7 protein-coding genes (1 of these 7 running past the window's edge) are annotated in these 57,671 nt (G+C 65.9%); 2 read left to right on the top strand and 5 right to left on the bottom strand.

The window, feature by feature from the left end:
• The 5 genes from BM198_RS26630 to BM198_RS26610 form a co-directional block, all read right to left on the bottom strand.
• On the bottom strand, positions 1 to 4,974 hold the 5' portion of the coding sequence (locus tag BM198_RS26630; protein WP_074973722.1) for a hypothetical protein. 1,599 nt of this gene lie to the left of the window's left edge; the window shows 4,974 of its 6,573 coding nt (coding positions 1–4,974); it begins with the start codon at positions 4,972 to 4,974; its stop codon lies off the left edge, out of view.
• 24 nt (positions 4,975 to 4,998) lie between these two features.
• Positions 4,999 to 9,534 (bottom strand): thrombospondin type 3 repeat-containing protein, encoded by a 4,536-nt coding sequence (locus BM198_RS26625; protein WP_139233716.1) that lies wholly within the window; start codon positions 9,532 to 9,534, stop codon positions 4,999 to 5,001.
• A 294-nt stretch (positions 9,535 to 9,828) separates the two neighbouring features.
• Complete coding sequence (locus BM198_RS26620; protein ID WP_074973718.1) at positions 9,829 to 10,698, bottom strand: peptidyl-prolyl cis-trans isomerase; 870 nt, start codon at positions 10,696 to 10,698, stop codon at positions 9,829 to 9,831.
• Complete coding sequence (locus BM198_RS26615; protein ID WP_074973716.1) at positions 10,685 to 11,563, bottom strand: peptidylprolyl isomerase; 879 nt, start codon at positions 11,561 to 11,563, stop codon at positions 10,685 to 10,687. Before BM198_RS26615 ends, BM198_RS26620 begins: the two co-directional genes overlap by 14 nt.
• Positions 11,564 to 11,655: 92 nt before the next feature.
• A complete protein-coding gene (locus BM198_RS26610; protein WP_074973714.1) occupies positions 11,656 to 54,519 on the bottom strand; it encodes an Ig-like domain-containing protein in 42,864 nt (14,287 codons plus the stop codon).
• A 287-nt stretch (positions 54,520 to 54,806) separates the two neighbouring features.
• Between BM198_RS26610 and BM198_RS26605 the strand changes: the two genes are divergently transcribed.
• Positions 54,807 to 55,472: a type II secretion system protein N gene (locus BM198_RS26605; protein WP_074973712.1), complete on the top strand. Its 666-nt coding sequence runs from the start codon at positions 54,807 to 54,809 to the stop codon at positions 55,470 to 55,472.
• Positions 55,473 to 55,485: 13 nt separating this feature from the next.
• Positions 55,486 to 57,420 (top strand): type II secretion system secretin GspD, encoded by a 1,935-nt coding sequence (gspD, locus tag BM198_RS26600; RefSeq protein WP_139233715.1) that lies wholly within the window; start codon positions 55,486 to 55,488, stop codon positions 57,418 to 57,420.
• Positions 57,421 to 57,671: the final 251 nt, after the last annotated feature.

The following is a 57,671-nucleotide window of genomic DNA, read 5'->3' as shown; positions in this document are numbered from 1 at the left end:
AGGCTTGATGGTTAGCCAGCCATTGGAGGGCATCGCCATCCAGTCCAGCCAGACATGCAAGTCAGCGGTACGGGTAGTGGAGCGGGCGATGAACGCTGCTGCATCTGGCCGATCCTGAATCACCTCGGACAAGACGACGAGCGCAAGGATGCGCTTGTAGTACGCATCCATGGAGGCGGCTGGATACTCCTCAATTGCCGCATAGACTTCTTGCGTCAGGACGCGCTGGAACGGCGCCGGCGACGCTGCGATGTAACGGGAGATCCGCTCCGTTGTGCCGCGCAGGTTATGTCCCTCGGGCATGGCCTCCAACAGCCGCAGCAACGCCTGCGCCTTGTCGGCCTCTTCGGTTGCAGACTCCATGATCTGCAAGGCAAGGCGACGCTGTGCATTGAAGGCGCCCGGATCGCGGGTATCTCTCCCAAGCACGTCTTGAACTTCGTCCGTTGTGAAGCCCTGGTCCATCGGCACGGCGCCTAGTAGTCGGGTAGCCGCCTCGGCGGAATAGGACGTTACGGTGACCGCTTCCCCATTGATGGCAATGGGGACGCTTCTGTGGCCAGCCTGGGCAGTGCCGGCCATCCTGATATCGAGCGTGCCTTCGCCCTGGGCATCCAGCACGACTGTGGTGTCCGCAGCCTGCCCGTTGACGGTGACAAGAGCTGGCGCGCTACCAATCCCTATATCAAGGGCGCGCAGACCCATGCCTCGACCTTTCAGCAGGTGCAGGTCGCCCCCTGAACTCACAACCGCAGGGTCTATTGAAACGGTGCCACGCAACTCACCTAACTCGTAGGTGAAATCACGCCCTTTGATGAAAAGCGCCAGCCGGTTCTGGCCCGTGGCTAAAGAGAGCGGATAAGTGTCCTCCTGCTGGCCAGCCGGCGCCTTGTGCCTCACAACAAGTTTGCCCGCGCTGATTTCGAAACTGAGTAGATCGCGCCAGGCCATCAGCACACCCGCATCGGCGCCTTCGAAGACCATATTCAGATGGGCCCCCTCACCTGCCACGGCTTCTTCAACACGGGCCAGATCGGAGACATGCATCCCATAGCCCTTGTAGTTCATGGCAACCGGCATGTTGTCGGTATTACTTTGCTGATAACGGAAACCTGCAGCACTGGCCTTCTTGATTCCGTCGACCAGAAATTGGCTTCTGCCCAGGTCGCTTGGGCGCAAGCTGAGGATCGACTGGCGATTCGAATCGGTTGGGTTGCCGATACGTACAGCAACCGTTTCATTGGCCTTCCCCTTCAGCCTCAGTTCCTGTTGTACCGGCACGGCAACTTTCAATACCCCGCCTGCCTGGCGGGGCACATCCACGTAGCCATCCGGGCTGGCCACCAGAGCAACGGCACGTCTTTTTGGCAGGATGCTGCCAACAGTGGGCAGTACTTCGTATTCGATTCTCTGCTGCCGGGCGCCGCCATTGCTGAAATAGACGCTGGCGGGCCCAGTCGCGTATCCCGTGTGCCAGCGATAGACAAGATTGCCTTCGGCATCGACGCGCCCTTCCAGTAGCGTTCCCTTGCTCACCTTGACGCCCAGCAACTCGGGCTTGAGGTTCGAGCCGGCGACGTTCGGGACACCGAACTTCAACTCGACGACTTGGTTTTCCCGGACTTGCAGGGGCTCGGGCGCGCGGACACTCAATTCACCGACGCTGTATTTGAAGCGTTGTTCAACGCCATCAACCTTGACGACCAAGTAATTGTTGTCACCGGCGTGCTGGGCCTTTCCTATCTTTATCTTGAAGTTGTTTCCTGCCGAAACCTGGCTGTCATCGGTGATTTCTCCCTCACCCTCAATCGAAAGGTCAGCGCCGAGCCCATTTACGACCGGGTTGCCGTTGCGATCCTTGATCAGGATAGTGGCCTCTATCTCTCCCATTCCCCCCGCCAACAACTGCCCGTCCAGACGAGCCGTTATCGTTGCGACCTCGCCGGGAACCACCAGGATTTCCTTGAAATAGGCTTTGGCATCGCCACCTTGGAGGTTGGCATAAACCCGGGCCTTGCTGCCGGCAACGGGGGGCAAGGTCAGGACGGTGGAGAAGATTCCGGTCTCCCCGGAGTTATCGACCATGGGGGATACGGAGCCACTTCCCTCCACACCCCAGCGCACGGTCTCAGGTTTCTTTATCGATTCACGTCGCATGTAGTAACCGGCCAGAATCGCCTTTATGTCGACGACCGGGCTATCGGCACTGAGGTAGTAATAACGTCCTGATTCATTGATATCCTCATCGTCATCAGCAAATACGGTGAGGTATTCAAAAGCCCACTCAAGCAGGGTATTGCCCTTGTCGTTGTTGGTATAAAGGCGCATGGACAGGAAGTCATCGACGTCCAGACTCCCGAGGTGCTGGAGATTATCAAACCGGATCGTTTGATCTTTCCCGACAGCCACCTTTACTTCCTGCTCGCCAAACGCAAGCACAATTTCCTTTTCTCCAGCTTGGCTCCATTGCTCAAGTGCTCCTATTTCGGATCTGACCAGATCGTAATAGAGCTCAAGGAACTGGTCCGAACTTGCAATGACCGGTTTTGCATCGCCATAAACCTGATCAATTTTCTTATCTGCATCCACTCGGCGGACCTCTTTCATGTTCAGCTCATACAGGCTGAACTGAAGCTCCGAGCGATAGCGCCACTGGTAGATGGGCTCAGGCTTCTTGAGGTTCAGATTCGGGTTTGCCCTGTCTGCTACTCGGTAAGCCTGGCGGGCCAGTTCGCTGGCCTCCTCGTCGTGTATGGGGACTTGAACAGGCACATACCGGGACGGCCGGTACTTCAGGATGCCCTGGCCATCCCCCTTGGAAGAGAAGTCCGGATTGCGGTTGTCCGGCTGCCCGGCAACCTGCAGATAGAGGTGTTGCTTGGCCAGCACTTTCTCCGGCAGTTGAATCACCTGGACCTGCTGCCCCGGTTTGATCTTGAACTGGGAAAGGCTGTTGGCCCCGACGGGGGCCAGTTGATTGGCGGCGACGATCTTGGCCAGACGCCCGGTATAGCCATAGTCCGCCATCTCTTCGGGAAGGGGGCTGCCGTCTGCATCACGCCAGTCCGTGTAGATGGCGATGCTGACGTCGCTTCCCAGGCCAGCCCCCTCGTTGCCGATGAGCTGCTTACGCACCTCTCCCTTGGTCATGCCTTGTTCGATCTTGTTCTTGCGCTCCGCCCAGACTTTCAGGTTCGGCGGGGCGAGTTCGATCTGCTGGCTGTCGAAGTTGAGACGGTTGCCGATGGCCACTGCGCTCTGCAGCTGGACCTTGGCGCTGCCCATGTAGCCGGTGGGGCGGTTGATGGCAATGATGCGTACAACCTCACCCGCCTTGAGGTGGTTGGCGGCGTACTTCTGGAATTCCGGACGGAAACCGCCGGCACTCTGCAACTTGGTGAAGTTGGCCTCTCCGGTGCGAAGCGATGCAGTGTAGTAATTCTCTACCGATCCACGGAGCTGGATGGTGTAGCGGAAGCTTCCCTGCTGCTGGTCGACCCCCGAGTAGTTCTTGTTCAGCTCATCCGGCATGAGCCCTCGACGCTCGGCGACGAGTTGCCCATTCGACTCCCTGAAGACATAGATGTCGGTATCGAGCAGGTCGGCCTTGCTGATGGAGGACAGCAGGCCACGGTCTTCGAAGTCGGGCGCGGTATCGATTAGACGGGTGAAGTCCGGCCCGGTGTCTTCGGTGCTGGCGGGAACGGCGTCGTAATGACTGGTGAGGTAGATACCCTGCAGCTCCGCTTCAGCCAGGGTGGTGGTCACGAAGACCTCCCTGGATTGCCCGTCGACCTGTTTGGTGACCTTCTTGCCGGGCACGACCCAATCGGGTTTTCCATCACCGTCGAAATCGTATTTTTCCTGCAGGTGATGCCCGCGTTCACCTGTCTGCGCGTTGTAGGCCGTTTCATCGCCAAATTTGACGTTGCCGAAGCGCGCTGCCCCGTCGAGCACCATGAGATCGACCGGGAAGTCACGGGGGATCTTCAAGGGGGTGGCCATGGTGGCGACCACGGCGGCGGCGCCCAGACTCCAGACGCCCAGGCCGTTACAGCTGTCCTCGTCCTGTCGCACCATGTAATAGGGCGTATAGGAGGTGCCACGGGGGTTGAAGCGCTTGTAGTAAAGCTCCAGGTAAACGGGGGTCGTGAAAGGGAAGTAGAAGCCCGGGCAAGGAGGCAACTTGTAGCGCATGGAGAACTTGCCGCTCACGTCCGTCATGGTATTTCCCCCCACGACATGCGAGCCCATGGTGACCATGGTGCCCGGCAAGGGGCCGTAGATTTCGGATTCGTGATCACGCCATGGGGCCTGCGAAACCTTGCCATCCTTGCCGAAGAATCCCACGCGAAAGCCAATTGCGTTGGCGGTCTGGTGAATGATTTCACCCACGTCCGAAAGCAGCAGCGATTGGCTCGAGGAGCTGGGAACGACGCTTGAGCGGATGGGCAGCTGCAGCAGCACCAGGTCCTTGCCGGAGGCGTCAAACAACTGCTGGTCCGCCCTCACCAGAACGGTCAGGGTACCGGCGTCGAGCGGAGGCTTGGTAATCGCCTTTCCGTCCACGGTCTTGAAGCTCCGGCTGCGGTAATCCTTCGCCGTTAGGACCTGCCCGTCGGGGTAGCGTGCCTGCGAATCCTTCAACCGCTGCAGATAGGCCCGGTAAGAGTCGCCGGACATCACCTGCACCCGTTCAAGACGGTCAATCGCTTCGCCAATCTCCCGGACTTCCTTGCCGGTGCTGTCGTATTCAACGTAGACAGGGCGCTTGTTGGGGCCGGGAACGATAGCGCGCGTATAGACCGCGCCGTACTTGTAGTACGTCTGCGGGGTATAGATGCCGGGTAACAAGCCGAACCCGAAATACGCTTGGGCGGAGGCCACCCATCCCCCCATCAGAAGACCCAGGGCCAGGATTACCCCGGCACGACGACGGCGTTTCAACATGGAAGGCACGACCAACATGTCCATCTGTCAAAGATTCCCTTGGCCGACTCAGCGGCCTTTGTTCAAGCGATAGAGTTCGGCCTGCAGCTGACGCAGGTTGAGCTGCCCCTCGGCGTAGGCCTTCAGCACAGGCTGCGCATCGAGGTCCGCCAATGCGAAGCCGAAAAGATCGAGGTTGCCTTGGGCAAGCGTGCCCTGGCTGCGGATACGGCCGTTCTCGATCACGCCAGCCCCCACCGGTACGATGCTCGCTGCCTCACGGTCCAGCCCCACCATCACCACGTAGGTGCCGTCAGGGGGCAGGTAATCCAGACTGCCGCCCAGGCGCAGGGCTGCGAGGTCGACCCTCATGGAGCCCTGGACTTGCACCCCGGCGGGCTGCAGCGAATACATCCAGTACGGCATGGCCAGTGGCTCTACCGGGTATGGCAGTTCACCGAGTTCAAGTGTCTGGGCATGCAGGTCCCCGTCCTGGCGACCATCGGGGAAAGTCAGGCTGGCGTTGCTCAGGTCGAGCTTGAGCTCGCCGTCCAGCAAGCTCAGCTGGGTGCCGCCCCTTACGGGGACATAGGGCAGGGACGGGTTGAGCTGGGAGAGTTGCAACCGCCCCAGGTCGTTGCGCTCACCACCCTGTATGGTCACGACCAGGCTGTCAGCCCCGAAGCTGCGATTGGCCGCCCCCGGGTTGAGCAGCAGGCGGTATTGACCACTCGGGATGGTCTGCTCTGCGCTGTCACCAAACCCGAAATTGAAGGCACCATCACGGTTGGTACGGACACTCCGCCCCAACTCCTCAAGACGCACCTCCACATTGGCTACCGGCTGCTGGAGCTGATCCAACAGCGCACCCGAGATGAACGTGGGCAAGGGACGGGTGCGATAGCGCATGCGCTCCAGCTCCCGTCCGTCGTAGCTCACCTCGACCGATACCTCCGCGTTGTAGGCAAGGTCCTGCTTCGGATAGAAGGCGATGACCTGGCTGCCGGGTAGTTCGGAGAGGCGGCCAGCCACGGGTTGATGGTCACGGTCCACCCGCACCAGTTGGTAGCCCTGGGCTTTAAGCTCACTGGTACCCAGCTCGTCGAGATCGACATAGGAGTTTCCATGAACGGTCTCGAAGACTTCGATCTTGAGCTTCGACAGGTCGATGGCCTGGTTGAAGTAGAAGCTGATGAAGCCGTTGGGCTCGACGAAGCGGGCATTGTTCGCCGGTTCGATGCGCTCAAGGGCTATCGGCACCTGCTGCGGAGTAACCAGGGCGATGGTGCGTGCGCTCTGCGCCACCACCTTGCCGTTCGCACCCTGGAGCACCGCCAGCAGTTGGTACTGGCCGCTCTGCGGCGGGATCTGCAGGGTGGCACTCTTAAGTGTGGTATTACCCGTCAACAACGCATCGGCGACCAACTCACCGCTGGCTGTCAACAGCATCGCCCGTGGCGCCAGTTGGCCACTGACATCGTCGATTCGCGCCGCCACCTGCAGGGAGAGCGGCTCGCCCAGGTTGAGCAGCTCGGTACCGTCGGTGGGGAAGACCCAATGGATGGCCGCCTGCGCCGAAAGCTCCAGGCTGTATTCGCGGCGCAATTGGTTGCCTGCCTGGTCGCGGGCCTCCAGGGTCACGCTCACGAGCTGACCAATAGGCAACGCAATGCGGCTGGTGAAGCGGAACTCGCCGGCCTGGCCGCCGGGCTCCAGGGCCACGTCGCTGCCATTCACCTGGAAGCTGGACAGATTGGCTTCGCGCAGGGTGCCTTTGAGCGGGTAGGGCTGCTCGCTTACACGGTTCCTGGCGGGTAGCTCCACCAGAGGCTGGTCGAGGGTGATCTGTGGTGGCTCCTGATCGAGCGTCCAGCTAAGGGTTTGGCGAGTCTCCTGACCACCAAGATCGCGGGCCAGCAATTCGACGGAGTAGCTGCTCTGCCCCTCAGGCGCGCTCAGCGCCTCGCGCAGGTCATACAACTGGGCGCCCGGCTCGCGAAGAACCAGATTGCGGCCGGCGACACTGATGCGCTCCAGGCCGGCCTCGGCATACACCTGACCGCTTAGCATGAAGCCGTTGCCTGGCAGCAGGCTGCCGTCAGCGGGTGACAGATTGTCGAAGCGCGGAGGCTTGAAGCTGGTCTGGGGCGGCTGGTAGGTCACCATCAGGCTGCGCTGGACGCTGCGCTGATCCACCCAGGCCTGGATGGTCAGGGTATTGGCGCCCGGCTGCAGGGCGATGGGGTCGGACTGGAAGCCGAACAGCGTCACCTGGTCAGTGACCAATACGCTGGCGGGCTGGCCATTGACCAGAACCTCCATCCGCTGGGCGGCTTTGTCGCTGCGCAGTTGACCGCGCACCACCAGGCTGGCGTCCTTCACCGTGGCGCCCGGCAGCGGGTAGTCGACTGTCAGGGCGATGTCGTTGGCCAGCGGCTCACGCTCCACGGTACGCGCCAGGCTCGCGTGGTTGCCGGCCTTGTCGAAGGCGGTCAGGGTCAGCCGGTTGGTACCTTCCAGCAGCGGTACGCTGGCGCTCCATTGGCTGCCCTGCAGGGTCACGGCGAAGCGGGTGCCTGGGAACCGGTCGGAGGTGAACTCCAAGCGCGCCAGGCCGGAGGCGCTGTCACTGGCGCTACCGCTCAGGGTGATGCTGTCCTCGTTGGCATTGATGACCTCAGGCCCGTCGATGGACACGACGGGCGGCTGACGATCCGGGAAGCTGGTGGGGTCGTTCGGGTTGGTGCCAGCTGCCAGCTCATCGTCGTTGCTGAAGCCATCGCCATCGCGATCCAGGTCGGCGTTGTCCCCTATGCCGTCCTTGTCCAGATCCTTGCTTTCCGTCTTGTCGTATGGAAATGCGTCCTGGTCGTTGGGAACGTCGTCGCCGTCGATATCATCGTCCAGCGCATCCGGAATGCCGTCCTTGTCCATGTCCGGCGGGGTGCTGGTCTTGTCGTCCGGATCGTAGCCAAGCTGGATCTCGTAGTCGTTGGAGATGTCGTCGCCGTCGCGATCCGGATCGAGGTTGTCGCCGATACCGTCGCCGTCCAGGTCGCAAAGCAGGCCGAAGTCCAGCTTGCCCAGCGCGGCCAGGTCCTGGCGCGCCAGGGCCTGGGTCTCCAAGGACAGGTTGGCGGCCACGGCGCCGCCGATGAGCTGAGACGCGTACTGCTGGGTCAGGTTGCCCCGGGCGTAGACGAAACCGGACACCATGGTGTTGGAGCCGAGCACAACATTGCCCTCGGCCAGCACCAGCAACTGCGAGGGGTCGCGCGCTTGGCCGGAAGCCTCGGCGTTGAAGCGTGCCAGCCAGGGCAGCTCAAGGTTCTGCGCCACGTGAAGTCGCACAGTGCCAGCACCCACTGGAACGATTCGTGACTCGCTGGCCAACGTGAGCTTCTCGATCCAGTAGTCACCGGCGGACAACTCCAGAGTGCCGCGGTACCCCACTTCCACTTCCCGCAGGCGGTAGACGCCCGGTTTGGTGAAGCGTGCAGTAGCCATGCCGGCAACATTCAGTCGCCGCCAATCGCTGCGGCTGCCATCCATGATCTGCGTGGTGCCGTAGCCCAGGTTCTGGTTGAAGTTGGAGCCAGTCTTGAGAAAGACCGGCAGTTGCGGAGCAGGCGCGGGCGTATAACTGGGCTGGCAATCCTGGGTGCCACAGCTGCGGATGAAGGAAGCGAAGCTATTGTCGACCTGGCTCGCCGGCAGGTAGGCGGACACGCCATCGCGCAACTGGGCATTAAGCCCGAAGCGTATGCGCCCTCCGACGGTGTGGCTCTGCAGGCCCCTGGCGAAGGCAGCCGTGCACTGGCTCGGCCGGACGGAGGGGGGGGCCATCTTGGGCACGCTCTGGGGGTTGCGCGGGTCGCTTCCGGCCAGGCGCTCGGCTTCATCGTCATAGCCGTCGCCGTCCGTATCGTCGTCAAGCAGGTCAAGAACACCGTCGCCGTCCAGGTCAGTTCGCTCGCTGCACTGGTTGTTCCAACCCAAGGCAGCAATGGCGTCCATGCGCGTCTCGATGCGCGCGGCGGTATCCACCACGACGTTACGGGCGTTGAGGCCACCCCGCAGGCGCGAGGCGAAAGCGCCTCGATAGTCACCCTCCACATAGGCCAGGGCGGCAACGGTGGCAGACGATTCAAGGTTCAGATTGCCACGTACGAAGAGCTGCAGTGCCTCCGCACTACCCTCGCCGTTGAGGCTGGCCTGGTAGGGTAAGTTCAGCGACGAGCCGACCATCACCCGTGCGTTGCCGCCACCGATCAGCAGTTGGCTGTTGGAGGCCATGTCCAGTTGATCGATCCAGTAACGGCCGGGTGCCAAGGTCACCTTGGCGCCATAGCCGATGCTCAGGCGCTGGATGTAGTAGGCCTGGTGACGAGGATTGAAGGTCAGGGTGGCGCCCGCATCGACGCTGATGGTGCGGTAGCGGTTCAGGTCGCTGCCGCCTGCCTCGCCCACGCCCAGATAGCCCAGTTTCAGGTCGTTTTCGCCGTTGATAGCGGGGAGCATCAGGCCGGCGAAGTCAGCGGCCTCCAGGCCACTGGCCTGGCAATCGCGTTTACCACAGCTGGGAGCACCCCAGGGATTCTGCACGCGTACAGTGTCGATCGACAGGCTCGGGTTATTCTGCAGCGTGCCGCCCCACTGGAAAACGACACTTCCATTACCGTGGGTCTGCAGACCGCCACTGTAGACTGCACGGCATGACTCAGCGGCCTGCGCCAGGTTGCCTGCGGCCAACAGGAGCCAAGCCAACCCCATCAGCAAACGGCACTGCCCGCCCTGCCCCCCCAGCATCCCCATAGTTCGACCGTCCACTGTTGTACAGGCTGCCCTGCCATTTCCCTTTGCCGGCACCTATCGGCCAGCCCATTGCAATTCGCTCGTCTAGCGCGAGCTGTATTGCACCTTCACCTGGCGCATCGCCTCTTCGCTCAGGCGCTTCACCGCCTGCTTGAGGGACTGCGGCGCCAGCTTCTCGCGTATCTCGCCACTCACTTCTGAAAGCGGTCTGGCCGGCAGGCGCTCCTCACCGGTCACCCGCACCAACAGCAACTGGCCGTCTGCATAGAGCGGCGCGATGCTGCCCGCCTCGGTGGTCTCCACCAGGCCGCGCAGCGGCTGCTCCAGCAGTTCGGGCTTGATGCGGTTGCTGCGGTACTCCAGCGGCTTGCCGGCGGCGCGCCATGCGGCCACCTGCTTCTGCCAGTCGCGCCCCTTGGCCTCCGCGCCGCTGAGCAGTGCGATGAGTTCTGCACGCTGGGGCTCTTCCAGCACCTGGTCGCTGGCGATGATCTCGAAGCTCTTCTCCACGCCGCCGCCGAACTCCTCGGGGTGGCGCTGGTAGTAGTCGGCCACCTGCTCGCTGGTGACCGGCTCCGGCGTGGCGTGCTGTTCCAGGTAATGGCGTACCAGCAGTTCCTCGCGGTAGGCCTGGGCCTTGAGGTCCAGCTGGGCGCGCTCGCCAGCGTCCAGCTCGCGCTCGGCCACTAGGGCCATGGCACGGCTGGCCACCAGGCTGTCGAGGATCTTGCGTTCCACCTCGTCGTTGGCGAAGAGCGGCGCCGACTCGCCCAGCGTACGTTCGATGGTCAGCTCCAGCTCGGCCCGGGTGATGGGGCTGTCGTCCACCGTGACCAGGGTCGCCGAAGGCTCGACCGGCACCTGCGCCAGGGCATCGGCGCCGTCGTCGTCACGGCAGCCGGCCAGAAGCGCCGCCGCCAGCAGGCAGCCCAGCGGCCATTCAACCCGCGGCACGGTCTTCGCCTTCCTTGGTGGCGGTGCCCTCGGCCGCGGCCGGTGGCGTCTTGCGGTCGATCTTCGCCGCTTCCTTGAGGCGCTCCAGCTCGGCCTGCTTGGCTTCCTGGCGCAGGCGATAACGGATGTCGCCGCTGACCGCTTCGAACGGCTGCTTCACTACCTGCGGCCCCTCGATCACCTTGATCACGTGGAAACCGAAGGGGGTCACCACCGGCTCGGACACCTCGCCCGGCTTCATGGCGAATACCTTGCCGCTGAAGGCCGGGTCGATGGCGCCGTCCTGCAGCCAGCCTAGGTCGCCGCCCTGCTTGGCGGACAGCTGGTCCTCGGAGAAGGTGGCAGCCAGCGCGGTGAAGTCCTCGCCGGCGTTGACCCGCGACTGCACTTCCTGGGCCTTGCTCAGCAACGCCTGGCGCTCGTTCTCGCTCATGCCGGGGTTGGTGCGCAGGAGGATGTGGGCGACGTGCACCTTGCGCGCCTGGAACTGCTCGGGGTTGGTGGCGTAGAAGTTGCGCACCGCCTCGTCGGTCACCCGCTCGCGGAGGAACTCCTCGAAGTAGCGGCTGATCAGCATCTGCTTGCGGAACTCGGCCACCTCGGTCTCCACCTGTTCGGCGGGCAGCAGGCCCTGTGCCTCGATCTGCCCGGCCAGGCCCTCGCGCTCCAGGTACTCATCCAGCTCGCGGCTGACCCACTGGGTGTTCTGCGCCGGCACCCGCTTGAATTTGAGGAAGGCATCGAATTGCGCCTGGGTGACCGGCTTGCCGTTCACTTCGGCAATGGAGTCGTCGGAAGAATTACAGCCGGCCAAAAACAGCGCCATGATCGAAGACGCCAAGGCTAGGCGCGAAAACTGCTTCATTTGGATAACCACCTTTATAAGGTCAAATTCCTTTTAATCGCGGGTGCGATATACAGGTCGGGGCCCACTAGATACGTGACCCAACTCACAATTCAAGCGGGCTCGATATCAACTGGCCATTTCGGCTGGTTCTGGAAGCCCTTGACCTTCACCGAAATCGCCTTGACGCCGATAGGAACGTCTCCCAGGCGTTTCACATGGCCCGTCTTCATGTCTATCAACCCCAGGCCACGACGCAGTGCGCCGTCCACTTCATCTTCAACCAGCACGACCACTCCCCCAGCCTGAGGCAGGTCGTCCATGGAGAGGATCGCCGGCTCCGCTCCAAAATGCTCGTCGAAGCTAATTTCGAAGAGGGGCTCCCAGTCATTACGCAGGTTCAGACGCATCAACCCACACTCATTCAACAGCAAGGGTCGACCACTCCAGAGTGCCAAGCCCACTCCGCAACGCGGGTTTACCGGAACCCGTGAGAGCTCACTGTCCGTACTTCCATCGCGCGGCAATTGGACGACCTGGCGAATCATGAGTACGTCTTGAGGAACACCATCGTCGTTCTCGCTGAAAGTCTTGTACAGGTAGTACGTACCGTTCCCCTGGGCATCATCCAGGATGTCGGCCGAACCGTTTGTCCAGAACTCCCCCTCCAGTCGCTCCGCAGTGGAGGGGCTGAAGGCGCGATAAACGACGCCGTCCGGCACCGCCCTATTGGCGAGCCAGAGTTCGCCGTTATTGGTGAAGTCCAGGCTGGTGTAGGTACTGTCTAGCTCACCGATCAGAGCAAGGCGGCCGTCGAAGCCCTGCTGCTTCAGGAGTCGGGTCGTTTCGACCCCATCGGCATCCTCGATCGCATAGATCTCGAACTCGGGGATGGCAGCCGGATCGTTAGGGGCGCTGCCCAACTGGACCTCCAACGCATCGCCGAAACGATCACCATCGGAGTCCCTGCTATCGGAGCGGGAACCGTGCTGGAACTCCGCACTATTGCAGAGCAGGTCGAGGTCATCGTCCTGGCACGGCGTGAAGTTGACGATGCGGGCACGATCCGCCGCCGCAATGCCTGACAGCGTTGTAGTGCCCAGGCTCTGGATCATTGTTGCCATGCTCTGAGCACCACCTTGCAGGTTCTCCATCGCCAGGAACGACATGACCACGCGGTGATCATTGGCCGGGATTTCGAACCTGTAGCCGACATGCCATCCGTACTCGGAACTACTGAAAAGCTCGTTGCTGCCGAGCGAGCCACGCCCTGCCAGATCGGCGAACACATGGACGACCGATGCAGGGCTCAGGGTTGGCACTTCGCCCTCGTCCACATACTTCCGCAGGCTGAACCAGCCGTCCTCAGCCGTCAGCGCCTCATCACCACTGGATGTCTGCTGCTTGTAGCCTTTCCACCAGGAGGTAGGTTTCGAAATCAGTCTCGGGGAAACCGTACGCGGCTGAGCCCCGACGTTATAGAACCTGTCCAGCACTCGTACATAACCGCTTCCCGATGCGGGTGCGTAGTACTCACGACTGACCAGCAACCCACTATCGACTGCCGTCAGCGGTCCCCGCCATATGGGCTCCTCACCCATACGCGCGTAGCGTCCTTGTCCATCGTCAAACGGCGCGTCGCTAGAAGCACCGCCTTGCTCGCCACCCAGCGGATCAAGGCTGAGAGCGAACCGTACGCCAAACTCATTGTCTTGTCCGGGCTCACGGAAACCCAAACGCCCAGCAGCATCTACGTTCACATCGAAGCCGGACTCCGTGGCCAGGTAGAGGTCGGTTGCCCTCTCGACCGGTGCAAGGTCATCCGCTGGGTTTTCAGGGTCGGTGCCGTCCACGAAGAGTTCATCGCCATCGCCCCGACCGGCACCATCGCTGTCGTACTTGGTGGGTGAAAGCCCCAACGCAACCTCGAGCTTGTCAGGCAGGCCATCACCATCACCGTCCAACTGCCGCGGATGAGTGCCCAGGCGGAACTCCTCGAGGTTAGTGAGGCCGTCCTGGTCCTCGTCGCCATCGGGGCTTGTGCCCTCCATGCCGTAGTCGACTTCGAACTTGTCCCCCATTTCGTCACCATCACTGTCCGGTCGATCCGGCAGGGTGTTGTGGACCTTGATTTCCTCGTAGTCATTGAGCCCATCGCCATCGGTGTCCACCTTGAGCGGGTTGGAAGCATGCGCCAGCTCTTCCGAGTCATTGACCCAATCGCCATCGGTGTCGGCGCGAGTCGGATCGGTATGGTGGATGTGCACCTCGTCTCCGTCGCTCAGTTCATCCCCATCCGTATCCGGGTTTTGCAGGCTGCTTCCGTACTCCTGTTCCTCAAGGGCCGTCAGTCCGTCGCCGTCGCGATCCTCATGGGCGACCTCCGGCTCCGGCACCAACGGATTCAGGCTGTACATGGCGCTGCGATTGAAGAGTTCGAACCCATCGTTCAGCAAGTCGCCGTCGCTGTCCTTGAGGTCCGGGCGGGTACCCAGCAGCGCCTCGTAGATATCCGACAAGCCATCACCGTCACTGTCCGGATGCCCCGGTAGACGCCCTACCACCATCCGATAGTTGCCCTCGGCAGTTGGCTCGTAGGTGATGGTGTAGCCATTCAGGTTGACCTCACAGTCCCACTGCTGCTCGATGGCGATGTTCCGATAGACCTGGCGACCATCCACGCTCAGCAGGTTAACGCTGTCATCGGCGCGCTCCCTGGTGCGGTCGTGCAGGAAACGGCTGTGGCGCTGCTCACAGTTCCATCCTGTCTGTGGAAGCTTGTAGTAACGGTTCTCGATGCGCCCATCACGGTGAATCACCATCTGTAGATCCACTAGGTCGTCCTGTACCTCCCTTCTGACCAGCCAGGAGGTCCAACTCAGTACCACTCGGTCCTCAAGCGTCGCGACATGAAACGCATGGCGGAAGTCAGGATCAGTCGTCAGCGGCTGCGTCGCGATGTTAAGGATCTGCCTTCCAATTTCCACCTGAGCCTGGTCGACCAGGACCGTCAGCGTTTTTTCGGCAAATGCGAAGTCGGTGGGCAATTGCAGAGTGACCTCGTTAGCGTCGTAGCGCTGCCCAAGGTCGCCGCTCAACGGCTCTACATAGCTATCGTCGACATACAACTGCAGGTCTTCGGCCTCATGGGGGCCGTCTTGCCGCAGTTGAACATCGATTTGTCCAACCACGGGATAACCCAGGACCTGTTTCTCGGCCTTGACGATCCAGTAGGCATTCTTATGGCGATTCACACCCTCGAAGAGGAAGCGCCCATCCTCCCCGGTGGTCACGACCCGTTCATCCCCCAACAGGCGTGCCATGAAGGCAGGCACCTCACCACCACCGACGGGCTCCAGGGTCACCCGGACATCCGCCAGGGGCACATCCAGATCGTTGACGATGCGTCCGCTGATGCTGCTCAGCGGTACAGGCAACACGTCGATATCAGCGCTCTGGACACCGACGTTGCGATTGCTGTCAGTGGCCCGGACCTCAAAGCGTACAGGCCCCTCCCCAGGCAACGTCAGGTGCTGGTAATGCTGGCCAGCGCCCTCGAACACTGCCTGCTGCTCACCGTTCATCAGCAACTCAACGGTGCGGACCACTCCAGCATCCTCGACCGCCATTTCGATACCGACACTCTCATCGGGGTAGTAGGGGCCATTGCTGAGATTGATAGTGACGGTCGGCGGCACGGCGTCCGGGACCTTGGGCTCGGGGTCTCGCCCGTCCGGGATACCGTCTTCGTCGAAATCCGGGTTATCCGGGTTCAGGCCCAGGGGTACTTCGTCGGCATCGATCAGGCCATCGCGGTCGGAGTCAGGCAATCCAATCAGGTTGACCAAGTCACGCGCCTCTTCTCGCGTCAGACCGGAATCCCTGTGGCCATCCGACGCCAGCGCCATCACCACGCGTCCAGCTTCCGCCCGGCTCTTGTGCTGAACGGCGTAGTGCATGAGTACCTGACGGGTATGAGGCGGGATCGTCAGGTTATAGGTGATCTCGTAGCGCCCGCCCTCGAGCGTTACCGCATCCGGACGGACCAGTGCATCACGGCTGGAGAAGACCAGCCCTACAGCCGGGCTACCGGCACCATCCTTGCTGTCATCGATCAACAGCCAGCTATCGGTGGCGGCAAAGGCCTCATAATCCGACGACTTCATGACTACGGTGGTATCCCCCGCAGAGCCCAGGTTTCCAGCTATGCGAACCGGTACGGTGATAGCGTGATCACCGGTGTTCTCGATCCGCTCGATGAAGCGCGCGTAATAAGCATCTTGCGGCACATAGACGGTCCGGCTGACCCGCAGCCCTGCCAGATCCTCAGCGAACAACGTGACCTCGCGCCCGGCCAAGCGCTTCCATCCCTGGCTGACATAGGGGAACTCACGCCCGTTGACGATCAGGTTCTGGGCGCTGTCGAATGCATTGTCAGTGCCGTCGTTGATCGCACCGTTGCTCTGGATATCCCACCAATAGGCCTTATCTCGAATGGAATAGATGAAGTTTACATCGCCCTCATAGCGCAATTCAGACTCAGCAATGGCATCACTGCCTATACGGGTATTGGCCTTTAGCACCAGGGGCTGGAGCTCTACGCTCTCCGAACCCTCTGGCATAGGCATTCTCAGTGTCGCGACCATTGGTTGCTTGCCGAACAGCGCCGAGGCCCGGATATCCAGCATGGTATCGACTGCCGCCTGAACCCGGGCCAGGTAGCGCCCCCGCTCGTCGGTCACGATTTGCTCGTCTTGCACCTGAACCCATGCTCCGACGACAGGATTGCCCAAAACATCCCGAACCTGCCCAGACACGCTCAACTTGGGCACGGTAACAATGGCGACTTCGACTTGATCGGTGTACGCGTTCCCATTGCTATCGGTGGCACGCACCTGCAACAGGGAACTGTGATTGGGCAGAACCACGGTGAAGGTCTGGCTGCCACCGCTGGTGCGGGTTTCACGCAGCAGGCCGTCCTGCAGCAACTCCACCTTGGTAACCAGACCGTCGTCAGTGATCAACGCCGTGATATCCAGCGGGTCACCGGCATAGAGTCGGAAAGACTCGAGCGGCTGGATCTCCACATGCGGCGCGGTGGTGTCAGGCACCATCGGTTCACTGTCCTTGCCGTCCGGAATGCCGTCATCGTCGGAGTCAGGGTCGGTCACGCCGGTTCCCAGGCGTTCTTCATCGGCGTCGCTCAGCCCATCCTCGTCCTGGTCAGAGAAAGCGAAGAAGTTCACCACCTTGCCCGCCAGGGCCGGGTCCATGTTGTCCAGGCCCAGACCCTTGAGGCTGCGCAGGCGGGCGCCGGTCTGCATGGCGGCATCGACTGAACCTTCCAGGGTGGCGAAGTGCATCACCACGCGGCGTTCACCCGCCGGAATGCGTACCTGGTACTCCGCCTCCCACTTACGACCGTTGCGGGTGACCAGGCTGGTGCCCTGGCGACGGTTGGCGTTGCCGCCCAGCACATGGAGTAGCACCGGGCGGGTCGGCTTGGCGGTATCACGCAACGCCAGGTAGTCGTCGGCGGTGGTCAACTGGTCATCGCCGCTGCTGGTAACGATGGCGGTCTGGGCGTCGTTGGCACCGTAGTAGGACTCCAGGCGCAAGGTGACCACCTGCTCGGTGTTGCCCGGATTATCGAGGATCTCCAGGTAACGGGCGTAGGCACCGCCGGCGCTGGGCACCAGCACGCGCCGGCTGACCACTAGGTTGTCGAGGCGGCGACCTTCATAGTGATACTCGCGACCGTTGGCACTGGTAGTCGCATCGTTGTACCAGTAGTTGTAGCGCTCGCCGTTGATATAGAGCCGGAAGGCCCGGCTACTGTTGATGGCATCGCCCGTACTGCTCAGACCATCACCATTTTCAGCGAAGGTGAAGCTGCGGTTGTTCTCGTCGCTCAAAGAGTGGTGGCCGCCCACGTTTCGACGGTCGTCGCCCGCCACCTTGGGGTTGGTGCCATCGACAAAGCGCTCGTTGATATCGCGGCGGCCACCGTCGTCGCCGTCTGCCTTGAGCGGGTCGCTCGGCGGCGTGCCCAGTACTTCCCAGCCGTCCAGCAACTCATCACCGTCGGTGTCGACGTTGCGCGGCAAGGTGCCCGCGCGGAACTCGGCCAGGTTGCTCAACCCATCGCCGTCAGTGTCATCCTGGGCACTGACGCCCAGCAGGTTGTTTTCCACCTCGAACAGGTCGGGCATGTCGTCACCGTCACTGTCCGTTTTCAGCGGGTCGGTGTGGTGCAAGTTGAGCTCGTCGTAATCGCTGAGGCCGTCCGTGTCGCTGTCGGCCAGGTCGGGGCGGGTGCCCAATACCAGCTCTTGCGGGTCGGTGATGCGATCGAGATCGGTGTCTTTCGTCAGCGGGCTGGAGTGGTGCACCAGCACTTCGTCGCCGTCCCACAGGCCATCACCATCGGTGTCCTTCACACGTGGGTGACTGCCAGCCTCCTGCTCCTGCAGGTTGCTCAGGCGGTCCTCGTCGGTGTCTGCGGCCGCTTCACCCTGATTGCGCTGCGGATCGAAGCCGTAGCGCACCTCGAAGCCATCCCACAGGTCGTCACCGTCACTGTCCCGCTCCAACGGCTTGAGCCCCAGCACGACCTCCCTTGCGTCAGGCAGGCCATCACCATCGGTGTCCACCTGGGTGACCCAGTTGACGATATCCCGATGCTCCTCAATGGTCAGGTACGGTTCTTCGACGTCCACACGGGCCAGTTGCTCAAGGGTGCTGCGAGCCCGCTCGCGGCTGGCGTCCTGCACCAGGTACTGCACCAGCACCTGGCGGCTACGCGGCGCCAGGGTGACTTGGTACCTGGCTTGGTAGCGGCCCCCGCCGTAGGAGGTGGCAATCGGCCGAAGCGGAGCATCCGGGCTGCCGAAGAGCACTCCAGCAGCCTGCGCACCACCCTCCGGATCCGCATCGTCGGCAAGCAGATAACTGTCTTCCGGGTCGAAGGCCGCGTCGCCAGATGAGGTCTGCAACACAGGGCGGTTTGAGTAGAAGCTGCCGGACACATAGAAGGGTACGGTCACCGGCTGTTCGCTGGGGTTCTCCAGCACGCTGATGAAGCGGGCGTAGTTCTGGTTCTCCGGCACATAGGCCTTGCGGCTGACCCATACATTGCCAAGCTGCTTGGCGGGGTAGATCAGCTCGCGGCCATCCATTCGCGTGCGGTATCTGTCACTGCTGTAGCTATAGCCATTGACGTCGAGACGCTGAGCACCACTGAAGGTCCAGCCGTTGGCGTAGGCGCCGTAATCAACGCCACCGCCACTGTTGAAGTCCCAACGGACTTTGTTGAACACCACACGGCTGAACGAAGTACTCTCCTCTTCTGCGACCGCGTGGCGCTCTTCGATCGGCTCGAATGCCGTGCGGCCGTGGGCGGCCAGTACCAGGTCGCCAATATCGGAGCTGCCACCCCGGACCAGTTCGAACACCTCGCTGGCAGCGGAGACCGGCTGGTTGCCGAAACGTGCCTCGGCCTTGACCCGTGGCTCCAGCGCCAGGGTGGACGCGGACAGGGTGAAGCGGCCCTTGCTGTCGCTGGTCACGGTAGCCGAGGAGGGCATCGGGCCAGTGCCATTGCTGAAGCTCACCTCATCCACAAAGGTCCAGGGGCCGTTGGCCCGGAAACTGAGGCGCACATAACGGCTGTTGATGTCCAGGTCGGAGAGAGTCAGTTGGCCATGCGGCTCACGGGACTCCTGCTCGCGGTTGTTGCTATTGCTCGCCGGGGTATTGAGGGTGCCGACCGCAACCCACTCATCCCCTACCTTCTGCAGAACGTCGAAGGAGGGGAGTACCACGTTGCTGAGACTGTCCTGGGTAGCGCCGACCGCGACGGTGGTGACATGGCTCACCTGCCCCAGGTCAAAGTCGATGTTCTGGGTACGGGCAGTCCAGCCCAGCCACTCATGGGCTTTGCCCATACCCATGTCAGCCACGAGACCTGCCGCCCCCAACCGACCATCGATCAACTGCCGCCCGCTGTCATCGCCATAGCAATAAGTGCCGCAGTTCGTGCCCTGGTCCAGGCTGTAGGAAACCGGCCTGATACGCGCGGCCTCGTAGCCGTCGACCAGGGTCACCTGGGCACCTTCCACGGCGCGGCCGTTGCCATCCAGCACGCGGCCGGTGACCTGGGTGCCGGCATCATCCACCAGGCTCAGGCGGCGCACGCCGCTGCGGCTCTCGTTGCCGTTGGTGTCGCGGGCGCTGACTTCGATGTCCAGGTGCGCACCTACGGCTGGCACGCGGATCACGTGTTGGTAGGGCGCGCGGTCATAGGTCGCCACGGCCACGCCGTTGACATGGAAGGTCACGCGGGTCACACGGCCGTTGTCGCTGGCGTCGGCGCGCAGACGCAGTTGCTGACCGTGAACCAGGCTGGTGCCGGCGACCGGGGAAACCAGGTTCACCGTGGGTGCTTCGGTGTCCTTGACCTTCGGTTCGCTATCCTCGCCATCCAGCAGGCCATCGCCGTCCATGTCGCGAACGATGGGGTCGAGCCCAAGCGCCAATTCCTCAGCGTCGGTCAAGCCATCGCCGTCGGTGTCCTTGAGCTTCGGATTGGTCAGGGTCTCCAGCAGTTCCTGCTTGTTGGTCAGCCCGTCGCCGTCGTAATCCTGGTTGGCATCTTTGGGGTTCAGGGGGTCGAGGATATCGGCATAGGGTCCCTTCAGCTCGATGAAGTCAGACAGACCGTCGTCATCACTGTCCGCGAGATCCGGGAAGGTGTGGTACTGGTTGATCTCGTCGTAGTCGGAGATGGCGTCGTCATCACTGTCTGCCTTGCGCGGCTTGGACTTGTGTCGGACTTCCTCGGCATCCAGTACGCGGTCGTAGTCGCTGTCCTCGCTCAGCGGGTCACTGTCGTGCGTGTTGACTTCGGCACCATCGGTCAGCGTGTCTTCGTCGCTGTCCGGCTGGCGAGGGTTGGTACCCAACGCCTGCTCCTGCAGGTTGCTCAGGCCATCGCCATCGCTATCAAGGTTCTGCTCACCAGGTACCAGCGGGTCGAACCCGTACTTGACCTCGAAGCCATCCAGCAATGTGTCGCCATCCCAGTCTTCATTGAAGGCACTGGTGCCGTGGGCATATTCGTAGATGTCCTTGAGGCCGTCGTGGTCGCTGTCCTTGAGGGTCAGCTCGTGCATCATCACCAAGATGCCTGGGTGGTAGAGGGTGAACAGCGGATCGCTATCAGCTGGACGGGAATACTCCGTCGGCGTGAAACCGAAGTAAACCTGGCCTGCACCGTAGGTGTAGCGAATGGCGGTGACCTGCTTGAAAGCACGCTCCCCGGTGAACATCAGCGGCACAGTGCCAGGCGCGAGTGTGTCCATCGGCATGTAGGCGTGGCCGGAATAGTTGTTGTTGCGATAGGGCCACCAGGAGCCGACGCGGCTTTCGCTGGCATCGGACCAGCGCAGCACCGGCGTCAAACGGTTCGAGCTGCCCGTCCACACCGACTCCGCGGGCTGGCCGGGAACGTCCGCCAGTACTGCATTGGAGCTGGTGTTGTAGTCCTCGTTGAACAGCAGCGTGCCGCCGTTCTCGACGAAGGCAAAGACCTTGGCGCGGTTGTTGGAATAGCTGCTGTTGCCAAGGTAGTTCCGCGAGCTGTCCACCATCAGCATGTCGAGTTGCGACAGATCGAAGCTCGCCAGGTTGCTCACCTGAACCGGCTCATAACCGGCCCGCTCGATGACCAACCGTTGCGACGGCTGGCCAGCATCGAATCGGGCGTTGTAATAACCCACCCGTACCTTCGGCTGCTGCAGCGTGATGGTGCCCACATCGGTGGTGCCATTCCAGATGGGCTCGACGGGTGCGGAGACAGCGGTTACAGCCTGGCTGCCAAGCAAGCCACTGGCAATGACGGAGACCTGGCCAGGTGCTACCGGTACCCGGGGAATAACGAAGCGGCCATCGTCCTGGCTCACGCCCGTGTTCCCACCGGCATCGAGTTGGGCTCCGACCACGGGCTGCCCCGCGCTGCTCACCACACGACCGATCACCGTGGTCAATGGGTCATGCACCAAGGTGAAGGCATGCTCACCGCTGCTGCCAACGTTGTTGTTGGTGTCGGTAGCCACGAACTCAAGACGCAGGCCATCGGCATCACTTGGCAGAGTGAGGGTGTAGTTGAAGGGTGGAGTCGTGACCAAGGCAACCTGAGCACCATTGACACGGAACGCCACCTTGGTAACCCGGCCATTGTCCTGCAGGGTCGGCACCAGGGTCATGCGCTGGCTCTTCAGAAGGATCTGGCCAGGCTTCGGCGTCTCCAGGCCCACACGAGGCGGCTGGGTGTCCTTGACCCTCGGCTCCGCATCTTCATCGTCGCGCAAGCCATCGTCATCGGTATCTTTTAGCAGCGGATCGGAGTCTTTCTGATCCACTTCGACGCCGTCCGACAGGGTATCGCCGTCACTGTCAGGTTTATCGATGAAGGTACCCAGCAGGGCCTCGCGGGTGTTGCTCAGGCCGTCACCGTCCTTGTCGGCCTCACCGTCAGCCGGATCACGAGGATCCAGACCCATCTTCAGTTCGAGCGGATCAGGAATCTTGTCACCGTCTGTATCCTTCAACAGTGGTGAGGATGACGGAACATTTCGCACCTCTTCGCCATCGGTCAGGCCATCCCCGTCCGTATCCTTCAGCAGGGGGTCGGTGCGATGGGTCAGGACCTCCGCCCCATCGGACAAGTCATCGCCGTCCGTGTCGTATACGCGCAGCTTGGTACCGGCCTTGGCCTCTTGAAGGTTGGTCAAGCCATCGCCATCCAGATCCTCGTCGCCATCCGGGATGCCGTTGCCGTCCGAGTCGGGCAGCGTCGGGTCAAGGCCGGAGGTTTCGAGTTCCACCTTGTTGCTGAGGCCATCACCATCGAAATCGCCAACCGGGTCGAAGACCTGGAGTGTCAAGGTATTGCCCAGCACCACCGGCTTGGCCGGCGAGCCCGGCAGGGTGCCGGTCAGCGTCAACGGCAGCAGGGCGCCGTCAGCGATCGGGTCATTCGCGGCGTCGAAGAATGCCGGAACAATGAAAGGAGCGTAGGTCCAGTCGAAGCCCTGGGTGACGTCCCCCAGCTCTGCGCGCCCGTTGTAGACGTTGTACCAAGCGATATCGGCCTTCTTTAACGGGACGTCTATCTTCTGGTTTGCCAGGACCTTGAGAGGGCTGGCGACGCTGAACAGCGCATGAGGCGCACACAGCTCAGCGCCCTGCTCACGGACCTGGTCGTCGCGGGCAACGCCGCGCAGGCCGGAGCCGGTGGTGTCGTAGCGGTAGCAACGGCCCAGGGCCAGCGCGGGTTGCGCGTCGAAGCTCAGGGTGCGGCCGTCGCTGCTGAGGGTGGCGCTGCCGCCACGTGCCGTATTGCCCTCAAAGAACTTCAGGGCGTCGCCGCTGGCCAGGCGCACCGGCTCGTCGAAGTCGAAGTAGGCATGCAGCGCGGTGCCCTGGCGGGCCTCGATCAGGGCGCGGACGACTTCCGGCGGTTGCACGGTGAAGCTGATGCGGAAGCGGCTGGTGAGGTCCAAGTTCGGCAGGGCCTGCACCGGGCCGGCCAAGCTGACGGTGACTTCCTCGAAGATTTCGTCGCTGATAGCCATCCAGCCCAGCCCGGCGTTCAGCTGCACGGTGGCGCCACCCGCCTTGCCATCCACCAGGGCGGAGCCGCTGGCCTGGACGTTGACCGCCAGGTTGGCGGGCTTGCCGTCAATCTGGGTGATGGGGTTGCCGAAGCGGTCCTGCAGCATCAGTTGCAGGCGCACGTCCTGCTTGATGCCCCGGTTCAGCACTGCACCGTCTTCCTGTACTCGGCCCTGGTCATTGAGCAGGCGCAGGTGGCTGGCCACGGCCGGCAGCACGGTGAGGTCGAGCTTGCTGTGACAGCAGCTGATGCTACCGCGGCCGTCGTAGGTGTAGCGGATGCTGTTGCCGTTGCTCGACAGCGGCAGGCTGAACTGGCCGGCCTTCTGGCCGACCTGCAGGTTCAGCCGCGCGCGGCCGTCCTTCACGGTCACCTGCACCCGCTCCACGGTCTGGCCGTTGAGGGTGGTACTGCCGATCTGGATGCCGGGGCCTGGCCGAGCATGGTAGTCGGCCGCCGGCAGGGTCAGCACCAGCAGGCTGCTCTGGTCGTCGGTCACCGGGTTGAGCACCAGGTCCTGGGACTGGATGTCCAGCGCCACGGTCTCACCTGCCTCCATTGGAGGCAGGTAGCTGAGCAGCAGGTTGCGGGTCGGACCGGCGAGCAGGCCGATGGCCTTCTCAGCGCGGGCCACCTGGGTGAACTGAGGCAGGTCCGCCCACAATTGGTAGTCGCCCAGGCTGCGATCAGTGTTGAGGGTCAGGCTGGCGTAGCCGCCACCGTCGCTGTTGCTGATGCCGAGGTTCTCCACGTAGCCGTCGGTCAAGCGACGCAGACGCCATTGCACCGGCTGCTCCGGCACCGGGCGCGCGGCAGCGTCGAGCACCTGCACGCGGAAGACCGGGCGCTCCTGCACCCGAGACTGGTCGGGGTTGTCGCTGCCCTGCATGGCCTTGAAGCGCAGCTGGTTCGGCGACTGAGTCAGGGCTACAGCGTATTCGCGGCTGAGGGTCTGCTGGCCGATGCGGTCAGTGAGTTCCACCTGCACGCGGAAGCTGTCGCCCGGTAGCGCCGCCTCGGGCATGCGCAGATCGCGGCTGTGACCGTTCCAGTAGGTGCCGTTACCGCACCGGAAGTTGCCGGTGTCTTCGCGCAGGCAGTTGAACAGTTCCTTGCGCTCGCTGCCCACCAGTTGCAGTACGCGCAGGCCCAGGCCGCCGGTGTCGTCCAGGGCGTTGAGGTTGTTCAGTTGCAGGGTGACCAACCCGCCGTAGACACCACGGGCCGGCAGGTTCAGTTGCAGGGCAGCGGCGTCTGGTGCACGGTCACGGAGCACACGCAGGGTCTGCACCGGGGATTCGCTGACCTGGCCGCGGTTGTCGGTCAGGCGCACCTTGAACGGCTGGTTGACGCTGCTGACGACGCGCTCGGTGCGGCGGTCCTGGACGCTGAAGCTGCGGTTCAGACTGGTGCCGGTGACATCGTAGTGGTCAGTGAAACCGTTCCACAGCAGATCGACGCCCTTCAGGCCGACGTCGTCGCGAGCGGCCAGCTGGACGTCGAAGCGACCGCGTTCGATCACCTCGGCCGGCAGGTTCAGGGTGGTGACCTCGGGGAAGGCGTCGTCGATCACGGTGACGCGCAGCTCGGCGCTGGTCACGTTGCCGGCGCGGTCACGCACCTCGACGTTGTAGACCTGCTCGCCAAGGCTGGTGGCGGCATCCTGGTAGCTCAGCTGGTTCTGGCCGAAGGCCACCGCCACCACCTGGCCGTTGCGGATCAGCGAGGCCTTGTCGAGGGCGCCCTCCTCGTCCGCCATCTGCGCGGTGACGGTGAAGGGGTAGCCGCGCACGGCCTGATTCTTGTCCTTGAACACCGCGCTGCCCTGGTAACCGAGGCTCACGGTGGGGGCCTTGGTGTCCTGGTGGCGGTAGAAGCGCTTGGCCGCCGACTCGGCGCTGTTGCCGAACACGTCCACCGCGCGGGCCTTGAGGTACTGGCCGGAGAAGCTGCCGTCCAGGGCCAGGTTGGCCTGGTAGGGCTGGGCGCTGCGCAGGGCGACGCGCTGCCAGGGTCCGTTGCCGTCGGCGGCGACCAGGAATTCCACCTGGGCCAGGGGCTGCTGGCTACCGCTGACCTGGGCGCTGACGGTCAGCGGCAGGGGCAGCCAGGAATGTTCGTCGGCCACCAGGGCGATGCTGAAGGGGTTGGCCACGCCATCGCCCGGCTCCATGAACAGGTCGCGGGCGCTGCCCTGGCGGATCACCCCGAAGGCGTCCTCGACGCGCAGGCCCAGCGCCAGGGACTGGCCGCCCGGCAGGCTGGCGGGCAGGCGCAGGCTGGTACGGCCGAGGCCCTGGCCAAGGGTGCCGGCCGTCTGGCCGTTGATGCTGAATTCGACGCCCCGCAGGCCGTCTTCCGCCAGGCCAAGGGCCAGCGCCTGGGCCGGTTGCAGGTGGCTGCCGGCCAGGGGCTCCAGCAGCGAGGTGGTGCTGGCGCCGAGGCCGTAGGGCAGCTCATAGACCAGCACGCCCTGGCTGCCGAGGCCGACGGCCAGGCGGTTGTTCTCCACCGCCAGGGCGCTGACGCGCTGGGCGAGACGCAGCTCGCCACCGGCCATGGCTTGGCCGCTGGCCGGGTCCAGGGCCAGCAGGCGCACGCCCTGGGCCTGGGGTTGTTCGATCCACAGCAGGTTGCCGCCCAGGTACAGCTGGGTGACGGTGGCGCCGGCCAGCAGTTCGCTGCGCTGGCCACTGCGCAGGTCGTAGCGCCAGGCACGCTCGGCGGAGAGGTAGAACAGCGCATCGCCATCGAACGCCAGTTGACGGACTTCGCCACCGAGCTGGGCGCTCAGTTCGCTGACCGGCTGGCGCGCGTCGCTGCGCAGGTCCACCAGGAACACCCGGCCGCTCTCGCTCAAGGCGGCGACGCGGCTACCGTGGGCCGACAGCTGGCGCAGGCTTTCCTGGGCGTTGACCAGCAGGCTGCGGCGGCTGGCCGGGTTGGTCAGGTTGTCCAGGGGGGCGATCAGCAGGCTGCCGCCGCTGGCCACCAGCAGTTGGCCACGGGCGATGGCCAGATCATTCACCGGGGTCTGGGCGAAGACGGTCTGCGCCGCCAGGGTGGAGCGCGACAGCGCCACCACCTGCTGCTGCTGATCCTGGGCGAGGAACCACAGGTCACCGGCACTGGCCACCTGGCTGGCGGCCTGGGTGAAGGCCTGGCTCGGGTAAAGGGTGGACTGCCAGGTGCCGGCGTCGTCCTGGCGCAGCAACTGGGCGCCGAAGTTGTCGGCGGCGACCAGTACCTGGCCGTCACGCAGGCCCAGGTCTTCCACGCTGCCACGGGTCGGGGTGGCCAGGCTGCGGCTGTCGTGCAACAGGTGGAAGCCCGCGCTACCGGCCTGCGGACGCAGCACCAGGCCTTCGCTGCCGCCCAGCCAGAGGCGGCCGCCGGTCCACTGGGCCGCGGCCACGGGCGCGTTGCCCAGGCTCCAGTCGGCGATGCGCTGGCGGGTGGCCAGGTCGATCAGTTGCAGGCGGCCGTCGGCCAGCGCCAGCAGTTGCCCCGGCAGGGCGAACAGGCGCTTGGCGGCGGTGCCCAGCTGTACGGAGGTGCCCTTCAGGCCGGCGTCCAGGCGCCACAGGCGGCCGGCGGCATCCGACACCTGCAGCTGGTCGCCGCTGCGGGCCATGGCCAGCAGGTTCTCGCCGTTGAAGCTGGCGATGACCTGGCCGCTGGCGGACAGGCGCAGGACCTGGCCGGCGGTGAGCACCAGGAAGCCGTCGTCGCGGGCCAGCAGTTGGCGGACCTCCGCGCCCAGGGTCTGGGTGCCGGTGGCCTTGAGCTGGCCGCCCAGGGCGTCGAACCAATACAGGTCGCGACCACTGGCGCCGAGGACGCGCTCGCCCTGCACCGCCAGATGGTTGATCGGGGCGGCCACGGCCAGGCTGCCGGCGCTGCGCAGGCCGTCCTGCGGGTCCAGCAGGGTCAGGCCGAAGCCCTTGATGCTCAGCAGCAGGTAGCGCTGCAGGTTGTCCATGGCGGCGATGGGGCCATCCATACGCTGACGCAAGCCCTGGGCGTCATGCAGTTCGGCACCTGTTGCCAGCCAGTAGCCCCCCACCTGGGGCAGCATCAGGTCGAAGGGCAGTCGCACGTTTTCACGCTGTAGACTCCAGGCATCCACCACCGGCGCGCTCCAGCGCCGCTCCTGGCGGTTGCCCAGCTCATCGTCGATCAGGGCATGCACCTGCAGTTCGCGGATGTCCTTCGGCAGGCGCAAGTTAAGGCTGCTGTCACCGCTGGCCAGCAGGCGATTACCACCGTCCAAGGCTTGCAAGCTCATGCGGAAGCGGCTGGCGTCCACGCCGCTCAGGCTCAGGTCCACGCGGCTACCGGCGTACAGCAGGCTCGGCAGGCCAACGAGTTGCGGCTGGGGCAGTTGCTGGGCCGGCGCGACGCGCAGGTTCAGCTGCTGCTCGCTGTAGTGGAAGTCGCCCGGGAAGTAGGCGCGGGCGCGCAGCACATAGCTTTCCTGTACGGCCACCTGGGGCAGGCGCAGGCTGAAGCGGCCCTGCTGGCCGGCGTCGAGGATGCGCTGCACGGACTGGCCGTTGAAGCTCAGCAGTTCGATCTCCACCCAGGCCGGGACGTCGCCCACCTGGTAGGCCAGGGACAGGCTGGAGCCTTCGGCGAACACCTGGTTGTTGCCGGCACCGCTCAGGGTGACGGCGCTGGTGGACGGGTTGGCCTTGGTGAACAAGCCGATCTCGCGGGCGCCGGCCGCATCCTGCCAGGCGTAGCGGGCTTCGCCGCTGGCGGGCAGGCCGATCCAGCTGAAGCGCTGGCGCAGGCCATTGATGCCGGGCTGCACCTGGCCCTCGCGGGACAGGGTGGCGCCACGGCCGTCGCTGCCGGCAGCGAACGCGGCGGCCAGCGGCAGGCGGGCTCCGGCGGCGAGGACCGCGCCCTGGTCGGGCGTCAGTTCGGCGGCGGCATGGGTGGCTGCAGGTACGGCCAGGTCCAGGGCCTGCTCACCGGCGTGGTCCTGCAGCACCAGGCGCAGGCTGGCCGGTGGGTTGGCCAGCAGCCAGGCGCGGCCTTGGGGGAAGGCCTCGCCCAGGTAGGCATCCAGTTCGCCCTGGTACCAGAAAGCCTGGGCGGCCAGGGGCTTGTCGGCGCCATCGCGCAGGCTCAGGTCGGCCTGGCCGAGCGCGGCCTCGGCGGCAGCGGGCAAGCCGCCGACCAGGACACCGAAGGGCAGGCGCACGGCCTTGGCGGTCAGTGCGGCAGCCGGTGCGGCGGCCACTTTCAGGGGCTCGACCACCAGGTGCTGCACGCCATCGCGCAGTTGCAGGGACACCAGGCGGCCGGCACCGAAGGCCAGGTCCTGGCGTTCGCCCGCCAGGGCGCCCAGGCGCTCGCCGTCACGCCAGGCCTGCCAGCTGTCACCGTGCAGGTCGTTGCTTACCCGCAGCCAGGCCAGTTCGCCGTCGAAGCGGGCACGCTGCACGCGGCCGTCGACAGCCAGCACGGTGGCATCGCCCAGGCGCCAGCCGTCGGCATCCAGCACCGGCGTGTAGCGGGCGGCTTCGGTGGCGGTCCAGGCCAGCAGGCGCTCGCCGTCGAGGGCGAAGCCCAGGCGGCCCGGCAGCGCCAGGCCGGCGCGGCGCACCAGTTGCGGCAGGCGGCTGTCGTCCAGCTGCAGCCATTCCAGGCCCTTGTCGGTCAGCACCAGCAGGCGCTGGCCGTCCAGCTGCACCTGGCGGATCTCGTCGGCGAGGCTCAGGCCCACCAGCTCGCTCATGGCGCCACCGTCGACGGCGTAGCCGCCCAGTTGCTGGCCATGGCGGACGTACAGCAGGTCGCCGCTGCCGCCCAGCAGGGTGCCGGCGATGGGTTGTTCCACGGCGGCCAGCCAGGCGCCGTCCTGCCAGCGCCAGAAGCGCAGGTAGTCCTGGCCGTCGCGGCGGACCTGGGCCGCCAGGCCGGTGCCGGTGAAGGCCAGTTGGCGGACACGGCCGCTGTCGCGGCTTTCCACCAGGCCGTCGAGGGTACGGATGCGGTAACCGTCGCGCTGGGCGTTCTCGACCCAGGCGGCGCCCTGGGCCAGGCCCGGCAGGCGGGTCAGGTGGCCGGCCTGATAGCCGGTCTCGATGGGCTCGCGACGGCTTTCGGCCTGCAGGTAGGCCAGCTTGGCCAGGCTGCGGTCCAGTTGTTTCTCGTGGCCGGAACGGTCGCGCAGGGTCGCGGCCAGGCGCAGGCCGGCACCGTCGAAGCGGCTGTTCCAGACCTGGCGCTGGTCACCGAAGGCCAGGCGCGCGGCGGCGCTGCCGGCATCGGCCGGGTCGAACAGGTCGAGACTCGAATCGCGGCTGAAGTCGGTCATGCCCGCCGGTGGCGGCGCGTCGATCCACAGCTGGGTGCCCGCCAGCAGGGTGCTGGCCGGTTGCAGCAGCAGGGCGACGTCCTGGTCGATGCCGTTGTCGGCGTGCAGGTTGAGGATGCGCTGGCTGCGCAGGGTCTGGCCCTGCCAGGTGGCTTCGAGGCGCAGCACCAGCACGCCATCGGCGGCGACCTGGGGCATGGGCACGGCCAGCTCCACCACGTCGTCGCCGTCGGCGGCGCGGGTCAGGCTGCGCGCCGCCGGGTTGCCCGGGTGCTGCGGGTTGCCGGCGATGTCGAGGTTCAGGGTGGCCTGTTCGAGCTTGCGCATGCGCACCCGCACCGGGATAGTCTCGCCGGCCTGGACGTCGAGGCCGTCGGCCGGGACCAGGAAGCTCAGTTCCGGCGCGCCGCTGCGGCTGTCGTAGGGCTGCAGGGTGACGCTGGCCGGCGCGCTGGCCAGGCCGTTGAGGTCGATGGCGCGGGCCACCACGTGGATCGGCTGGGTGGCGTCGGCGGCGACCGGCAGGCGCAGGCGGCCCGGGTCGGCGAGGCGCTGGCAGGCCTGGGCGTCGGCGAAGGTATCGGCGCTGCGGCTGTCGACGCAGGCTTCGACGCGGTCGATGCCGTAGCGGTCGTAGCTGCGCAGGATGACCTCGGTCACCTCGCCACGGGGCACGAACTCGCCGTCCAGCGGCGCGATGATCGACAGCTGCGGCGGGGTGCGGTCCGGCTGCAGGTCGTAGCCCACCTGGAAGTAGCGGTAGCTTTCCTGGCCGGCCAGGCCGAAGCCCACGCGCAGCTCGGCGGTGATCGGGGTGGCCGTGGTCGGCGCGCCCGGCAGGTCGCGCAGGCGCGGGTGCGGCAGGCTCAGGCTGGCCAGGCCGCTGGCGCGGTCGAAGGTGGCGGCCTGGTAGCGGCCGTCCAGCAGACGGACCTCGGTGCTGCGCACCAGGTCCAGGTCGCCGCTGATGGCGAAGCGCAGCTCGGCCGGGGTGCTCTCTTCCACCGGGGTCGGCAGGGTGCTGAACGAGGCCAGGCCCAGGTCCGGGGCGCTGATGTCGGCGTCGAAGCGGCGGTCGACGCTGTTGCGGCCGTCGCTGGCGCGCAGCAGCAGGCTGAAGCCCTGGTACTGGCCGTTGAGATCGAGGCTGAACTCGCCCTTCTGCACCGGCACCCAGTCGGTCTTCCAGGTCTGGCCGCCATCGGCGGACAGGCGATAGGCGAAGGCGATCTTGTCGGCGGCCTGCAGGTTGTCCTGGGCGCTGACCTTGAAGCCGTAGCGGTTGCCGGTCTTCAGGCGCACCGCCGGGCTCAGCGGGCGACCATCCTGCAGCGCGATCTGCAGGGAGTCGTAGCGCGGCGCCAGGCGGTCTTCGGCCTGGAACACGCCGTTGTAGGCGCCGGCCTTGATCAGCGTGTTGTCGCGGGCCGGGTTGCCGGCGGCGTCGCGGATGCCGCTCAGGGCGATCTGGTAGAGGGCGTTGGCCTCCAGCTGGGCATCGGCGCGCAGGCGCAGCTCCAGGCGCTTGCCCTGGGCGATGAGCGGCTGGAAGCGGGCGCTGACGTCTTCGCTCGGCTGGGCGTGGGTCTCGTAGTCCTTGAACACCTTGATGACGCTGACGCCCTGGGCCTGCAGCGGCTCGTCGGCCTCCAGCACCAGCGACTGCGACGCGCCCAGGGCGCTGATCAGGCGCACGCTCGGGGCGGTGTCGTCGATGGCGGTGAGCCACTGGGCCGGGACGCTGTCGACGCGCTCGCCGCTGGACTCGCGCACGACCGAGACCTGGTACTGCCAGCCCGGCTGGCTGGGCGGGGTGACGAAGTTCAGGCCGTCGTCGACCAGGGTGAAGGCCACGCGGTTGCTGGCGGTGGGCTGGATGCCCTGGCCGGCCGGGTACCAGTGCAGGCTGAGACCCTCGGACAGGCCCTGGGCGGCGATGTGCACCTGGGTGCCGCCGGCGTCGCTGACCACCGCACCGGCGGCATGGGCGGACTGCACCGCGTCGATGGCCAGAGGGGTGACCACGGCCAGGGCGGTGGGCAGGGTGGCGCGTTCGTCGCCGTAGCGGGCCTGCAGGCTGTAGAGGCCGGCCTGCTCCATCTGCAGGCGGAAGCTCAACTGGTCGCCGGTCGCGTTGGCCTGCAGCTGGCTGCGGCCGAGCACGCGGTCGCCCACCTGGAGTTCGTCGATCAGGTGCAGCTGGCGGCCACGCAGCACGTAGTCGCGCGGTACGCCGCTGATGCTGCGGTTGGGTTGCAGGCTGTCCAGGCGCACCTGGGCGGCGCCGAAGAAGTCCACGGCATCCACCAGCCACGGCAGGTCGATGTTCACCTCGGCGCCCTGCAGCCAGTCCAGCGGTGCCTGGCTCAGTTGCAGGCGATAGAGACCGGCCGGCTGGAAGCTCGGCTGTTGCACCAGGGCGCGCAGCTCGCGGCCCAGTAACTGGGAGTCGCTGGCGATGCTCTCGCCGCTGGCCGAGGACAGCGCCAGGCGCGCCTCGCGCCAGGCGTATTCGGCACCGGACAGGCGCAGGCCCACCGGCTCGTCGGCGGCGGCCAGGCTTTCCGGGGCCAGGCCCCAGGCGTTGTTCAGCGGTACGGCGGCGTTGAAGTAATTGCCGCCGTTGCTCCATTCCAGCAGGTCGCCGTGCAGCTCCAGTTGCCCCAGCGAGCCCACCTCGGCGCTGCCGACGGTGATCGCGGCCACTTCACGGGCGACCAGGCGACGCTGGGCGTCCAGGTCGAGGTCGAGCACCTGCAGGCGGCCGTTGTCCAGCCAGGCCAGCAGTTCGCCCTGGCTGGTGAGCTTGCCGATGCGGGCGGGGAGTTCCAGCTCGCCGAGCACCGGCTCGCCACGGCCGCGCAGCAGGGCGGCGCGTTGCAGCACCTGCAGCCCGGAGGTGCCTTGCAGGTAGAGACGCGAGCCGTCGAGCCACAGGGACCTGGCGCCGGCCAGGCCGTGGACCTGGGTGGCCAGCAACTGCGACGGGTCGCGCACGTTGCGCACTTCCAGGCGGTCGCCATAGAGCAGGTAGAGGGCGCGACCGTCCAGCGCCAGGTCGACCAGCGTGCCGGCGGCGAGGGTCAGCTCCTTCAGCTCGGGGCCCTGGACCTGGCCGTGGAACACGCGGTTGCCGGACTTGGCCAGCACCAGGTCGCCGGCGATGCGCACCTTGTCGTAGGCGACCTGGCGGCTGTTGGCCAGGGCCGGCAGCGCCTGGGGCGAGTAGAGGTTGGCCAGGTCATAGACCTGCAGGCGGGTCTTGTCGCCCAGCACCGCGGCGTAGCGATCGCCCAGGGCCAGGTCGACCAGCTCGGCGGCGGCCTGCCACTTGGCCAGCAGTTGCGGCGTGCTGCCGTCGCGCAGGCTGTAGAGCTGCACGTCGCGACCATTGCCGGTGAGCAGCAGGTCGCCCTGGCGGCGGAACTGCTGGACGCTTTGCAGCTGGCGGCGGGCCGGCAGTTCGATGCGCAGGCTGGCGTCGCTGGAAAGATCGCCCGCGAAGCCCTGGTTGCTCACTTCCACCAGCAGCTGGCCGAGGCTGTTCTCCGGCACGGCGAAGCTGATGAGATCGGCGCGTTCCAGGCGGGTCTCGGCGATCTGCCGGCCGTTGACCCGGACCACGGTGGATTCGCCGAAGCCACGGCCCTGCAGGCCGATGATCTCGCCGGCGTTGTAGGTGAAGCGCTTGGCCTGGGCATTGAGGGTGCCGGCCAGGCGGTCGTAGAGGCCGGACTGGTCGATGCGCGGATCGGCCACGTAGGTCAGGGCGGCGCCACGGAAGACTTCCTGGCCGCCCTGCTTCAGGCGCAGGCCCACCGGCAGGTTGCGGTCCGGCGAGGCCACCAGGCCCGGGACGCGGAAGCGCAGCTGGTTGTCGTCGCGATGCAGCACGTCGGCCGCCGGCACGCGCTGGCCGCCCACCTCGATCGCCAGGCCCTCGGCGAAGTTGCGGCCACGCAGGGTGACCTCGGCACCGCCCCGCCAGCTGGCCTGGCGCGGGGAGACGCTGTCGAGCTCCGGCAGTTGCTGGTCGTCGGCGACGAAGCCGAAGCGGTAGTCGTGGCCCAGGGTGCGGCCCTGCTGGTCGCGCAGGGCGGCGCCCAGTTGCACCTGGTACTGCTTGCCGGCCTGCAGCGAGGCCGGGCGCAGCACCAGGCGGCCGACGCCGACCTGGGCCACCTGGGCCGGGACCGGGGTGCCGTCGAGCAGCAGCTGCACCAGCTGGCTGCCCTGGTCGCGCAGCTGGGCGTTGTCCAGCAGGCGGTTGAACTGCACCTCGATGGCGCCGTCGCGCGGCAGGCGGCCGGACGGCAGCGGCTGCTGGGACAGGATCGCGAGGTTCTGGTAGGCCAGGGTGTTGAGGCTGCCGCCCAGGTAGTTGCCGGCGTCGAGGCTCGGCAGCGGGTTCTCCGCGGGCGCGCCGTCCAGGTAGACGAAGGCGCTGCCGGCGTAGAGGGCCTGGCTGCCCAGGGACAGGCTGTTGACGTTGCCGAGCACGCTGAAGTAGTCGCGCAGGCCGATGCTGGCGCGGGCATTGCCGTTCAGCCACGGGGAGATGTCGAACAGCTGCACGTCGCCCTGGCCGCCGGCCACGTAGAGGGTCTGGCCGGCGAGCTGCAGCTGGCCGGCGAACAGGTCGCCACGGCTGACCAGGTAGGTGAGCTTGAGGTCGGCCACCGGGGTGGCATCGTCGCTGCGGTCCAGGTTGAACAGCTGCACGGTGGCGTTCTTGCCGCTGGAGACCAGCAGGCGCTCGGGCACCACCAGCAGGTCCTCGGGCACGAAGGGGTTGCCGGCCTGGTCGCGGGTGGCGACGCGGCGCACCACGCGGAATTCGCCGCTGGCCAGTTCCAGTTCCACCAGCTGGCGCTGTTGCGGCAGGGTGGCCCAGAGGCTGGAGCCGGCCAGGCGCAGGCGGCCGGGCACGCCGCCCAGCTGCTGCACGCCGATCAGGCCGAGGTCGGTGAGCTTGAGGTCCTGGCCGATGCGGTACTGGCGCACGCCGTCCTTGTAGGCGACGTAGAGCAGGTCGTCGCGGCTGGCCAGGGCGTTGATCTCGCCGGCCATGTCCAGTTCGGCGAGCTTCTCCGGCGCGGCCGGCAGGGTCAGGTCGAACTGCAGCAGCTTGCGGCCGCCGGCGACGAACAGCTGGCGACCGTTGATGGTCAGGTCGACGAAGCCGCGCGGCGACAGGCCGTTGGGCGCTTCGTAGTGGTAGGCCTTGGTCTGGCCGGCGAACTCGCGGGTGACGATCACCGGGTGCACCGGGTCGCTGATGTCGGCCACCAGCAGGCGCGCGGCGTTGCTGGTCAGGGTGGCGACGCGGCCCTGGCTGTCGAGCTTGTCGAAGCTGCCACCGGTGACGGCGTACAGCAGCTGGCTCTCGGCGCCGTCGAGGCGGGCGATGGCCGAGACCGGGCTGGCCATCTCGGCCGGCAGGTTGACCGAGCCGGTGGGGATGCCGGTGTAGAAGTAATCCACCGGCGAGTCGCTCTGCTCACCCGGGAACAGCTGGCTGGTGGCGGCGACCTTGGCCTTGCCGAAGCTGCCGGCGGGCGCGCGCACTTCGGCGCGGTTGCTGCTGAGGATCTTCAGGTCGCCGGCCAGGGCGCCGGCGAAGCGCACCTGCATGTAGTGGTTGAAGCCACGGCCGTGCAGGGTCACCAGGTTGCCGCCCTGGGGCGGGCCGGTCTGCGGCTGCAGGTCGTCGATCTCGATCTGCGGCAGCACGGTCATGGCGCCCTGGCGCAGGTAGGACAGGCGCTGGTCGATGCGTTCGACCTTCACCGCGAGGCTGGCGCTGATGCCGGCCATCTGCAGGTCCGGCACCTCGACGCGCAGCTGGGTGTCGCTGAGTTCCAGTATCTGCTGCGGCTGCAGGCGGGTTTCGCCCAGCCACACCGCCAGCTGGTCGGCGGCGACGCCGAAGCCGCTGCCCTTGATCACGGCGATCTCGCCACCGGTGGCGTGGAAGTAGTGCAGGCCCGCGACGCCGGCCGCTTCGCGCTGAACCTGGGTGACCTGCGGACGGATGCCGGTGAGGCGCTCCAGCTGCAGCACGAAGGCCTGGCGCAGCGCGTGGCCGGCCAGGTCGGTGAGCGCGGTGCCCACTTCGATGCGCAGCGCGCCCTGGTAGTCGCCCTTGAAGGCGATCTGCACCTGGCCGCCACGCAGGGTGTTGGTGCCGGTCATCTCGAAGGCGCCGGCCGGCAGCGCTTGGCCGCCCTCGCCCAGCACGCGGATGGCCTGGGCCAGGTGCGCCGGGTCGGTGTTGATCAGGTTGTTGAAGGCGATCTGCACCGATTCGCCGCTGCCGAGCACGGCGCCGTTGCCGGGGGTGGCCGAGGCGACGGCGAGGTAGGGCGAGGTGTTGATCTGCACGCCCTTGCCGTTGCCCTGCATGACCTGCCCGCCGACGCTGAGCAGCTCGCCGCCGGTCTTCTGGTTCTGCCAGTAGATGGTTTCGTACTGGCCCTGGGCATTGGCTTCCAGCAGCAGGTAGGTGTCGCCGGTGCCGACGCTGATCAGGCCCTGCTGGACCTGCAGGGTCGGGCGGCCGAGGGACGCGCTGATGGAGTCGCCGGAGACGGTGCCGCGCTCGATGGCCTGGACGCGGTAGTCGAGCTTGTCGCCGAAGTCCTTGAAGGTGGCCAGGTGCAGCTGCTTGTCGCGCAGGAACAGCACGTACAGCTGGCCGTTGAGCCATTGCAGGTCCACCGGCGCGCCCAGCAGGTCGGCGCGCAGGCTGCCGTCGAAGGGAATGCTCGGCAGCGGCGCCTGGGCGCCCAGTTCGTTGCGGCCCAGGGGCAGGAAGCGCACGTAGCCGGTGCCCAGGTCGTTGGCGGCGGCCACGGCCAGGGCGCCACGCTCGCTCTCCACGGCCAGGTCGAGGGCGCGGTGGTTGGGCAGGGTCAGGCTGGAGACCAGCAGCGGGCGGCCCAGGTCGTTGACGTCCACCACGCGCACGCCGTCGCGGTCGTTGGCCAGGTACACCAGGCTGCCGAGGGTTTCCAGACCCAGCACCGGCTGGTCGAGGCGCAGCTGGGACAGGCGGATCGGCCGTTCCCACAGCCCGATGTCATAGAGCTCCAGGCCGGCCGGCATCAGGAAGCGGTTGGAGCTGGTGGGCGCGGAGCCCGCCTTGACGCCGACGAACAGGGTGTCGCCCACCACCTGGGCGGCGCCGATCTGCATCGGCGGGTAGTTCGGCAGCACGATGCCCAGGCCCTGCGGCAGGGTGTAGGACAGCGCGCCGACCTTGACCTCGCGGGTGCTGGCGCCGCTGGGGATGCGCAGGAAGACGTCGTAGATGTCCGGGTCGATCACGCCCGGCAGGATGAAGTCGAAGTCACGCTGGGTCTCGACGTCGTCCTGCAGGTCGATGGCGGCGCGGCCCGGCTCTTCCACGATCGGGCTGCGGCCGGTGTAGATCTCGGTGGCGCCATGGCGGGCACGCAGGACCACGCGGGTGCCCGGCAGCAGCACGTCGGCGGATGCGTTGATGCTGACGAGGGTGCCGCCCTTCTTGCTCGCGGAATCCGGGCTGATGCGGTACTTGACCTGGTCCAGCGCCTGCTCGGCGCCGATCACCAGGGCGCCCAGGTAGTCCTCGCGCAGGCCGCCGTCTTCCAGGCGCAGGTGCCACTGGCCGGGGCCGAGGGGCAGCATGTCGAGGGCGTTCGGGGCGATTTCCAGGCGCTCGGTGCTGACCCACTGCAGGGCCACGGGGTACTGGTTGACGTAGCCCTTGACGGTGCTGGAGAAGCCACTGCCGTTGATCACCACGCGGTCCTGGGCGCCACGGTGGAAGCGGGCGTTCTCCAGGTTGCGGATGCGCGGCTGGGTGGCGCCGGCGGCGGCTACCTTGAAGTCCACCTGGTACGGTGCCCACAGGCCGCCGCCACGCAGGTTGCGCGCGGAGGCCAGCTGCAGGCGCAGGCTGGCGCCGGCGGCGGGGGTGAAGCGCAGGGTCACGCGGGTCGCGGACTGGCCGTCGCCGCCCACGGCCTCGACGCTCGGGGCCGGCAGTTCGCGCTCGCCGTTGCCGATGTCCAGCAGGCGCAGGGCGCCCGGGGCACGCAGGGATTCCAGGGTCACCGGTTCGTTGAAGTTCAGGGTCAGGGCCTGCTCGCTGGCCGGGATCACACCGCCCTGGGTAACGCTGGCATCCAGCACCAGGGCGCCGGGCAGCTCGAGCACGGTCAGGCCCTGTTTGCCGGAACCGGCCACCAGACGGTTGTTGAAGAGGTCCAGGGCTTCGATGCGCTCCTGGTTGCCGGCGGAGACCACGCGCGGTTGCAGCGGCTGGGCCAGGTCCAGCACCACCACGCCGCTTTCCGCCGAGACGAACAGCAGGTTGCCGGCCATGCGCAGGGCAATGCCGCGGCCGCCCAGGGCCTGCAACTGCTCGTCGAAGCTGACCCGCACACGCTCTTCGGGCTCGTCGCGGTTGACGATCTCGACGCCGCGGCCGCCTACGGCCACCACCAGGTAGCGGCCGTAGACCAGCGCGTCCTGTGGGTTGGCGGTGAAGCTGTAGAGGCGGGTCTGGCTCGGGTCGAACAGGTTCAGGCTGCGGATCTCGCCTTTTTCCTGGTCGACGGCCTTGGCCAGGGTCTCGTCCCAGCCCGGGCAGTTGGCCCATTTGGCGCCCTGTACCAGGCCGCCGCTGATCAGCCAGCCGTTGTCGAGTTTGAGCAGGCCGGTGCCTTTCAAGCCATCCGGCGCCGCGACCCGTACCGGGTCCTCACCATCCTGGTAGTTCAGCGCGGCCAGGCCTAGGCCGCTGGAGCCGCCGATCTTGAAGGCACAGCTGCTACTCTGCGGCGAACCGACATCCACCGAGGCGGTGGCGGCGAACAGGCCGTTGCCCTGCTTGACCAGGCGACTGACGAGCCCGCCGAGCTTCTCTTCCTGGATCACTTGCAGGCCGTTCTGCTCGTCCAGGTTCAGGCGGGCGACGCCACCCTGGCCGCTGGCGACGTAGAGGCGCTTGCGCCAGGTGTTGCCTTCCCATTCGCGGGTCGGGGCGATCTGCAGGGAATCGAGGCCAAGGGTGAAGTCCTGAGCGGCCTGGCGGTCGAGGATTTCCTGCTCCTCATCGGTGATCTCAACCTGAGCTCTCGCAAGGCGCTGGGCAATGCCCATTGCCTGATTCTTGAGGGACACCCTCTGCGCGTCTCCGGGAAGAGCTGGAGCACCTCCGACCAGCATGGGCTTCAGCGCATCCTGCACAGCAAAGGAGGCAGCACGGTAGGTTTCCGGCAGCCATCCGCCGCCTTGCAGAACCTGCTTGCCGTAGCCTTCGACCATCAGGCCACCAGTGCTCACAGCAACCCCAGTTTCGCGGTCGATCCACAGGTCGCTGGGGAAGATCAGAGAAGGATGCAGCTCCGCCAGCTTGCGCAGGCCGTAGCCGAAGCTGCGCTCGTCGCGCAGGCGAGCCTGGTTGCCGTAACGATCCTCTCCCAGCACCTCCACCTTGCCCGGAGCGCCGCGCGGTGTAGTGACACGCATGCGATGAGTGGAAAGTACCTGGATACCGACCACAGGCAGGTTGCCGAAGCGTACCTTGAGGCCATCCATGACGCTGTTGCCCGGTTCGAAACCATCGCCGCTGATGGTGACAGTGGTTTCGCCGGTCACCGGCCCCCAGAGCGGTGCCAGTGCGTCGAAGCGGATCGGTGCGTCCACCAGCAGCGCGCCTTCGAGCAGGGCCTGTTCCCAGAGCCCGTCGCGCAGCACGGACAGGGTCAGGTTGTACTGGCCGGGTCGCGGCATGGCCGGGACACTGACCTTGAGCACGGCCGGGGCGGTGTCGCTGTCGCGGATAACGCCTTCGATCTGCAGGGCGCGGTCACCGGCGAAGAGGCGCACCTGGGCCAGGTTGGCCGGGATGCCGCGGGCGCTGACGGTGATCTGGCTGGTGGTGTTCTGGGCGATACGACGCGGCACCACGGCTTCCAGGCTCAAGGTGTCGTCGCGGGCGCCGCGGTAGGTGAGGCCGACGCGCTGGTCCTGGGCCAGGCGCTGGAGCACCACGGTGTCGGTGGCGGACAGCGGCTTGACCGAGGCGATGCCGGCCTTGGCCAGCAGGGTCAGGCGGTCGCCGGCCTTGAGGGTGTCGGCGACGCTGGCGGCCAGGGTCAGGCGGGCGTCGTTGTTGAGGATCTGCACGGTGGCCGGCAGGGTCTCGCCCTGGGGCCCGAGCAGGCTGAACAGGGCTGCGTTCGACGGGTACAGGTCGATGGCCTTGTTGAAGCGGGCGATGACCTGCAGGCTGCCGTCGACCTGGCGGTCGAGGATGCCGTTGCGCGGGTCGACGGTGTGCAGCTTGAGCACCACGTCCGGCACCACCTGCAGCACGCTGCCCTTGGCGTCGACACCGCCGGCGTGGGCGGCGTATTCGCTGGCCACCACGCTTTCCACGGTGCCGCCCTCGGGGGCCGGCATGCTGCGGCTGGGCTGCGGGCGCAGCGGGTCGGTGACGTCGATGCTGAGCACGCCCTTGTCGCCACGGGCCACATAGAGGGTGTTGCCGTTGTAGTCGAGGTCGTAGACGTAGCCGATGTCGTTGACGCGGGCGACCACCTGGGGACGGTTCGGGTCCTGCAGGTCAACCACGGCGACGCCGCTGGCGCCGGCCGCCACGTAGGCGTAGCGCCCCTGCAGCACCACGCGGGTGCCCGGCAGGTCGAGGTGGCCGAGGCGCTGCAGGCCTTGGCCGCTGCTCTGGCCGTAGACCTGGAAGCCGCCGCTGCCGTTCTCTTCCTTGCTCAGCAGGCGGTTGTTGGGGAAGTCGAAGGCGCCGCCGACGGTGACCAGCAGGCCGCTCTCGCCGGCAGCGGCATCGCGGGTGGCGACGTCGAGCATCGGCATGCGCGGGTCGCTGGCCAGGCTTTCCACCAGGTAGGTCTTGTTCGGCAGGAAGGCATCGACCACGCCCAGGCCTTCCTCGCCCATGGCCAGCAGCACGCGGGCGTTGCGCACCCGCAGGCCGCGCACGGCGCTGGAGGGCAGCTCCAGGGAGCCGATCAGGGTGGTGCGCGACGGGTCGAGGCTGTCGAAGGCCACGGTGAACAGCTGCGCCGCGTCGGGCTTGCCGCCGGCCAGGTGCACGGCAGTGATGTAGACGCGGTCGGAACCGCGCTCGAAGTAGGGTTCGACGCCCACGGCGATGTAGCCGGACGGCAGGCTGATGGAGGAGATGACGCGGTCGTCGCGGCCATCGCGGTTGCGGTCGATCAGGCGCAGCAGGTCGTCCGGGTTCAGCGGTTTCTGCGGGTCGGCGGTGTAGTTGCCGGCGTTGAGGTCGTAGACCAGCACGCCATTGCTGCCCTGGGCGGAGAACAGGTAGCTGCCGCTAGGGTCTAGCGCCAGGTCGTAGACGCGGCCCTTGTCGCGGATCTGCGACTGCGGCGGCTGCTGGAAGGTGAAGGACTGCGCCAGGGTGCCCTGTTGGCCGTTGGCCAGGCGGATGCGCACATCCACCGTGCCGATGGGGCCGGGCGGGGTGATGACCTCCAGGGTCTCGCCGTCGAGCACCTTGAACTGCTCGGCGAGGATGTCGCCGAAGCTGACGGTCATGGCGCCCAGTTCGCTGCGGAAGCCCTGGCCCTTGATCAGCACGCGGGTGCCGCCGTTCAGCGAACCCTGTGCCGGGGACAGTGAGCGCAGCAGCAGCGGTTCGACGAATTGCACGGCGCCGACGCGGGTGGCCTTGCTGCCGTTGCCGGCGACCACTTGCAGGCTGGCCGGGCCGGGCAGGCTGGCCGGTGCCTGGACGCGGTAGCGGGCGCTGCCGTCGGGCAGGGATTCGGCCAGGGTGCCGGTGGCGGTCTGGCCGGAGACGGTGAACTGCGGCTGGCCGGTGACGCCGGACAGGCGCACGTTGATCTCGCCGCCACCGACGTCGAGCATCGACGGCCGGCTGTCGAGGATGGCCACCTGGGCACCGCCGGCCAGACCGCTGCGGAAGTGGATGGCGTGTTCCATCAGGCCACGGCTGCGACGGCTGGCCAAATCGCCCTTGAGAATGAGCTGGTGGCTGGCGTTGGCCAGCAGCGCCTGCTCGGGCACCAGGGTCAGGGTGCGCTGGTCGGCGCTGCGCTGCAGGGCGAAGGGCAGGCTGACGGCCGGCTGGTCGCCCTGGGCGTCGCGCTGCAGCACCAGGAACTGGCGCAGCTGCTCGTCGCTCATGGCGCCCAGGGAGCGGGTGAAGCGCAGCACCAGCGGACTGTCCAGGGGCACGCCGTCGGCCTGGTCGCGCGGGGTGGAGCCAACCAGCTCCAGGGTCAGCAGGTCCACCAGGCCGAGGTGGGAGACCTTGCCGCCGGTGGCGTCGCCGCGCAGGGCGAAGCCGGCGATGCCCTGGTCGGTGATCACTAGCGGCTGGGTGCGCGCGGGCTTCTTCAGCAGGTTGTCGTAGTCTTCGGAGTGATCGGCGGCACGCACACAGTAGGGCAGGCTCAGGGCGTCCAACAGGCCGATTTCGACCGGGCGGCTGAAGTCGTAGAAGCCGAGGTAGGCTTGCAGGCCCTTCTCGCAGGCGGCGTGGTCGCTGCCGGTGTAGGTCAGGTTGAGGCCGGTGGTGGCCTGGGCGGCGATGCCACGGCTGTCGCCCGGCACGCTGAAGCCGCCGGAGAGGTAGCGGCCCTGCTCGCGGATGAAGGCCGGGCGGCTGGCGTCGTAGAGGTTCAGGCCGTTGCCGGTGACGAAGCGGCTGCCATCGGCGGTGAGGCCGATGTAGCCGCCCACGCGGGATTCGCCCAGCTGCGGCAGGGACGGGCGCGACAGGTCGAAGACCACGCGGGCGCCACCGTTGACCACGTGCAGGCTGTCGCCGATGACGGCGATGTCCTGGACGTTGCCGAGGGTCTGCACGCGGCCGTCGATGCTGGCCTGGGTGATGCGGCGCACCACGGTCGGGCGCAGCGGGTCGGCGACGCTGACCACGGCGATGCCTTCGGCGGTGGTGGAGACCAGCAGCAGGCCCTGGTGGGCGACCACCTTCTCCGGCACGGCCTGGGTGAAGGGCAGCGGCAGGCTGTAGCGGATGCCACGGTCCTTGCCCAAGGGCTGCTCGGTGAGGTCGTCGGGGTCGCGGATTTCGCGGTCGTAGACCAGCAGCACGCTGCGGCCTTCGTATTCGGTGTCGATGTAGGGGAAGTCGTAGCCGCGGCCCACCACGTAGAGCTGCTTGTCGGCCAGGGCCATGGCGCTGGGCTTCATGTCCTGGGGCAGGTTGTAGTAGCCCAGACCGTGGCGCGGGGCGGCTTCGCCGACCTTGGCCGGGTCGTATTTCACCAGGCTGATCCAGCCCGGGGCGTAGTAGTGCTCGAGCTGCTCGCGACTGAAGACCTGGTCCGGTGTCGGCGAGCCCTTGCCCAATTCACCCCGGCCGAGCACGTAGAACATATGCAGGTCACTGTCGACGGCGAGGTCGACGATATGGCCCGGCGGCAGCTTGAGCGGGTCCGGCACGTAGTCGGTGATGCGGCCATTCCCCAGGGCTTCCAGGCGCTCATCGATGACCTTGGCGGTCATCGGCTTCTCGGTCTCCAGGCCGCGATCGAGCTGCAGGCGACCATAGAACAGGGCATTGCGCTGGACGTAGTGGCGGCCGAGTTCGTCGTCCAGCTCCAGGTCGATGAAGCCGCGGTAGCCCTTGCCATTCTCGTCGCGGAAGTCCGGCACCAGCAGGCTCATGCGCTCGGCGCTATAAAGGCGCAGGTCGCCGGAGCCGACCTTGATGACCTTCTTCTCGGGGTTCGGCTCGCCGCTCTTGTAGGCGGTGAGCGTCAGGCCGGCGTGGAAGCCCTTGCCGACCAGGTCGACGCGGTCGTTCTTGCCGCTCTGGGCGACACGCACCACGGCCGGTGCCAGGTGCGAGATGGACAGTTCGTCGACGAACACGAAGCCGCCGAGCACGGTGTCGGAAAGACCGGCCTCGGTGTACAGGCTGACCGCCGCCGGGCCCGGGTAGTTGGGCACGGTGCGGGCGTAAAGGCTGATCACGCCACTGGCGGCGTCGACCGCGCGGCGCTCGATCACCAGAGGCTCGCCACCCACCAGCAGGCGCGGCTGGTCGCCGAAGTTGAGGCCACGGACGATGAGTTCGGTGCCACCGCGCACGTCGCCGACGTTAACGCAGGCGCCGCGCTCGGCGCTTTCGCGGGTGCAGATGCTCTGGATGTCCGGGTAGGCGGCATCGGCCGGCGCGGTGCTGAAGCTGAAGACGTAGTCGGCGGCCAGCGGCTGCCCGGTGACGGGCCTGAGCCCCTCTTTGATGCGCACGTAGTAGCGCTGGCGCGGCTGCAGGCTCTGGCCGTCCTTGCGGGTGAGCTGGATGCGGCGATTGGTGGTGTCGCTGCCACGGGCGGCGAAGGCCAGGTCGAACAGGCCGGTGACATCGCGTCCCACCTTGGCATCACCTTCGAGCACCTGGACGGAGTCGGCCAGGCGGGTTTGTTCCGGCAGAACCGCCGACAGTTCGATGAGCATGGCCGGCAGTTGGGTACTGACGTCGCTCTCGCCCACTTGCGGGTTGTGCTGCAGCACGGTGAGGGCCGGCAGGTCGATGCGGCCGATGCCGCCCTTGCCGGCGGCGACCTGGATGGCGCCACGGGCCAGGGTTACGCCGCGGATGGCGAAGTTGTCGGGGGTGGCGTTGCGCTGGACCATGACCGGGACGCTGGCGTCCAGGCCGCTCTCGCCGATGCGCGCGAGGTCGAGGATCTGCACCAGGCTCTGGGTCGGCTTGTCTTCCTGGTCGGAGAGCAGCTCGGTGACGTAGGCGAGGTTGCCGGAGACGTGCACGTCGTAGAGGCCGTCGGCGGCCTGGTCGGGGCGGTGCGGCTTGATCTCCACCACCTGCACCAGGCGCGGCTGGTCGGGCTCGCTGATGTCGATGCGGGTCAGGCGGGCGCTGTCGCCGCTGCCGGCCATGTCGGTGACGTAGAGCTGGTTGCCCACCAGGTGCAGGCGGTTGGCCACGCCCAGGGTATCGATGCGCGCCACCTGGGGCATCGCCGGGGTGCTCAGGTCGGCGACCACGACACCCTCTTCGGAGGCGGCGATGTAGGCGTAGTGGCCACGCACCTTGACGTCGCGGGCGAAACCGTTGGGCTTGATGTAGCCGACATGGTAAGGCGCGGTCATGTTGGTGATGTCGATGACCTGCACGCCGCCGGCACCGTTGGCCACCAGGGCCAGGTTGCCGCTGCGGGTGAGGCCGTAGACATCCGGGTAGGGCATGTCGACGCGGCCCATCATCAGGTAGGGCAGGCCGAACTGGCCGTCGCCGTTGCGCTGGCCGAACAGCAGCAGCTCGCCGGCCTTGTTGTCCAGGTAGAGGGCGCCAGTGCCTTCGCTCGGGGTGTCGCCGCCGTGCCAGTCCTTGCGGATCTCTTCGCTGAATTGGCTGACGAACTGGCAGCCCGGGTCGTTCGACTGGCAGCTACCCGGGGCGGTGACGCCGGACTTGCCGGCCAGCACGATGTTCTCGTCGGTGACCAGTTCGCCGATGGTGCCGCTGAAGATCTCGGCGGCACCGTTGAGCAGCGGCGAGTAGGCGAAGTAGTCGCCCTGCTGGTTGCCCTGGGTCTCGTCCATCGCATCCATGATGTAGATGCCGGTGCGCGCCTCGGGCAGGCCGTGCTGGGCGTCTTCCTTGCTCAGCAGGCCGAGGCCCTGCTCGATGCGCAGCGGATCGACGCTGGCCCAGGCGGCGATCATCGCGCCGCTGCGGTCGAGGGCGCGGTACTGGTCGATGGCGGTGTAGTGCACGCCTTTGGCCTGGGCCTGGGCCTGGGCACCGGCCTTGGGCGCGATGAAGCGGCGCTCGCTCAGCGGCCAGCCCATCTCGTGGTAGGTGTCGCGGGTGACGGTGTGGTTCGGCGTGACCACCTTGGTCAGCACGTGCAGGCGTTCGTTGCGCAGGCCGGTGCGGCGAAGCACGTTGCCCTGGCTGAAGTCGGCCCAGTAGATGTAGTAGTGCTTGTCCGGGTCGCTGACCGGGGTGGTGTCGCCCGGCGGGCGCTGGTCGTCGCGGAACAGGGTCAGCGGGTACTCGTCCTTAACCGTCCACTCACCGACATCGTTCTGGTATTCGCGGCGCCAGAGCATGCTGACGTCCTGGATGGCGCCGCCCATGTCTTCGACGGACACCACTGCCCGCAGGCTTTCGCCCATGGTCAGTACGTCCTTGTCGATCGGGTAGAGCACGGCGAGGCGCGGTACCACGGTGTCTTCGAGCTTGCCGACGCGCACCACCTGGGACTCGCCCGCCTGGCCCAGCGCGTCGTAGGCGATGGCCTGGACGGTGAAGCCCTGGACGCCCGCCGGGGCGGCGAGGCGCGCGCGGTAGACGTGGTCCTGGGCGTGGCTGCCGACCTGCTGGCCGTAGCTCTGCTCGGTGGTGATGACCGGTACGCCGTTGACGTAGAAGGTGACGTGGTCGATGCCCTCGGGGCCGAGGTCGTCGAAGGCCTCTACGAAGACTTCGAGGTCCTGGCCGTCGATCACCACGGCGTTGTCGTTGTCGGGCTTGACGATGCGCGCCTGCGGCGGTTTGTCGGCCTTGATCAGGATGCTGCCCGGCAGGTCCACCATGGCGGACTCGTAGCCGTCGAGGTCGCGGGCCTTGGCGCGGAAGCGCAGCACCTGGTCGACGCGGCCGGTGGGCACCTTGAAGTGGAACTGGTAGGGCGCGGCGGAATCCTCGCCCAGGGCCTGGTACTTGGGCGTGGAGCCGGCCGGGCCGATGGCGTAGTAGAGCGCGGCGGCGTCCACCCCGACCTCGGGGTCGCTGGCCTGGACCTGGACCACCACGCCGCGGCCCTCGGTCAGCTCGGTGACCTCGCCCATGGCGAAGCCGCGGGCGTCCAGTAGCTTGATGGCGTTGACCTCCGGCGGCTGGTTGCGCAGCAGGTTGACCGGGATGATCTCCTTGGCCTCGTTGCCAGCCGGGTCGCGGGCGGTGATCTGCAGCTGCATCGGCAGGGATTCGGGCAGCGTGTCGGTGCGGCCCAGGTAGTCGGCGATGCTGGCCACCGGCAGGCTGCCGATATAGGGGCCGGTGAGCAGCAGGCGATCGGAGACGCGTTCCTCGGGGGCGAAGGTGCCGTCGCCGTTACGGTCGACGTACAGGCCCAGGCTCACCGAGCCGACGCGGACGTTGTCGCTGACTTCCAGCTGGTACGGCAGGTTGCGCTTCTCGGCGATGCTGGCACCACTGGCCAGCGGCTGCTTGACCAGCAGTTGCGGCGCCTTGTCGTCCTTCAGTACGCGCACGCGCACGGCCTGGGGCGTGCTGACGCTGCGGCCCTTGCCGTCGGCGCGACGCTCCAGGGCGCTGGCAGTGAGGCTGAGGTCGGTGCCGGCCTGGCCATAGGGCACTTCGACGAGGAATTCGTAGGGGAAGACCATGTCGGTGAGGCTGCGGTCGCCGCCCTTGAGGCCGCCGATGTTGAGCACCACGCGGTCGATGCCGACGTCGTCCACGGCGTTGATTTCCACCAGCAGCAGCTGGCCTTCGGTGGTCTCGCTGTTGTTCTGCGGCGCGCCGACCACCACGCTGGGCAGCTGGTCGCGGGTGACTTCCACCGTCAGGTGTTCCTCGGCGCGGTGGGCGTCGAGATCGCCATGGGCGACGCCGTAGGTGTCCACCGCCTCCAGGCTGAGCTGCACCTGGTTGGCCTGGGGGTTGTCCGGGTCGAAGGCGGGCATCGGCACGGAGAAGTTGTAGGGCGACTGGCGCAGGCGCATCTCGTAGGGCGGCTGGCCGTTGCCGTAGGTGGCGCGCAGGTGCACGTACTCCACGCCGACGTCGTCGAAGGCCTTGGCGTTGACGTACAGCGGGTTGCCTTCCACGACCTTGGCGCCGGGCACGGGCTCGACGACGTCGATCACCGGGCGGGCGTCGATGTTGATCGGGTAGCTGTTGGTGAGCACCGCGTTGTTGGCCGCGTCGAAGCCTTCCAGGCGCACGCGCACGCTGACCCGCTCGATCTGGTCGCTGGTCAGGCCGAAGGCGCGGACGATCTCGGCCAGGCGGTCGACGTGGATCAGCTGGCTGTATTCAGGGGTGTCGATGTCGACCGTGGTGACCGGCTCGTAGTCCTCGGAAGGGATGCCGTCGATGGTGCGTACCACGGTGAAGGGCTGCTCGCGGTCCTGGGCTTCACCACGCACGCGCACCGAGTAGCCGCGCGAGAGCACCAGGCGGTTGACCTTGACGTTGTCGAAGGCCTGGTAGACCAGGGTGAAGTCGCTGTCCTCGATGGCGCCGAAGCCGAGGGCGGGCTGCTTGAACAGCAGTTTCGGGCTGATGGTATCGGCCATCACCTTGATCTTGCGCTCGAACAGGCCGACCGCACCGTCGGAGTCCTCGACCTGGGCGGTGAGCTTGAGTTCTTCGTTGTGGCGGATCAGGCCTTGGGGTACTTCCAGCACGAAGGTGCGCTGCATCGCGTAGGGGCTGTCCTTGCGGCCGAAATCGTCGGCCATGGACTTGTCGTAGCGGGCATGGATGCTGTCGTGGATGCTGGCGAAGGCGGCATCGACCACCTTGTCGCCACCGGTGACGCCGTCGCTGGAGCCGATCACCGGCAGCGGCACGCCGTTGGCGAAGACCTTGAGGCGGCTGGCGGTGAGCTTGCGGTCGTCCGCGGCCACCAGGCCGACGCGGATGCGGAAGGTGCCGGCGGCGATCTCCTGCTCATCGCCCGGGGCGGTGATGCGCACCTCGGGGACCATGTTGGTCAGCGGGTGGACCAGGATGGTGCGGTCGCTGACATGACCGTAGGTGTCGGTCAGTTCGATGCGGTATTCGGTGGGCTCGCTCTGGTCGAAGAGGACCTCGGCCTGGTCGGCGGCCTGCAGCGGCGGCGCGGCGGGGCAGTTGACCTGGAAGCCGCGCTCGTAGACCACGGCGGCGACGCTGCCGTCGCGCTTGAGGCGCAGGATGCGGTAGGCGGCGAGGCCGGCGTCGTCGCGCAGGTCGGTGTCGAGGCGGAAGCGTTCGTTGATCCGCACCCAGAATTCGCCGTAGTTGATGCGCGCCGGATCGGTGAGGGCCTTCTCGTACTTGCCGTCCACCCAGTAGGTGTTGAAGCCGGTGAGGCTGAGCCGGGGCTTCTCGTTGGCCGCCAGCGGGTAGCGCAGGCTGTGTTCGGCGGTGCGACCGCTCCAGTCCTCGGCCACCAGGGTTAGCTCCAGTTCGCCGCTGGAGAACTCGCGGGGCACCCGGTAGGGCAGTTGCAGGGCGCTCTGGCCGAGGTAGGTGCCGAGGTCGTGGACGACACGGCCACGGTTCTCCAGCAGGCGCAGGCTCTTCAGGCCGAGGCTGTCGTCGCCGAAGGTGGTCTTGAGGTCCAGCTGCTGCATGGGCACGGCGACGGAGCCGGCCACCGGGCTGACGATGCGCGCCTGGGGCGCCTGCTCGTCGACCCGCAGGGGCTGTTGCAGCAGGGTGCCGAGCACCAGGTCGCCGCGCTCGTGGGAAAGACCATCCACGGCATGTCCGATCAGGCTCAAGGTGGGACTCTGGATATCGACAGGAACTGGCAGGAGCAAGTTGTAGTGCTCCTCTGGGTGCCCTTGGATGTCCCTCTCAACAAGCTGGACAAAAGCTACCTGGCTATCCTCACCTGTACCGTCCCGCAGCAGTACGTTCAGCGCATAGCGCCCGCTCGCCCGACTACCGTCATCAGTACTGACATCCGCCTGCAAGGTTTCTTGCAACGTTAGCTGAAGGCCATGCAAGAACGCCGGCGCACCACTCAAGGGACGAAACTCCAGTCGGGTTACATCCGTGCCACCCAGCGCATCCAGGTTCAAAACACCATCCGTGGCCTCAACTTCGCGTACTCCAGGCCGCACTTGGCAAAGACTGCGGGAGTAGGTCTCAACCCGCCATCGGCTGGTCTGCTGCCCGACCTTGAGACTATTCAGTACAACTGGATCACGCCCACCCTCGAAAACCAATCGATCATTCTTGACCTCCAAGACCGGACGCTCATTCAACTGGATAGCGCCCTGCCAGCCCTGGGCCTCAGGATAGGCGATGCTGATGAGAGGGAGGTTTTGCTTGAAAGTCGTCTCGATACGAGTCAACCCCAGGGTGTCCCGCCCACCGCCCAACCCACGCAAGGAGCTGGCCACTAGCAGGTGGCTGGTTAGCGTCGCAGCTCGCCCGTCATTAAAGTCGTCTTTTACCCATAGACTTCCTCGCAACGGAGTGCCGCGCTGCTGAATCGACGGAGCGCTATTCTTCCAGCTCAGCAACGGCGGCATATCGCGTTGCACCAACAAACGGCGAACCACCTGGCTTTCGTTACCCAGGAGATCCTTTGCCTTGACCATCAAGGTGAGGCCGATGGGTTCAGCCTGCGGACGATAACGCTCGATATCGAGTGACAAGTCAGGGCCGGCCCCAATCTTGACATGCGGCTCACTGAGACCATCGGCTTTAGCCAAGAGGTCGTCCCTTCCCAGTTCATCCAGCAGACGAACTTCATAGGCAGCAACTGCAGTGTCGTCCTGCAAGTTGATTTCCAGCTTTGCGTTTTTGCGCTCGAAGATTCGCTCCGTCGGCGACTGGATGTTGATCTGCGGGCCAGTCTCGTCGCTCAGCACCTTGATATTGATGGCAGGGGAACGGGCTTCGTTGATGCCGCGGTCACGAGCGCGCAGCACCAGCTGCAGTACCTTGCCGGCGTAGCGGCGGCTGAGCTCGGGGGTGAGGCGCAGGCGGCCGTCGAAGTCGGCATAGAAGCGCTGGCCGACGAGGATGGCGCCGATGGTGCCGGGGTTGGGCACCTTGACTGTCTCGACACGGTCCTTGCGGCTGAACAGTTCCCAGGCCACGGCGTGTTCTTCGCGGGTGTCAGGGTCGATCAGCAGGGGCTCGAGGCTGTCGACGTACTGGTTGTCGCCGGCGCTGCCCTGGATCTGGAAGTTGGTGCCCGGCGGCAGGCTGAAGTCGCCTTCCGGCTTGCTCAGCTGCAGGGTCGGCGGTTCAGTGTCGTCGATGATCTCCAGCTCCAGCGAGGCTTCGCTGACCTGGTTGGCACTGTCGTAGGCGCGGACGGCGATATCGGTGTCGGCCCCGGCCTTGTTGGGCACGCGCAGGGCGGCGCCGACATAGCCTTCCTGGGACTTGGCCAGGTCGCTGCCGCTGACGGTCTTGAGCACCTGCACCTGGCCGCCCTGGCGCAGGATGAATTCGACGCGGCTCACCTGGCGGTCGTCGGTGACCAGGGCCTGGGCGGTGAAGGCTTCGCCCTCGTACAGGCGCGAACCGGGTGCCGGGGCGCGGACGGCGATCTTCGGCGGCTGGTCTTTGCCAATGGGGAAGCGCCAGAGGGTGGGATCGGCATCGTTGCCGTACTGGTCACGGCCGCGCAGTTCGATCACCAGTTCCTGCTGGTCGGAGGGGACTTCCATCTCGAAGCTGTCTTCGAAGCTGGCGACCTGCTGGGCGCCGGTGAGGGCTTTGGAATACAGGGTGCGGCTGCCACTGAGGGCGCTGAAGGCCACCAGGCGGGTGTCGTCGACGCCGCGCAGGCGGACCTGGATGCGGTTGCCGGCGTAGAGCGGTGCGCCTTGGATCGGCGAGACCACGGCCAGGCGCGGGCCGAGAGTGTCGGCCATGACCTGCAGGGGCAGTTCGCGGTTGTCGCCCTGCTGGCCGCCGTCGTCGATGGCGGCGACCTTCAGGCGCAGGGCGCGGTCCTGGTTACCCAGGTTGAGGGGCTTGAGGTCGATCACCAGGCGGTTGACGGTATCCGGGCCGATGACGAGGCCACCCTGCTGGTCGATGCGCTTGTGCCACAGTGGTGCGCTGCCGCCTTCGGCCCAGAGGCTGGCTTCCAGTGCGTGCACGGCGCGGTCGTCGTGGGCGACCACGTCCACCTGCAGGCTGTCCTGGCTGTAGACGCGGCTTTGCACCGGGTTGAGGCCGCGGACCTCGGGCTTGGCGTCGTCGGCGATGCCGATCAGCACCTTCACTTCGCTGTCGTTGCCGGTGCCATCGGTGGCCACGACGCGGATCGGATAGCGGTCGTAGCGCACGCCGTCGAGGTGCTTGAACTTGGGCGCCGCCACCACCTTGAGGGTGGAGAAGGCCTTGAGGGCACCGGGGATGGCCTGCACCGAGAGGCTGCCATCGGCGCTGCTCAGGTGGTCGTTGGGGTTGCCGGTGAGGTAGAAGCCGACGCCTTCCTGCTTGGCCACGCCGTAGAGGTCCAGGCGCTCGACGCCGACGTTGTCGTAGCCGGTGACCTTGAGCACGAAGGTGCTGTCCTCGACCACCGGGGCCAGGTCGTCGCCGGCGTCGCTGACGGTTATGGAGGGTGAGGCAAGATTGATGACCGGGTCTTCCTCGTCCTTGCCCAGGGTGACGTTGACCGGCGCGCTGCGGGTCAGCTGGCCGGCGCTGTCGATGGCCTCAGCGTGGAGGGTCAGGGGGGTTTCCTTGTCCACACCGGCCGGCGCCTGGTAGATCACCGCGAAAGGCGCCTTGAGGTCGGTGCCAACCAGCTTGCCGTTGACGTAGAAGTCGACCTGGCGCAGGCCCAGGTCGTCGGTGGCATTGGCACGCAACTCGACCGGCTGGCCAGAGACCAGGTGCGCGCCTTCCACCGGGTGACTGAAGGATACGGTCGGCGCCTGGTCGCCCTTGACCGGCAGGGTCAGGGGCTCGGAGAGGTTGGACTGCTGGTGCAGGTCGACCACGCGGGCGCGCAGTTCCAGGGTGCGGCCAAGCCAGTCCTGCTTGATTGGCAGCTGGAAGCTGTGGCTGGTGCTGCGCAGGCCGAGCTTGGTGCCGTCGTAGTCGCGGTCCTGGTGGCGGTAGGACTGCACTTCCTCGCCGTTGACCAGCAGGAAGATGTCGGTACCGCCTTCGAGGGTGTCGTCGGTGGCCTCGACCGTGACGCTGGCGGTCTGCCCAACGGTGGCGATGCTGCCGGCCGCGGGCTGGGTGATGCGGGCGGTGGGCCGCTGGTTCTCCAGCACGCGCAGCAGGCGGGCCGGGGCGTCGGCCACAGCGCCGTTCTGGGCATGCACACGAGCGGAGAGTGCCATGCTGGTTTCCCGCTGGGAGATCTCGGGCACTTGAACAGTGGCCTGCCAGACCTCGAACAGCTGCGTCTTGCTCGGGTCGCTCTCCAGCGAACGCTGCTCGAAGATGGGGAAGCGGGTTTCGCCGACCTTGCGCCCGTCGATAAAGTATTCGACCTGGTTGATACCGCTCTGGTAGTCGACATCCGGCAGTGTGCCCAGGTTGACACTGATGGCGGCGCGCAGCGGGCTGTTCTCGACGACGCGCTGGGCATCCACCGGCGACTCGAGGATGAAGTCGGGAACCTTGGGATCGCTCTTGGCGACGACCTGCACGGTGCGCTCGGGGCTGCTCTGGCTCTTGCCGGTTTCGTCGAAGGCCACGGCGCGCACGCGCAGGGCGCGGCCTTCCAGCTCCTGCTCGATGGGCAGGCTGAGGGAATAAGGCGGGGACAGGCGGCGCCCGACCATGGCGCCGTCGAGCCAGAACTCGACGCTTTTCACGCCGACGTCGTCGCTGGCGCTGGCCTGGAGTTCGAGCACCGAGCCTACGGCGATGCTGGCTTCGGGCTGCAGGTCGACGGCTGGAGCGGCGTCCTGGGCGGCGACCGGGAGGTCGACGCCGATGTCCGGGTAACGCTGCAGGCGGGCATGCAGCAGCATCGGGCTCTGCTCGGGCACCTGGGCGCGGGCGCGCAGTTGCAGCTGGTCGTTGCGCTCGAGGATGCCTTCGCTGCCGTTGGGCAGTTGCAGCTCCACTGCGAGACTGTCGGCCAGTGGCGAAGCGCTGCCGTCGTCGAATACCGCGAGGATCGCCGGCAACGCCTGGAAGTCGTTGAGGCGCGGCAGCACCAGAGGCTGGCCGGCGGCCTGGCCTTCGAAACGCAGGGCGGTGAGGCGGCGGCTGTAGTCGACCTTCACCGGCAGGCTGACTTCGCGCAGGCCGGGGTAGCTCACATAAACAAAGACCGCCTCGGAGGCGGTCTCTTGCAATGGATAGACAACGCCTTCGGCGCTCACCCACACCAGGTTCGGGTTGGAGGAGCGGTAGCTGATGCCGTTACCCAGACCGGCCAGGGGGGTCGGCCCGCGGAATTCGAAGTCGACCTCGGGAACCAGGCGGGCCGACTGCAGGGCGTCGCTGAACACCAGGCGATCGGGGTGTACAGCGATGGAGCGGGCGGCTTCCTCGACGCTCTCGCCGATGAAGCGGATGTCGGAGAAGTTGCTCTGGTTGCCGGAAGCATCGACGGCGACCGCCTGGACCATGACCAGGGCGTTGCGCGCCACTTCTTCGGCACTCAGGGGAGCGTCCAGGCGCTGGCGCAGGCTGTAGCGCTGCTGGCCGTCGACCTTGGGGAAGACCCGGCGCGCTTCGGGCATGCGCAGGAAGGCCTTGCGCTCGGCCTGACTGACCACGCCGCCGGCGGCGCGCAGGTCAGAGGCGCGCAGGCCGGTTAGAGAGAGGCTGAGGTAGCTGAGGTCGATGTCGTCCTGGGCGTCGAAGCTGGCCACCAGGTACTGCTCGCCATCCTGGCTCTCGATCGCCAGCTGGGTGAGTTCCAGCTGCGGAGCCACGGCTTCCTGCTGGAAGGTTTCACTGTAGTCCTGGATCCGCCCGTCGGCGTAGACCAGCTTGACCGCCGGCTGCAGGACGTCACCGCCTTCGAGACGGAAGCTGAAGGAGCAGGCGACGCTGGAATCGGTGTCACGCGTGGCATCGGTCGGCAAGAAGCGCTTGCCGCTGGCGGGAATGCTGACTTCTGCCAGGTCGCGGCAATCATCGAGGGAAAGGACGTAGTCGGCGGCGTTGCCGGTGGAACCGAGGGCGGAGGCGGTGCGGATGTCTATTTCGGATGCATAGGCTTCAGGGGTCGCTAGCGCAATAAGCGCAGCGAACATCCGGTGAAATCCTGTTTGGCGGCATCCTTGCAGCATGTTTCAGGGAAAGTTCCATTTAAATTTTTCATAAAGGCGCATAGCATCAATAGCCAGAGCCTTTTCGATGGCAGGATGCTATACACGAAAAACCCTTCTTTCAAGGCGTTTTGAAATATCGAACGAGCATAAACACCGGGGAACGTGACAGGCATCAAAGAACAGTGTCCTACACCACCTCTCGTCCTGACCCGACTTTCAACCCCTAAGAGCACTCGATAGTATTGCGGCGCCATCACAGGGAAGAGTTTATGGCTACCATCCTCCATACGTTGAACCAGCTCGCAGCCACGCGCGCAGCAAAGCTGTCGGCGCTGTCCCTGTGCTCCCTTCTCATGCTCACCGCCTTGATCTGGCAAGGCCTGCAGTTGCGTGCTGCACTGCAGCCGCCAGTGCTGGCCCCCAGCGCGATGAACGAGCCCGGCCCGCAGGACGGGCCGACGCCGCTCGGCAAGGGACTGCTCGGTTTGTTCGGGTCCAGCGCCGAAGCCGAATCGGTGGCGGCCGAAGCGCTCGAGAAGCTGCCCGAGAGCAACCTGGACCTGCAGGTGTCGGCGATCTTCTTCATGGCGCCCGCCGAGCAGAGCACGGTGATCCTGGAAGATGGCGATCGCACACTCATCCTCAAGCCGGGTGAAGAGGTGCGCCCCGGCATCGCCGTGCAGAGCATCGAAAGCCACCGGATCACGCTCAAGCGCAATGGCAAGCTGGAGCAGATCAGCTTCCGCGGCTTCGGCGAGATGCCCGGCAGCAGCCCGGCGCCGGAAAGCCCCATGCCCGTCGCCCAGAACATCGAACCGGTGACCGACACCCTGGCCAGTTCACTGCCTGCCGCACCGGAGCCGGCGGTGGCGAGCCAGGGCGTACCCACCGCTTACCAGCAATACGTCCAGCGCAAGCTCGCGCAGAACAAGTAGTCGAGTGAGAGAAGTGTCCACCAGAGTCCCGTCGTGCCTGCTGCTCAGTTTGTGCCTGCTCGCCCCCTTCGCCAGCACCCACGCCGAGGACAATCCGGTGGCCAAGGTACCCGTGGCGGCCAGCGATGTGAAGATCAACATGCAGGACACCAACATCCGCTCCTTCATCGAGTGGATCGCCAAGGCGACCGGCAAGAACTTCATCATCGACCCGCGGGTGACCGGCAAGGTGACGGTGATTTCCAACGAGTCGATGAAGCCGGAGGAGGCTTACCGGGTCTTCCTGTCGGTGCTGCAGGTGCACGGGTTCTCCGCCATCGAGTCGGACAGCGCGGTGAAGGTCATCCCGGACGCCAACGCCAAGCAGAGCGGCGTGCCGCTGGTGGACGACGATACGCTGAACGATGACCAGCAGGTGGTGCGGGTAATCCGCACGCAGCATGTGCCGGCGACGCAGCTGGTGAACATCCTGCGGCCGATGGTGCCGCAGGTGGGGCACCTGGCGGCCTACCCGGACAGCAACGCGCTGATCATTTCCGACCGGGCCTCCAACATCAACCAGTTGCTGAAGCTGGTGTCCGAGATCGACCGGGCTGGGCAGTTCGAGATCGACGTGATCCCGCTGAAGTTCGCCAATGCCAAGGAGCTCTCCAGCATGCTCGGCAACCTGGTGCCCCAGGGCGGCGGCGCCGAGGGCGCGAGTAAGATGAGTGTGTCTGTGGATGAGCGCACCAACAGCATTCTGATCTCCGGTGACCCGAGCAAACGCCAGCAGCTGCGCGATGTGCTGGCCAACCTGGATCGCCCGGGGAACATCATCCGCGACACCCAGGTGATCTACCTGCATTACCTGAAGGCGTCGGAGGTCGCGCAGATCCTGCAGAACGTGGCCACCAGCCTGCAGAAGCAGGACAAGGACGTGGGCATCAGCGGGGCGGAGATTTCCATCCAGGCCAACGACACCACCAACGCGCTGGTGATCAGCGCGCCACCGGCGATCATGAAGACCGTCGAAGGGGTAGTGCAGCGGCTGGACATCCGCCGGGCGCAGGTGCTGGTGGAGGCGGTGATCGTCGAAGTCTCAGACAACAAGGTCAACGAGCTGGGCGTGCAGTGGAAGACATCGGACGGGGCCATCGGTGGCGATGGTTTCTATGGTGGCTTCAAGTCGTCGCTCAAGGGCAATGCGATCGACTCCTTCCCGGGCGGCAACCCGGCCAAGCTGGATGCCGGACTGAGCCTGGGCTTTTACAGCAACGGCTCACTGAGGGCTCTGGTCCGCACCTTGTCTACCGATGACTCGATGAACATCCTGTCTACGCCGAATCTGGTTACCCTCGACAACGAGGAGGGCAAGATAGTGGTCGGTCAGAACGTGCCCTTCGTGACGGGTAGCTCTACTAGCGCCTCGAACCCTTCCACGAACCCCTTCCAGACCATCGAGCGGCAGGACGTTGGTATCACCCTGAAGATCAAGCCGCAGATCAACGAAGGGGACTCAGTGACCTTGAACGTCTACCAGGAAATTTCCAGTGTCTCCAGTGACACCAGTGCCGCCGACATCGTGACCAACAAGCGCTCGGTGGAAACGCGGGTGCTGATCAAAGACAACATGACGCTGGTACTAGGCGGACTTATCTCGGATGAAGTGAGGGACTCGGGCGATAAGGTGCCCTTCCTCGGCAAGATTCCGATCATCGGTCAGTTGTTCCGTAGTGATCGCAAAGAAGTGAGCAAGAAGAACCTGATGGTGTTCATCAAGCCGACCATCATCAATGACTTCGACCATGCCGACCAACTGACCGAAGGCAAGTATAACTTCATCCGGGAGCGTCAACTCCGTTATACCGACCAAGATATCGCCAAAGGTGTGCCCACTCTGCCGGAACGCATCAACAGTGCGGAGAAGGAGTTGAAGATCAAATCCGTACCGCCACCGCCACAGTGATTGATTTGTCTAGTCCTGAAATAGGTTTACACCTCTCGAGCCAGACTCCAGGCCTCAAAACGCCCGATGCACCGCCTCGGGCGTTTTGTATTTCAGTGCCATCCACCAGTACCCGAAACAGGCGATCCCGCTCCACATGGAACGGTCCTGGCCTGAGTTCCCAGGCAGGGTTGTCGCATCCGTACCTCACGAACGACCTGGGCAATCTGCGAATCTTGCTCAGAACGCCGGCCCACCGAACAGTTGCGCTG

This window comes from Metapseudomonas otitidis, from assembly GCF_900111835.1.
Lineage (GTDB): Bacteria > Pseudomonadota > Gammaproteobacteria > Pseudomonadales > Pseudomonadaceae > Metapseudomonas > Metapseudomonas otitidis.
The sequence above is the reverse complement of the archived record's forward strand: the minus strand, read 5'-3'. Positions and strand labels throughout refer to the sequence as shown.

Excerpts from the sequence above, each read along its gene's own strand:
- BM198_RS26615 (WP_074973716.1), bottom strand. The coding sequence starts at position 11,563 with ATGAAGCAGTTTTCGCGCCTAGCCTTGGCGTCTTCGATCATGGCGCTG.
- BM198_RS26610 (WP_074973714.1), bottom strand. The coding sequence starts at position 54,519 with ATGTTCGCTGCGCTTATTGCGCTAGCGACCCCTGAAGCCTATGCATCC.
- BM198_RS26605 (WP_074973712.1), top strand. The coding sequence starts at position 54,807 with ATGGCTACCATCCTCCATACGTTGAACCAGCTCGCAGCCACGCGCGCA.